Raw genomic sequence first — 41,091 nt, forward strand, 5'->3', positions numbered from 1 at the left:
TCGACGCACAGATCGCGCGCATCAACGAATCCTTTGCCCGCGCCATCGAGGGTTGCGGCTACAACAACGTCTTCCGCGGCGTGTTTCCGATCAAGGTAAACCAGCAGTGCCAGGTGATCGAGGAGATCGCCACCGCCGGTCGCAAGTTCAATCACGGCCTGGAAGCGGGCAGCAAGGCGGAGCTGATTGCGGCGCTGTCGATTCTGGAAAACACCGAGTCGCTGATCGTCTGCAACGGCTACAAGGACGAAGAGTTCATCAACCTGGGCCTGCAGGCACAGCGCCTCGGCGTGCAGATATTCTTTGTCGTCGAGACGCCCTCTGAGGTGGAAACCATTATCCGCTGCGCCGAGCGCGAGCAGGTGCGCCCCAACATAGGCGCGCGCGTGAAGCTCGCCTCCAAGGTCGGCGGCTACTGGAACGCCACCAGCGGCGACCGCAGCATCTTCGGCCTCGGCAGTAACGACCTGATTGCGATGGTCGACCAGTTGCGCAGCCACGACATGCTCGACTGCCTGAAACTGCTGCACTACCACCTGGGCTCCCAGGTACCGAATATCCGCGATATCCGCACCGGCGTGCTGGAGGCCTGTCGCTATTACGCCGACCTGGTCGAGGAAGGCGCGGCCATGGGTTACCTGGATCTCGGCGGCGGCCTGGCGGTGGACTACGACGGCTCCAAGACCAACTACACCCACTCGAAAAACTACTCCCTGGATGAGTACTGTGTGGACGTGGTCGAGGCGATCATGGGCACGCTGGACAGCGAGGGCGTCGCGCACCCGGTGATCATTACTGAATCCGGCCGCGCTACCGTCGCCTATTCATCGGTGCTGCTGTTCGATATTCTCGACACCACCCGCTTCGAGCCGGTGGAACTCGAGCGCACGAAGATTGCGGAAGGCGATCACCAGATGCTGCTGAACCTGCAGGATGCGGTGAACAGCATCAGCGCGAAGAATCTGCAGGAGAGCTATAACGACGCGCTCTACTATCGCGACGAAGTGCGCTCCCTGTACCTGCACGGTCAGGTCAGCCTGCGCGAGCGCGCCAACGCGGAAAACCTGTTCCTGCAGGGCGCGCAGGAGATTCGCAAGCTGCTCGACGAGGCGGAGCAGATTCCGGTGGACCTGCAGGCACTGCCGGAAGTGCTGTCGGATATCTATTACGCAAACGTGAGCGTGTTCCAGTCGCTGCCGGACATGTGGGCGATTGATCAGGTGTTCCCGCTGGTGCCGATTCACCGTTTGGACGAGGCACCGACGCGCTCCGCCATCATCGCCGACATCACCTGCGACTGCGACGGCAAGATCGACCGTTTTATCGGCCGCCAGGAGGAGCAGAAAACACTGCCACTGCACGAGCTCCGCGATGATGAGGACTACATTCTCGGTACTTTCCTGGTAGGCGCCTACCAGGAGACCCTGGGCGATCTGCACAACCTGTTCGGCGACACCAACGTGGTCAGCGTGCGCATTCACGAGGACGGCAGTTTCGATTACAGCCGCGAGATTCACGGCGACAGCATTTCCGATGTCTTGAGCTATGTGGAATATCGGCCGCAGGAACTTTTCGAGCGCTTCCGCAAGCTCGCGGAGCGGGCAGTAAAAGATGGCAGGATCACTGCGCAGCAGCGCAAGCAGATACTGCACACCTATACCGCCAGCATGAGTGGTTATACGTATTTCGAGAAATAGGCAATTGGCACCGGCGCGGCCCAATGGAACACACTGAAGCCGGCCCGGTGGCGGCAAATCACTGAGTATCCGTTTTCGAAACCGCTGTGAATACATCCCTGTACGCTGCGTCAGCGACATCCCTGTCGCTGACGCTTTCGAAAACGGATACCCAGCACTTTGCCTTAAATTCAAACTTACTTGCTTCGTCGTCAATACGAAGTCTCGAGTGTTACGCGAAGAGCATGGTTGTGGTAACAGTTTGCGGGACTGTCGAAAAGAAGGACCTTTTCGACAAGCCCCCAGGGATGGGTTTACGGCGCGTCCCGCGAACTGTTACCGCGACCAGGCTCGCCAATGAGTTGTCCGAGAGGCGCAGTGAAGGCTTGCCTCAGAAAAAAGTGGCTTAAATTCCACAAAAAATATGGAGATCTATCATGGCCAATGTACTGATTATCGGCGCCGGCGGCGTCGGCCAGGTGGTGGCACACAAGTGCGCCCAGGTCGAGGATGTGTTTGAAAATATCACCCTCGCCAGCCGCACCAAGAGCAAGTGCGACAAGATCGCCGCAATGTTGCCGCGCAAGATCGACACCGCCGAAGTGGATGCCGACAATGTACCGGAGCTGGTCAAGCTGATCGAAAAAGTGAAGCCGGACATGGTGATCAACGTCGCCCTGCCGTACCAGGATCTGCACATCATGGATGCCTGCCTGGAAACCGGCGTGCACTACCTGGACACTGCCAACTACGAGCCGCCGGAAGAGGCCAAGTTCGAGTACAAGTGGCAGTGGGCCTACCAGGACAAGTTCGAGAAGGCCGGCCTGATGGCACTGCTCGGCAGCGGTTTCGATCCCGGCGTGACCAGCGTCTTCACTGCCTATGCGAAAAAGCACCACTTCGACCGGATCAAGACGCTGGACATCATCGACTGCAACGCCGGTGATCACGGCCTGCCGTTCGCGACCAATTTCAATCCGGAGATCAATATCCGCGAAATCACCGCCAACGGTCGCTACTGGGAAAACGGCGAGTGGATCACCACCAAACCGATGGAAGAGAAGCGCGTGTTCGATTTCCCCGCCGGTATCGGTGAGAAGGACATCTACCTGCTCTACCACGAAGAGCTGGAGTCCCTGTCCAAGCACTACCCGGAAATCGAGCGCGCGCGCTTCTGGATGACCTTCGGCGCCAGCTATCTGAAGCACCTGGAAGTACTGCAGAACGTCGGCATGACCAGCATCGAGCCGATCGAGTTCCAGGGCCAGCAGATAGTGCCGATCCAGTTCCTGAAGGCGCTGCTGCCGGATCCGGCCAGCCTCGGTCCGCTGACCAAAGGCAAGACCTGCATCGGCAATATCATTCGCGGCACCAAGGATGGCGAAGAGAAGATCTACTACGTCTACAACATCTGTGACCACCAGGAGTGCTACGAGGAAGTGCAGTCCCAGGCCATCTCTTACACCACCGGTGTACCGGCGATGATCGGCGCCAAGATGATGCTCGAGGGCAAGTGGATGAAGCCGGGAGTCTGGAACATGGAGCAGATGGATCCGGATCCGTTTATGGCGGACCTGAACCAGTACGGCCTGCCCTGGCAGGAAACCTGGCTGGACAAGCCGTTCCAATAAAATCCATCGACCACACGTAGGAGCCTGCTTGCAGGCGAAAGGCACGGAGCTCTGCTCCTGTTCGCCTGCAAGCAGGCTCCTACGGCAACCATTGCGAGCTCACTAATGGATTTGACTCCCCGCATAGATTACTTCGGCAACTTCGATCCGAGCCGCGTGCCGTCGCCCTGTTTCGTCGTCGACGAGCGGGCGCTGCGCGACAACCTCGCGGTACTCGCCGACGTACAGCAACGCAGCGGTGCCAAGGTGCTGGCCGCGCTGAAGGCGTTCTCCATGTGGAGCACCGGCCATCTGGTTGCCGAGCACCTGTCCGGCACCTGTGCCAGCGGCCTGTACGAGGCCAAGCTGGGATACGAGGAATACGGCGGCAAGGATCTCGACAAGGAGGTGCACGTATTCAGCGCCGGCTACAAGGAAGACGAACTCAGGGAAATTCTGCAGTTCGCCCACCACGTGATTTTCAATTCCTTCTCCCAGTGGAAGCGCTACAAGGCGTTGTGTCTGGAGATGCAGAAAGAGCGCCCGGAGCTGCGCTTCGGTCTGCGTATCAACCCGGAGCACTCCGAGGGCCACACGGCACTCTACGACCCCTGCTCGCCCTGCTCGCGCTTGGGTATTGTGCGCTCGCTGTTTGACGGTGAAGATCTCGAAGGCATCAGCGGCCTGCATTTCCACACCCTGTGCGAGCAGGACTTCAAGCCGCTGGAGCGCACGATTGCCGCTGTCGAGGAGAAATTCGGCGACCTGATTCCGCAGATGGAGTGGATCAACTTCGGCGGCGGCCACCATATCACCCGCCGCGATTATCAGGTGGATGAACTGGTGAACGCGGTGCGCGCCTTCGCCGACAGGCACCAGGTGCAGGTCTATCTAGAACCCGGCGAGGCCATCTCCCTGTTCGCCGGCATACTGGTGGCCGAGGTGGTGGATATCGCCTGGAATGGCCAGAACCAGGCGATTCTCGACGCTTCCGCCACCTGCCATATGCCGGACGTACTGGAGATGCCCTACCGCCCCGAGATCACCGGCGCCGCACGCCCGGGCGAGCTGCCCCACGACTATCGCCTCGGCGGCCAGAGCTGCCTCGCCGGCGACAGTATCGGCGAGTACAGTTTCAGCGATCCGCTGAAAGTGGGTGACCGCCTGGTGTTCGAGGAAATGGCCTACTACACGATGGTCAAAACCAATACATTTAACGGCATTCCGCTGCCGGCGATCGCGCTGTGGAACTCGGCGACCGATGAACTGAAGATCGTCAAAGAGTTCGGCTACGCGGACTTCAAGGGCCGCCTCTCCGGCGAGGACCCCAAGGTCGTGGGGCCGGCCACCGCAGCCGGTAGCCAGGACAGCGGATGCGCTTAATCGATTCCACTGGCGAGACCAGGACCGTCACGCAATACCAGGTGTAACCAATGCTCTCAGAAAACGATTTCCCCATTTTCCTTGGCTCCGAAATCGAGCAGCCGAAGGCGGAAGACGCCTTCTTCCATGTCGTCCCCATCCCCTACGAGGAGACCGTGTCCTACGGCGGCGGCACCGGCAAAGGGCCGGCGGCGATCCTCGAGGCCTCCTGGCAGCTGGAGACGTTCGACAACTTCTCCTCGCCGTGTGAGCTGGGTATCTACACCCGCTCGCCGGTCAATGTCAGCGGTGCGCCCGAGCAGGTGATGGACAATATCGCCGCTGCCACGCGGGAGATCCTCGAGGCGGGCAAGATGCCGGTGGGGATCGGCGGCGAGCACTCGGTGACCTGGGGGGTGATCAAGGGCTATCTGGACGCCGGTATCGAGGACTTCGGCGTGGTGCAGATAGACGCCCACGCCGACCTGCGCGACCGCTATGAGGGACAGAAGCACAGCCACGCCAGCGTCATGCGACTGGTCGTGGAGGCGGGAATCCCGCTGTTCCAGCTCGGCATCCGCGCCTACTGCGAGGAGGAAATGGGCGCGCGGGATAAATACGGTGTGCACTACCTGGACGCCCACCAGCTGGTGCCGACCAATGTGCAGGAGTTCGAACTACCGGCCGACTTCCCGTCCAAGGTGTTCTTCACGCTGGACGTGGACGGTATCGACCCGTCGGTCTTTCCCTCCACCGGCACCCCGGTACCCGGCGGCCTCGGCTGGTACCAGACCCTGAACCTGTTCGAATCGGTGGCGAAACAGCGGCAGATCATCGGTTTCGACCTGCTGGAGTTCGCGCCGATCGAAGGCTTCCACGCCTATGATTTTGCCGCCGCACAGCTGCTGTACAAGCTGATGGGCATTGTGCAGCGCAACAGGAAGGGATAGTGCAGCGCAACCGGAGGGGATAGCGCAGCGCTATCGCTGACCGGCCCGCCATTTGACACTTCTTAACACCGGGGCATGGCCAAAGTCTGGGCACAAGGGTTAAAATTTAACCTATGTAAGTGATCACTTCGCGGGAGAGCTCGTGAAAATACTAAAAGCCCTCTTTGGCGCCCTGGGCCTACTGGCGCTGGCGGCTTTCGCCTTCAGCCCCCCGGCCGATGCGGCGCCGCGCGGCTATGAACGCGGCGGCCACGGCTACCACCACCCCTATAAGCACTGGAAGCGACACCATCACCGCGGTCCGCGCTACTGGGGACCGCGCGTATCCATCGGCTTCGTCGCACCCATATTGCCTACCGGCTATGTCAGCGTCGCCGTAGGTGGCAACCCCTATTTCTATCACGGTGGCCATTTCTACCGGCCGGCGCCGTCCGGCTATGTCGTCGTTTCGGCGCCACTGGGAGCCGCCGTGGTATCCCTGCCCGCCAGCGCCGTGCAGGTGCAGATCGGCGGCTTTACCTACTATCAATACGCCGACGCCTATTACCAGTGGCACCCGGCCCGCCGCGCCTATGTGGTGGTGCCGCCGCCGGCCGGCGCTCCGGTTGCGGTACCGGCACCAGCACCGACTGCCGCAGGTCCGGTCGCCAGCGGGCCGGCCGGCTATCCGCCAGGGGAAGTGCTCGAGGAACTGCCGCCAGGCTACACGGCGGAGGTCATCAACGGGGTGCAGTACTATCGCTATGGCAATGACTATTTCATGCCGACACAGCGGGACGGACAGGAAGTCTACGTCGTCGTCAGAATGTAACTAGGATTCCACGCCGAGCCCGTGGAAGCGGGCAAACTGCCCCACCGCCCGGTTGAAGCTCGCCTGCAACGCCGCACCGGGCGCGTCACGCCAGTGCAGCGCCTCGATGCGCAACACGCCACCTACCCGATCCGCCTTCAGGTCCACGACACCGGCGAAGTGGTCGCCATACAGAATCGGCAGGCAAAAGTAGCCATAGCGGCGCTTGTGCGCCGGCAGGTAGCACTCCAGCTGGTAATCAAAATCAAACAGCCGCTGCAGCCGCTTGCGCTGCAGCACCAGCGGATCGAACGGGGACAGCAGGCGCACCTTGCGCGGCACCCTGGCGGGAAGGGGTAGACCGTCATCCGCCAACATCAATTCCTTCCCCTGCGGAACGATCTCGCCGCTCTTCAGCATATTCTCGACCGCGCCCGCAATCAGCGGCTTGTCGTCGCGGCGCAGGTAGGCGATCTCTTCCAGGCGGCCGATACCCTGGCAGCGCAGGAAAGTCCGCACCAGGTGGCAGCCGTAGTCGAGATCGCTGGCGGCGTCGGTGCGGATGTGAGACGGCAGCAGCCGTTCCGGAAGGTCGAAGACCTTCTGGAAGCCGTCCCTGTGGCAGACCATCAGCTCGCCCTCATGGAACAGCTGCTCCAGCGCCTTCTTTTCGTCGGACCACTCCCACCAGCCGCCCTTCGCCCTTACGAAGTCGCAGGCCTTCAGTGCCCCCTCGGCGCGCACCCGATCCAGCACATAGCGGCAAAGCTTCGAATTCTTCTCGAACCAGTGGCGCTGCCCCTGGCGAATGCGGTCCATGCGCACGCGGGCGTAGCGGTAGTGCTCCATCGGCAGATAGGCGGCGGCGTGGGACCAGTATTCAAAGATCTCGCGGCGCTGCTCGGCCAGCGCCAGCTGCGACTCCCGGTAGCGCGGCAGGCGGTTGTAGAGCTGGTGGTGGTGGGCGCGAGTGATGCGCTGGATTGCGTCCAGCTGCAGCGCGCCGAGGTGGCCGATCAGGGAAGCCAGGTCACCGGGCCATGGCTTGTGGATATGCTGGCGCTCAACAACCAGCGCGCGGACCGCTTGTGCAGACAACAACAGGATGCTCCCCCCCTGGGACCATAGATGTGCGCCGGAATAGTGCCATCCCAGGCGCCCGGCAGCTACGAGCCCGCCGGCTCCTCGCGAAACGCCGCTGCGGAAGTGCTTACTTGCCGGGCCTTGTTGTCGGGTGACAGCGTCATCACGACTTCGCCAAAGGTTCTCACGATATATCGCAGCAAGGCAAAATTGAACAGTGCGATTCCGAGCATTTCCAGCAGTTCTTCAACAAAGACGAGTGCCGACAATCTGCCTCCCAGCCCGTTGACATAATGTTCATTGCCACCAAGAAGCTCAAAACCGACAGCCCCCGATACAAACACCGTGCCGGAGACAACAAACAGCAGTGCCGTTTCCCTGGGCAACCGCAGGAGAAATCGCGCATACGACGCCACAAAAACCAGCAGCGCCAGGGAGTACGGGATAACCCAGGCGTAATAGAGATATCCGGTCGTGGCAACCACCTCGCGCACAGGGTCCACCAGGTGTTCATGCAGGGCGGCATATTCGTCAATAGATAGAAAGAGAAAGATCAGCGAGAGCATCAACCACGCGGTGAATTTTTCTCCATTCGCCCGGTGCGCCCAGGAAATTGCTGCGAGTAACAGGCTCGCAAACAAGAGAGCACTCGCAGAATAGGCCGCGACAAAGTTTCCTTCACCACCAAATTCAAACATAGGCACCAGCCCGTATACACTCGGATGTCCGAGCGCATACCGACTGTATAGGCCGGCCGCATGCCCGAGGGTGAGAAACAGGATAACCAGCAAAAGAAAAATAAAGATTTTTTTCGGCGAAAGCGCAATTTTTAACATTGTTTGCCACTCGCGGACGCAAGATTTAAGAACAAGGTTGCCTAAGGCGAATCACGTAACAGCATAGTCACACCTTTGTGATATGCGCCGAAACACCTACGTGAAAATCCACAGTTCGATGAGGTCTCGCGCCAGAATATCGGCGGAAGCAACTACCGGCGCCAGGGCGAACTCTGGCATAAGCGGCGTCGAAAGAAATTATGGAAAGTGAGAGCCGTTTGATCGGAGGTGTCGCTAACCAGCAGGACTGGCCCCAGGGGCGACACCTGCTGGAGAGGCTGCCGTACAGCGTGTCAGTCCGGCTGGTAATACTCCGGCGCGAGGTTGTCGAAGCGGGTGTACTTGCCGACGAAGGCGGCGCGGCAGGTGCCGATTTCGCCGTTCCGCTGCTTGCCGATAATCAGTTCGGCCATGCCCTTGTCGGGGCTGTCCTCGTTGTAGTACTCGTCGCGGTAGATAAACAGGATCACGTCGGCATCCTGCTCGATCGCACCGGATTCCCGCAGGTCCGAGTTCATCGGCCGCTTGTTCGGGCGCTGCTCCACACCGCGGTTCAGCTGCGACAGCGCGATGACCGGACAGTTGTATTCCTTCGCCAGCCCCTTCAGCGAGCGCGAGATTTCGGAAATCTCCTGGGTGCGGCCTTCGGTGCTGCCTTTCACCTGCATCAGCTGCAGGTAATCCAGCATGACCATGGCCGGCATGCTCTTGGCCTCGGCCTCTTCGCGGGTCAGTTTCGGGTTCTCGCGCATCAACTGGTTGGTGTGGTCGCGCACCGTGCGTTTGACCCGCGCGCGCACCTCGCTCGGGCTGAGTGCCGGGGTGTCGTCGATATACAGGGCCTTGCCCTTCATCTTCTGCACGGCGCTGGACAGCTTCGGCCAGTCCTCTTCCTGCAGCTTGCCGTTGCGGATGCGGCCCTGGTCGATGCGACCGATGGACGACAGCATCCGCATGACCAGGCTGTCGGATGGCATCTCCATACTGAAGATCATCGTCGGCCGCTCCTGGCTCAGCATGGCCGCCTCGATAAAGTTCAGCGCCAGCGCCGTCTTACCCATGGACGGGCGCGCGGCGAGGATGATCAGTTCGCCCGGCTGCCAGCCGGAGGTGCGCTGGTCCAGCTCGGTGAGACCGGTGCTGAGGCCGGTGATATCGCCCTCGGTCTTGAACAGCTCATCGATGCGCTCGACCGTCTGCTTCAGCAGCGCGTCGACGCCGACGAAACCGCCCTCCTTCGCCCGCCCCTCGGCAATCTCGGTGACGCGGCGCTCGGCCATCTGCAGCAGGTCGGCGGAGGCGAGGCCGCCGGGATTGAAACTGGTGCGGCTGATCTCGCCGGCGGCGGCGATCAGCTGGCGCAGCATGGAGCGCTCGCGCACTATCTTGGCGTAGGCCACGATGTTCGCTGCGGACGGGGTGTTCTCGGCCAGTTCGGCCAGGTAGGCGGGGCCGCCGACCTCGGCGAGCAGATCGCGGCTGGCCAGGCCCTCCGCCAGGGTCACGATATCGAGCGGCTGCTCGCCATCGGTCAGTTCGCGCATGACCGCAAAGATCTTGCGGTGGCTGGCGACGAAGAAGTCCTCCTCGCTCAGCTGCTCGGCGACGGCGTCGATGCGGCCCGGATCCAGCATCAGACCGCCCAGCACAGACTGTTCCGCCTCTACCGAGTGCGGCAGCGGCGAGGTCTCTTCGGTCTGCAATTCTTGTTCGGGGACGGCGTATTCGTCGTTCATGCGGCTTTACTGGCTACCAGAAACAAAACAGGCGCTGAATTCCCCATTCCCAATCGGGGGGAATCCAGCGCCTGATTGTAGCGCGACTGGCGCCATCCGGCAGCAGCCGCAGGCTATCAAAGCCTTATTCGGCTTCGATGACTACCTTGACGGCAGCGATCACGTCGGAGTGCAGCTGTACGTCTACGTCGTACTCGCCCACTTCGCGCAGCGCGCCCTGCGGCAGTTTTACTTCAGCCTTGGCCACTTCAACGCCGCCAGCGGTGATCGCTTCGGCGATGTCGCGGGTGCCGATGGAGCCGAACAGCTTGCCTTCGTCACCGGCATTAGCGGCGATGGTCACAACCAGGTCAGCCAGCTTGGTAGCACGGCTCTCGGCTTCGGCGATCTTGGCAGCTGCAGCAGCTTCCAGCTCGGCGCGCTTGGCTTCGAACTCAGCGATGTTGGCTGCGGTAGCCGGAATCGCCTTGCCAGTCGGCAGCAGGAAGTTGCGGCCAAAACCGGCTTTGACTTCAACGCGGTCGCCCACGTTGCCCAGTTTGCCTACTTTATCGAGCAGAATAACTTCCATCTCGGTTTCCTCAATTTCAGTTTTGTGCGGACCGCGCCTATTTTGCGGAGCGCCCGCGAATATCTATCCAGCTATCTACCAGTGCCAGGCCGCACAGGAATCCGGCCAGCGGCAGTGCCGCGATCACCAGCATGATGTACATCGCCACCAGTGGGCCGCGACCCCAGCCGCGGCTGGCCACCAGCCAGTGAATCAGCGCGATACCGGCGACCACCATCGGGAAGGCGATCACCGCGCCCCAGAACACGTAGTCCTGGGTCACCAGGCTGTACACCCATGCGAGCATACAAACCGCCGCCAGTGGCAGCGGCATGCGCAGCTGCTGGAACTCCTGGCGGAAGCCGCCGGGGTTGTACAGCAGCGCCTGCCAGTAGCGTCCCAGCACCAGGGCCAGGGTCGCCGTGATGGCAGAAACCCAGCTCAGGTATCCGGTCGCGAGTGGCTCGCTGCCGAATATCTGCCGGAGCTGATCAGCCTGACCACCGCCGGACTCCTCCGCCGCCTGCAGCAGGCTCTGCAACAGGCCGCCACTCAGGTGGGCGGTGAGCAGAATGCCCGCCGCGGCTACGGCGGTCACCGTCACCAGGGCAGCGCCCCAGGAGCGCGAGCCTCGCAGTACCAGCGCGCCACAGAAAACTGCGGCGAAGTGACTGGCTGCAAGGCCGGTCATCAGCGGCGACATATAGTCGCTCATGCCTGCGGCAACCACCGGCAGCAGGGCCCAGGCCAACACCATCAGGCCGTCGCTGCTACCGCGACGCAGGCTCACCAGAGCCAGCGCTGCCGGGCTGATCAGCGGTATGCCCACCATGGTGATGAGCACCGCTCGCACACGCCCGCGCATAATGAATTCAGCCAGGGCGCGCACTTCTAGATAGCTTCTCTTGTAAAACGTCTAAGCACAAAAACCCAAGATTCTGGGCTTAGGCTTCGTGGCTGTCCGTGTACGGCAGCAGGGCCAGGTAGCGCGCACGCTTGACCGCGGTGGCCAGCTGACGCTGATACTTGGCTTTGGTACCGGTGATACGGCTCGGAACGATTTTGCCAGTTTCAGAGATGTAGGCCTTCAGGGTATCGAGATCTTTGTAGTCGATACGCTTTACGCCTTCAGCGGTGAAACGGCAGAACTTACGACGACGGAAAAAACGTGCCATCAGATAATCCCCTTACTCTTCGCTTTCGGCGTTATCGGAAGATTCCTCTTCCTCGGATTCATCAGCGGAGTCCTGCTCGGCGCGCTCGCGACGCTCGGAGCGCTCAGCGCGGGCAGCTTTGCGCTCGCGGCTCTCTTTCTCCGCCTTCATGATCGGGCTTTCTTCGGTGACAGCTTCGTCTTCGCGCATCACCAGATTGCGCAGTACGGCGTCGTTGTACTTGAAGTTGGTGGTCAGCTCTTCCAGAGCCTCTTCCGAACACTCCACGTTCAGCAGCACGTAGTGAGCTTTGTGGATCTTGTTGATCGGGTAAGCCAGACGGCGGCGGCCCCAGTCTTCCAGGCGGTGAACCTGACCACCGCTCTCTTTGATGGTCGCAGTGTAGCGCTCGACCATGCCGGGCACCTGCTCGCTCTGATCCGGGTGGACCAGGAATACAATTTCGTAATGACGCATTTTAGCTCCTTACGGGTTAAACAGCCTCCCGGGCAATCCGGTGAGGCAAGGAGTACAACGGGCTCGAATCTGTGGAGCCCATTGCGGGCGGCGTATTCTAGGCACTTGCCCTCCTGCTTGCAAGTTGATCAGTTCGCCGCAACCGGCTGACGCTGACGGACTGGCCGCGCTGCGAGATTCCGGCTACTGCGACGGCCGGATCGGTCATCGGTCAATTCCGCAGCGCTGGCTATAGTGTGTGGCCACCACAGCGAGAAACGCCATGCAGCAGCAGATTCACACCCTCAAGTTTGGCCCATTTCTGGTACCGGTCACGGTGAGCCGGCGCGCGGGGGACGGCCCCCTGGCCCTGGTTCTGCCCGCCTTGGGCGTACCGGCAGTCAAGTACGAGCGGCTACGGCAGGTGCTGCATGACCGCGGTTATCACACCGCAGTGGCGGAACTGCCTGGTACTGGCGACAGCCGGCCCAGGCCCCATCGCGGTGCCGATTACGACTACAGCGACCTGGTGTTCACCTTTATCCCCCAATTGCTGCGATTGCTCGAACGGCAGTTCCCCGCGGGGCCGGAGCTTATCCTTGGACACAGCATTGGTGGGCAGGCCGCCACGCTCGCGGCGAGGGCCGGATTGACCGGGGCGGCCAGAGTCGTCAGCGTCGCATCGGGACATATCCATTACCGCTGCTGGCAGGGCACACAGCGGCTCTCGCTGCTGTGGGCGGCGGCCATGGCCGGCCTCCTCGCCAATCTGCTCGGCTACTTTCCCGGCGCGCGACTGGGGTTCGGTGGGCGGGAGGCCCGCGGCCTGATGACAGACTGGTCCCGCTCGATCCTTAGCGGGCGCTTCGCCCCGGAGAAACGCATGGCACCGGCATGGCAGGGCCCGCAGCCGACCCTGCATATTGCCCTGGCGGGAGACCCCTTCGCGCCACTGAAGGCGACGCAGAGACTCGCGGCAATTACTGGCGGCGAGGCCCGGCAGATGCCGGCGCCCCACCCCCAGGGCAACCCCCACCTGAGCTGGATCAAGAGTCCGCAGCCGATTGTCGCCGCGGTGGAACAGTGGCTGCAGCAGGACAGAACGCCGGCGCCGGCCACGGAGGCGGCCGACTGACTCCCCGGGGCCAAGCCCCCGGCCGGGCAACACGACTTTGCAGTCAACGGCAACTGGTTCGTCTTGTTAAAGCAGGGGGCCTAACGCCGCGTCAATTTGTTTTGTTGCCCGGGATAGAGAAATGGATTCACTGATTGTTCTGTTCGAAAACTTCGCACCCGCAGATGTCTGCGACCGACTGATCCAGCGCTTCGACGAGTCGCCGCACAAGCAGCCGGGCCGCACCGGCTCCGGCGTCGACCAAAGCAAGAAGACCAGTTCCGACCTGATGATCTCCGGACAGGAATCCTGGCGCGATGAATGTACGCAAATCGACAACATGGTATTCCGCGGACTGACGGAGTACTGCCGCCGCTACCCGCACATGCTGACCGGCGCCCTGTCACCGACCATCCTTGACGAGCACAGCGGCCAGGCGCGGAACCTAAAGAGTGAGGATATCGGCAGCCTGAGCGCGCAGCAGCTGCAGATGCTGGTCGCGGGTATCTACCGGCTGGACCAGATCAATTTCCAGCACTATGAAAAGGCGCGCGGCGGCTACTACCACTGGCACTCCGAACACTACCCGCACCCCAGCGACCCAAATCAGAAATCGCTGCACCGGGTTCTGTTCTGGCTGCTGTATCTGAACGATGTCGAGGAAGGCGGCGAAACCGAATTCCACTATCAGGGCGTCAAGATCAAGCCGCGCAAAGGCAGCCTGATACTGTCCCCGTGCGGCTTTACCCATACCCACCGCGGCAATATTCCCCAGTCTCACGACAAGTACATCCTCACGTCGTGGATCATGTACAGAGCGGCCGGCGAGCTCTACCGAACGCCGTAACAACGCCCGCAAAAAAACGCCCCGCCCGCACGCCGCTGGCGACGGTCGGGGCACAACCAAGCCTGACGCGGTTGTTCAGCAGCCCCCCCGGGCTGAGCACACCGCGCTTGTCAGAAAATATACCTGACACCGAAACTGAGCTCGGTCTTGTCGTAGGTGTAGCTGTCCAGGCTCTCTTCGTTGTCGATGACAATGAATTTCCCATCGAGACTCAACCGGGGTGTCAGCTTGAATGTTGTCGCCAGCCAGGACTTGAGGCGATCGGATTCCCGCCGGTAGGTCAACACGTTGCCATCAATATCGGTAGTGCGGTTTGCGCCGTCATAGGCACTGGATCGATATTCGACTCCGGTGGTAACGAGCCAGTTGCCCGACAGCGACCAGTCCAGCACGCCACCGAACGAGTGGCGCAGCGGCGAGTAACTGTAGTAATCCGCCGAATCCCGCACCTGGTCAGCGCGGTCATTGGCGTCGTAGCGGTAAAATATCCGCGCCTGCGCCGCCAGCAGCGGGCGCTGCCACCTGACTTCAAAGCGCTGGCGCCAACCATCCAGGTAGGCGTAATCGTCGCCGCCAAGGTAATAGCCGGGAATATAGGCGAGGGTTAAGTTCGACGGCCCGAAATCCCGCGTCAGCCTACCCAGCAACTGCACCTGCCGGGTAACCTGCTGCCCGCCCAGGAAAATAAACTCGGTGGAAACCCCCACTTCCGCCAGCCAGCCGCGCCAGCGCCGGTCGCGAGAGAGTGCGGCACTGACGCTGCTCAGATCGAGGCTGTCGTACTCGTCGTAACGGCGACCATAACCGTAACCGTGCAGCCGCCAGCCATCGGCCGTGATGCCCTCGAGCTGGTACTGCCCCCAGGCAAAGATCTCGGCAAAGTTGTCAGCCCCCACACTGGAACCCTTCAACAATGCATTCTGCAGTGCGTAGGCATTGTCGTCGCGTCCCGCCGACAGACTGGCGGTGCCGATCCAGCGCTTTACCCCCGCGCGCCGACTCATCGCAGCCAGCGCATTCAGCCGAGTGGCCGCCAGGCTGCGCAACTTCTGCGAGTCTGAGGTCTCACTTACCTGCCGGTAGTGCTTCGCCGCAATTATGCGCCGGTTATTGCGTTCGGCAGCGAGCGCGAAATTGTAGCGGGCCAGATCGCGCCACTCCGGCTCCTGCAATAACTGCTGGAAATAGACACCGGCCTCTTCGTAGCGCCGCAACTTCATCAGCGTCACGCCGATGTTGTACTTCAGCCTGGCACTGTCGTTACCGCCCCGCGCCTCTTCCTCGAATAATTCCAGCGCCTTGCGGTAAAGGCCTCCCCTGAATGCTGCAATACCCTCGACTAGTGGTGGCTGCGCCAACAGAACCGCGGGGGCAACCGCAAGCGCACCCGCGAGCAGGATGCCGATCAACCCTTTATGCACCTCTTCTTACCCCTATATATCCCTATACCTGCATGCGACGACCAGGCGTAAATATCACTTAACCCTCGCCGGGTGCCGGTGGTAAACCCTGTTTCGCCTGATCGATGAGAGAGTCCAGATCCAGCGTTAATTGGTTGCGGATATCGTCCGGCAGGCTGTTGAGTATGTCCTGCATCATCTGTTCGATGACTCCCTGCATATCCGCGCCGGACAGCGCATTTTTTACCGCCTCCTCCACCGCTTCGCGGGCAACTTCGGCGGCGCGCTGGGCGTCTTCGCTGGCGGCGTCCGCGGACAGCCTGGCATTGGCGGCCAGCTCGCTGCTGCGGGCCACTGCTTCCCGCACCAGCGCTTCCGCGTCTTCCTTGCTTTTAACGTCGCCGCGCTGTGCGGCGCTAACCGCCGCCATGACCGCCGCCAGTGTCTCCTCCGCGGCCTCGCGAATGTCCGGCGGCAGCTCGATACTGTTGAGAACGTCCTCAACACTTTCTGCGTCCTCGACGACCGTCAAAGTGACATCCAGGTCACTCGGGTTCCCTGCTTGCTGGGCCAGGGCGGGTATCGCCAGCGGCGCGCCGAGCAGGAATCCGAAAGCCAATAGTTTTTTCCTCGACATAATCCTTTACCTCTCTGGCCCGACGAAAAATACCATTAGATTCTTGTCAGGCTGTTGCTCTGCGTGGGTTTAAAAAGGGGCGAAACCGGCAAACGCAGTAACTTGCTCGCCCCCTGGTATTCCACCTCGATCAGTATTTCTCCGGCGACCCCGCCATCGCGAATTTGTACCGGCAGGTACAGGCGGTTTCCGCCGGCAGCAATATCGGCCCGCCACCGCAGTTGGTGTACATCCCGGTACCCTTCAATTGCCACAGTATCCGGCAGGGTTATGCGGATCGTCGCCCCGCGCATCTCTCGCGGGCTTTCCAGCAGAATATGCAGCGGACGCGAGATCTCGCTGCGCTGCTGCGCTACCGGCGACAGCACCGGTGGTGGCATCACGACTTTCCAGTGCGAAGCCGTGGCGAGACAAATGAGAAACACACCGGCGACCGAGGCCAACTGCCACCCCCATCGCACCCACAACTGGCTACGCACTCGCGCCCGCCTAGTCCGGTTCAGGCGTGTGGAATGCAGGACGTCATGCAGCAAAAGCCGTTCGTATTCCTCTCCCGGATCCGGTACCGGTAAACTGCGCAACAACTTCAGCAGTTGAATATCGTCGGGCGTCGCCATCGAAGCTCTGCTTTCCTTTTCCATCCTCTCGCCACCCCTAACACGCCTGACCGGCTTCAATGGTTCCCGGCGCAAGCACTTTTTTGAGTCTCTGTCGCGCCCGGTGCAATCGCGATTTCACCGTGCCGACACTGATGCCAAGAATTTCTGCCACCTCGATAGCGGTGTAGCCCTCGACATCGTGCAGCAGTACCACATCGCGCCGGTCATCATCGAGCGTGAGCAGGGCTTGATTCAGGGCGCGGCGCAGGTTCAGCTGCTCGCAGTGATCGGTGCCGGACTCGTCGTAGAGGCTGTCGCAGTCACTGCAGGCCGACTGTTCGAGCGGGGAGGTGCGTCGCCGCCGATAGAGATCGACATAGCGTCGATAGAGGACTTTGATCAGCCACGGCCCCAGCTGCTCCACCGCCTCCAGGTCAGCCAACCGCGGCACCAGCCCCGTGAGCACATCCTGCACCAGGTCTTCGGCGTCGACAGAATCCATCGTCCAGCGATAAGCCATGCGATGCATGCGACGGATATGGGGAAAAACCAAAGTGACAAACCGATCCTCAGGAGATCGGTGCCATCGAACAATCCGGGTCAGCCAGGCGCTCAAACCGCAACTCCCAAATGACTGGTGGCAGGGATGGACAGTCAATTGCCTGACTCGAGATATTGACCAGGGCACACGGCAGCGACTGCACAATACAGTTACACGGACCTGCAGAGAGAAAGGTTCCCGCAGATTGCGGCCGCGTCAAAAAATCTAGCAGCGATTTAGAAAAGCTGGAGTGACACAACGAAATGCGGGCGGATTGCCGCGACGCGCAATCAATACTGTGCGCCGCTTTGCGCTTTCATGCCGGAAGAAGCGTCGGACAATAGTCGTTAAAATTCTATTGATTAAAAAAACAAAAAAAAGCCGGGTGAATCATCAGCCCGGCTTGGAAAAACTGGCACAGCGGTATCCACCTGTCAGCCGGAGCGTTGACGCACCGCTTCGAACAGACATACGCCTGTCGCCACAGAGACATTCAGGCTACTGACTTCACCGGCCATTGGAATTTTGATCAGGTGATCGCAGTGCTCGCGGGTGAGGCGGCGCAGGCCGCTGCCTTCGGCGCCCATCACCAGCGCCATTGGCCCGGTCAGCTGGCTCTGATAGATATCCTGCTCCGCCTCGCCGGCGGCACCGAAAATCCAGATGCCGGCCTGCTGCAGCTGCTGCAGGGTGCGCGCGAGATTGGTCACGGTGACGAAAGGCAGGACCTCCGCAGCACCGCAGGCCACTTTGCGCGCGGTGGGCGTCAGGCCCGCAGACTTGTCTTTCGGCGCGATGACCGCGTGCACGCCGGCGGCTTCCGCGGAGCGCAGGCAGGCGCCGAGATTGTGCGGATCGGTGACGCCATCGAGCACCAGCAAAAATGGCACCTCGCCGTTCCGTTCCAGCTGCTGCAGCAGCTCCTGCAGGAAGCGCTCGTCGTGGACTTTTGTCTGCCCAGCGCAGATGGCCACGACGCCCTGGTGATTGCCATCGTCGCCGACTTTTTCATCCAGCGTGCGGCGGTCGACGAAGCGCAGGGCGATATCGTTTTTTTCTGCCTGCTGGATAATTTTCTGCAGGCGCTGATTTTTGCGCCCGCGCAGCAGCATCAGTTCCTGCACCTGTTGCGGTGAACCTTTCAGCAGTGCCTGCACCGCGTGCAGGCCGTAAACCAGTTGTTGGCTCAAGAGATTCCTCGATTACTTTTTCTTCTTGCCTTTGGCAGAGAGCTTTTTCTTCTTGCCTGACTTGGCATTTTTCGTCTTGGCGTTGGCCTTGTCGGCTTTATGCGCCGCCTTGCGCGCCGCCACCGCCGGGCGCTTGCCGCCCTTGCGGGTTGGCGTCCGCCTGGGGCCGCGGCGCTTCTTCGGCGCCTCTTCCTCTGTCACCTCCGCCGGCTTTTCCGGTTCGGCGGCGACCGGCACCGCCTCGCTGGAGCCGACCTTGCGCTTGCGGAACGGTGTTTCCCCCGCGGGCGTTTCGGCGTGTCGCGCCCAGGGACTGGCGCTGCGTTTCTGGCTCGTGTCTTTCTTTGTCGCAGATGGCTTGCCGCGGCGCTCGCGCTCCAGCTGATGCTCCACCGCCATTTCCATGGCGCGCGCACTCACCTTCGTCGATTCCCGCTTGGCTCTCGGCACCAGTTCTTCCAGGGTGAAATCCACCTTGCGCTCTTCCAGATCCACACGCGCCACCTGCACGGTGACCGAGTCACCGAGGTGGTAGCGCTTGCCACTGCGTTCGCCGATCAGGCGCTGGTGGGCCTGCTCGAAGCGGTAGTAGTCCTTCGGCAGGGCGGTGACATGGATCAGCCCCTCCACGTACAGGTCATCCAGCTCGACAAACAATCCGAAGCCGGTCACCGCACTGATCACGCCCGGATAGACCTCGCCGACATGGTCCTGCAGGTATTCGCACTTGAGCCAGCTGACCACATCGCGGGTGGCGTCGTCGGCGCGGCGCTCGGTCATGGAACAGTGTTCGCCCAGCTGCACCATCGCCGGCATGTCGTAGGGAAGAATCCGCTCGCGCTCGATGGCTTCGACGCCGGGCACCGTGTGCACCTTCTTCGTCACGGCCCGCTCGTTGGCACTGCCGTTGCGGATCAGCCAGCGCAGCGCGCGGTGCAACAACAGGTCCGGATAGCGACGGATCGGCGAGGTAAAGTGCGCATAGGCGCGGTAATCGAGCCCGAAGTGACCGCGGTTCTCCGGCTGGTATACGGCCTGGTTCATCGAGCGCAGCATCATCATCTGAATGATATGGGCATCGGCACGCCCCACCACCTGCTCCAGCAGGGCCTGGAAATCACCCGGCTGCGGTTCGGCACCGCCGGGCAGGCGCAGGCCCAGCTCGCCGAGATACTCGCGCAGGTTGCTGAGCTTTTCCTCTTTGGGCGAATCGTGTACCCGATAGAGTGCCGGCTGCTGCGACAACTCCATCAGCTGCGCCGCACAGACGTTGGCGGCGAGCATGCACTCTTCGATCAGCTTGTGGGCGTCGTTACGGGTCACCGGCACTATCCGCTCAATCTTGCGATTGGCGTCGAAAATAATGCGCGTCTCGGTAGTCTCGAAGTCGATGGCGCCGCGTCGATCGCGCGCGCCGCGCAGGGCCTGGTACAGGTCGTGCAGGTTGTCCAGGTGCGGAACCAGAGCGGCATGCCGTTTGCGCAAGCCGGAATCGCGATTGTCGCGCTCTTCGAGCAACTGCCCTACCTGGGTGTAGGTCAGGCGCGCATGACTGCGCATGACCCCTTCGAAGAAGCGGAAGTCGCGAATCTGGCCGCTGCGGTCGATATGCATCTCGCACACCATGCACAGCCGGTCCACGTCGGGATTGAGGGAGCAGAGCCCGTTGGACAATTTCTCCGGCAGCATCGGCACGACGAAATCCGGGAAGTAGACGGAGTTGCCGCGGCTGTGGGCCTCCTCATCCAGGGCGGTGCCGGGGCGCACATAGTGGGAAACATCGGCGATAGCCACCAGCAGCTTCCAGCTGTCGTCCGATAGCAGCTCGCAGAATACGGCGTCGTCGAAATCCCGCGCATCCTCGCCGTCGATGGTGACCAGCGGCAGCTGGCGCAGGTCGACCCGCGCGCTCTTGTCCGCCTCTTCCACCTCGTCCGGAATCGCATCCACCTCGCCCTGCAGGGCCGCCGGCCAGGCGTGGGGTATGCCGTAATTGCGGATGGCGACGTCGATCTCCATCCCCGGCGCCAGGTGGTCGCCGAGTACTTCGGTCACCTCCCCCTGTGGCAGGGTGTCGCGACTCGGCTGGGTGACGACCTTCACCACCACGTACTGGCCGTGGCCGGCTCCGGCCGAGTGCTCCGCCGCCACCATGATGTCAAGGTTGATACGCGGGTTATCCGGGCGCACGAAACAGATGCCGTTCTCGCGGAACAGGCGCCCGGCCAGCTCGGTCGTGTTGTGCTTGATAACCCGCACCACCGCCGCCTCGCGCTTGCCGCGGAAGCCGCCGGGGGTCTCGCGCACCAGCACCTCGTCGCCGTCGAAGACCTTGCGCATCTGGCGGTGTGACAGGAACAGATCGTCGCCGCCGTCCCGCGGCGTGACGAAGCCGAAGCCATCGCGGTGACCGATCACCCGGCCGCGCACCAGGCTCATCTTGTCCAGCACACCGAAGTCACCGGCGCGATTGCTGGCGATCTGGCCGTCGCGGGACATGGCGATCAGGCGCCGCCGCACACCTTCGCGGCGGTCCTCGTCGTCGAGCTCCAGCAGGTCGGCGACCGTCTCCCAGGGCACCGGACCCGGCTGCTGCTCGAGCAGTTGCAGCAGGTACTCCCGGCTGGGAACCGGTTTTTCGTATTTCTCTGCCTCGCGCTCCGCATGCGGATCGGCGAGGTCGTGTATTGGGGTTTTCTTTTGCGTCAAAACAGCATCCGTTGTTCGAGGTAGCTGCACAATCTTCGGCAGCTTCCGGAGGGACTCCGGGAATTGGACTGGCGACTGGCACCGGTGACTACCGGTTCAGGGAAAGTCGCTACTGCACGCAGTATAAGCGATTTCAGCGCAATTCCCGACCACCGTTGAAAAAGTTGAAAAAAGCGCAGCTCCACCGTTGACACCCTCCGGGCATATCTCTATAGTGCGCGACCTCAACGGAGTACACGTTGATTTGCCCAGGTGGCGGAATTGGTAGACGCGCTAGCTTCAGGTGCTAGTGACCGAAAGGTCGTGGAAGTTCAAGTCTTCTCCTGGGCACCAATTCCGAAAAGGCCGACTCGCGAGAGTCGGCCTTTTTTCGTTATGGACCAGCCCCCTTCAGCTATCCGCTGCCAGGGCAATGCCCGGCCGGGCGGTCACGACGAACAATTGACACACTCGGGAAAATCTCTATAGTGCGCGTCCTCAGCGACACACGCCGCTGAATTGCCCAGGTGGCGGAATTGGTAGACGCGCTAGCTTCAGGTGCTAGTGACCGAAAGGTCGTGGAAGTTCAAGTCTTCTCCTGGGCACCAATTCCAAAAAAGGCCGACTCGCGAGAGTCGGCCTTTTTTATTTCCGTCCGATCCAGGTCGGCGGACCGCATACTGATTCGCGCCTACCTCTGCAACAACATGCGGATATCAGCCCGTGTTGCGCATCCCCGCAGCGATACCGGCGATGGTCACCATCAGGGCACTCTCCAGTACAGGATCGGACTCGCGGTTACGCAGACGCGCCATCAGCTCGGCCTGCAGCAGGTGAAGCGGATCCGTGTAGGGATCGCGCACCCGGATCGACCAGCGCATGACCGGGTTGTTGTCGAGCAAGCTCTCCCTGCCGGTCAACCGCTGTAGTGCGCTCACCGTGCGGGCCAGGCGCTCACGCAGGGTGTCACCGAGACGAATCAGCTCGGCGTCATTGGTGAGTCGCTCCTCATACCAGGACGCAACCCGCGTGTCGGTCTTGGCGAGCACCATTTCCAGCATATCCACGACGCCCTGAAAGAAGGGCCACTGCTCACTCATCGCACGCAGGATATCGGTTTCATCGGCTGTCTCCAGTGCGCTTTCCAGTGCCGCACCGGTACCCAGCCAGGCCGGCAGCATCAGCCGGATCTGCGTCCAGGCGAACACCCAGGGAATCGCGCGCAGGGTTTCCACACCGCCGCCGGGTTTGCGCCGTGCCGGCCGGCTGCCCAGCGCCAGGCGGCTGAGTTCGGTTTCCGGTGTGACGGTGCGCAGATAGGCCACCAGCGCCGGATCGTCGCGCACCACCTGCCGATAGCTGGCCACCGACACTTCGGTGAGGCGGTCCATTTCCTTGCGCCACTCGGGGCGCGGCTGCGCCGGCGGCATCAGCGTGGCCTCCAGGGTCGCGGCCACATACTGCTCCAGGTTATACGCCGCCACCGACGGCCGGCCGTATTTGAAACGGATCATCTCGCCCTGCTCGGTGACGCGGATGCGGCCCGCTACCGAACCCGGCGGTTGCGACAGCAGCGCCATGCGCGTCGGCGAACCGCCGCGGGAAATGGAACCACCGCGACCGTGGAACAGGGTCAGCGGAATACCGTGATTCCTGAAAATAGCGGTGAGTTTTTCCTGGGTGCGGAACTGGGCCCAGGCGGCACCGAGGAAACCGGCATCCTTGGCGGAGTCCGAGTAGCCGATCATCACTTCCTGGCCGTCGAGTACACGCTGCTTGTACAGCGGAATATTCAGCAGCGCACTCATGGTATCGCCGGCGTTGTTGAGGTCGTCAAGCGTCTCGAACAGCGGCACTACGCGCATCGGATGACACACACCGGCAATTTTTTGCAACAACATTACCGCGAGCACGTCCGAAGACGTTCTGGCCATGGAAATCACATAGGCCCCGAGCCCTTCCGGCCCCTGCTCCGCGATCACTTTGCAGGTTTCCAACACCTGCATTATGTCGTCATCACAAAGCTCACTCTGATAGAAGGCCTCATCCACCAGCGGCCGGCGATTCTCCAGTTCCGCGAGCAGGAATTGCTGCTTCTCGGCCTCGCTCCAGTCCGCGTAACCGCCCAGCCCCAAATAGCGGGTGATGGCATCCAGTGTGTCGGTGTGGCGGGTGGACTCCTGGCGGATATCCAGGCGTAACAGTGTGATGCCAAAGCAGTTGAGTCGGCGCAAGGTGTCCTTGAGCTGGCCATCGGCGATGGCCGCCAAGCCCACCTCGCGCAGCGAGCGATCAATCAGGCTCAGTTCATCAAACAGCTGCGAACCGCTGCTATAGCCCTCGCCGGTCGGTTGCGGCTGACCATTCACCCGCGCCTCCATAGCCGCGCGGGTGTTACGCAAGCGATCGCGCACCTGGCGCAATATCACACGGTAGGGTTCATGGCTGGGACCGGTGTACGCCAGCAGTTCGTCGCTGGCGCGATGCATCGACAGATCCGCCAGCAGGTTTTCCACATCGCGCAGATACAGGTCGGCGGCCATCCAGCGGGCCAGCAGCAGCACCTCGCGGGTCACCGCGGCGGTGACATTGGGGTTGCCGTCGCGGTCGCCGCCCATCCAGGAGGCAAAACGGATCGGCACCCAGTCCGCCGGCATCGGCGGGAGCCCCGCCTGCGCCAGTTCCGCCTCTATTTCGCGCATGCCCTCGGGCACCGCGCGCCACAGTGACTGCTCGATAGTGGCGAAGCCCCACTTGGCCTCATCCACCGGCGTGGGTCTCTCCCGGCGAATCTCGTCGGTACTCCAGGCGGATAGAATCAATTCGTGTAAATGGCGGCGCAGTCGCTGCCCTTCCTCTTCGGTGAGGTCCGCCCGATCGAGAGTCGTCAGCAGGTCGGCGACCTGATCGTATTTGCGGATCAGCGTGCGGCGGGTGACTTCCGTGGGATGCGCGGTGAGCACCAGCTCGACGGACAGGCCTTCCAGTACCGAGCGGATTTTTTCCTGGCCGACGTCCGCTTTTTCCAACTCTGCCAGTACCTGCTGCAAGCCGCGGTCGGTATCGGGATCCCCGGGATAGCGCTGGTGATTCCGGTGCAAACGCTCGCGGTGGCGCTGCTCGGCAATATTGGCCAGATTGAGAAACTGGCTGAACGCACGCGCCACTTCCAGCAGCGTGTCGTCGTCGAGCGGATCCAACAGTTCGCGCAGACGGCCGACCTGCATTTCCCCCTGGCCGCGACTCTCCACCGCCGCCTGACGAATGGTTTCAACGGTATCGAACAGCTGCTCGCCAGCCTGCTCCCGCAGTACCGCGCCGAGTTCCTCGCCGAGCAGGCGCACGTCTTCCCTCAGCGGTGCATTTTGATCCTGGTTCACGGTCTCTTTCTCCCAAGCGATACAACTTATCCCATCTATTCATCGGGCCAGCTTCGGTACAGATAGAAGCTCACCAATCCGGTTGAATGAATGGGGAAGTAAGACAACAGATTGCCGATCCTAATCGTTAGAGGAAACCGCCGCGACAGTTACATTTGAAATCAGTGCGCGGAGCCAGGCACTTAGGCGTTACTGGAAAGACTGTTTCTATGCGGAAAAATTATCGAACAAGCGGACGCACCGGAGTCGGCCCTTTCATCGCCCACCGGCTAGCCAGGCCTCGGTGACCACCGCGCAGTGAATACAACGGTTAGCGGTCACTCCAACAGCGTGATGGTCACACGCAGGACATCGCGGTAACGGCCCGCCATCAACCCCTGTGTTTCCCCTATCTGCACGCTGATATTCCTCATGTGCTTGCCGTCGCCCGGTTCCGGGAAGTTGCGGCTGTCGCCGCTGCCGCGCAGAGAGAGCTGTTGTCCGTCGAGCCACGCCGTATAGGGCACCGCGGTGTTGTCGCCGATCAGTGATACATGGCGCAGCTGCCCGCGGTTCTCCGAGGCAACGGCCAGGTTGTATGCGCCGTTGGCGCGAACCGCCAGCAGTGCCGACCGCTTCGCACCGGTTTCCGCCTTGCCAAAATTCATCACCGTAGCCCTGCCCAGCTGCCCCGCGGCATTGCCGGCCAACTGTAAGTCTGCCTGCGGCGCGACCCGGACCGACAAGCGGAAGTCCAATTCATACAGGGCGCGGCCATTGGCAAAAATCCGCGCGACAAAGGTGTTCTCGTAGTCTCCCGCGCGGCGCGCCTGTCCTCGGGGAAGCCTCACCGCAAGGTCGGCCTCGGCGCCGCGGGCGGTTTGCTCAAACTGTATCCACCGCTGTTCATTGCCACTCATCGGAATAACCTGATTGCCGCGGTCCCGAAAGGTCATATTCAGAGGCTGTCCCGGACCCAGCAACTGGGCACCGGATGTCGACAGCAGTGCGAGCCCAAAGCGGCACTGCCCTTGTGCGGCAACTACCAGCCGCAGCTGACCGGCCCCCTCGCGACTGGCGAAAGGGTAATAGACCAGGCCAGACGGGCTCTCGAGAGCCACCTCCTGAATTGTGCAGGCATCCTCCCCGTCATCCGCGGCAATTGCGGCAACACCGACCGACCAGAGCAGTATCCAGCTCAGCAAGGCTGCGATCCGACTCATAGCGATATTCGCTCCCTGATAATGCCCAACTCAACTATCCCGGTTGCTCCTTCTTCGATGCGGAAGAGAACACTCAAGCCACCTCGATCGGGAAAGACGATCCGATACGCGCCCGGCGCCAGTCCCTGGGCGACGAAACGGCCAGCCTTGTTGGTAAAGGTGGTCACCGGAGCAAATTCACGCTCGTCGGTCGCCGTGATTTTGCCGACAGTCATACCGATAGCGTTGCCATTAGTGTCGAGGATTTCGCCGATTGCCGTAATCGAAGCTTCGGACCCGGCCGTGTAAACCAGGCCGGAGCGGTAGAACGGGAACGCATTACCTTCGATATCACCCATGTCGTAACCGAATGGAGGAGTCTCCGCCTCCCAACGCACGCGGCGCATCATATAACTGCCAACTGTGGGTACCACGGCCGGGCCGAAATTGTCCGCGACAGCGGCATAGCCGTCCTGGCGTTCGTCCACCAGAATACGGCTGCTATCGAGGGACTCGTGGCGTCGCACCATGACGAAGGAGTCCGTTATCGGCCGACCGAGGCCGATACTGCCATCGGCATAGGCCAGGCTGGACCCCAGCCTGAGGGTGCTCAGCTGATCCGGCTCTAGGTCTACATCGGTAAAGTGAACGTAACTGTGATCCATCCCCAATTGGAATCGATTGCCCTGGTAAAACGTCTCCAGATCGGCTCGGTAAGTATCGACACCGGAACGCAGCGCCAGACCACCAGAGAAATCACCGACGGTGCCATTCGGCGATCTGCCCAGCAAGAGTTCCCCGGTTTCATCGAAACTGTCCCACTGAGTACTCACGAGCTGCCGCTGGCCAAGCGGCGCAGACAGACGCACAAGTGCGCGCGCCTCTTCGGTTTCAGATATTTCCTGTTCGAGCCGGAGGGAAACGTTAAAGGGTCCGAAACGACGGGTAATATTAAAGCTGTAGACTTTATCCACCGGCGCAGCTTCATCGAAGGTCTCCGCGTGCCGGGCACTGGCGCTGATATAGCTGTCGAACGGCCCCGGCGCCGAATAGCGGGCGCGCAACTCCGACTTGTTCTGCAATCCCGGGACTTCCTGCCCGAGATAGGTGTACAGGTCATCCCTGGCGACGGCAACCACATCCAGTTGGTGTGATCGGGCGCCACCAGCAAAGAAGTCATAGGACCAACGCAGCGACGCCACCGTGCCGCGTCCGACACTCTGCAATTCGCTCGTGCTCACATTGGTAGCCAAGCTACCCAACGGTGTGGCGAGAGATATTTCAGCACCTGCGATCTGTTGTAGCTCGGTGCCCTGGAAGTTGGCGCCCAGGGTGAGATAGTCGGTGACGCCGTAACGGTAGAAACCGGAAAAGGCGGGCGCATCGTAGTCGTAGCCTATCCCGCCTAAATCGGTGGTCCCGCGCTGGTAACCGGCATTGAAAGAAAACTCGGAAAGCCCTTTCGTCAACAGCGCCGGATCGGAAAACAGTGAAAACTCAATGCGCCGCTGCTCGCCAGACGCGTCGGTAACAACCAGAGCAACGTCATTGACGCCCGCATTAATGGCAAAATCGCTCAGATCATAGCGGCCCGGCTCCAGATACAAAGTATCCTGGTATAGATCATTAACATAGATCTCTACCGTCGAGCGCTGCGTTACGGTAAAGCTACGGGTTCCGGTCGGAGTGATATTTCTGTGTGGCTGTATTTCTGCATAGGCCCGCTCGACAGACAGGCCCAGTAGCGGCGGTGACACCTGAAACTCCGTCGCCCGATAGAACACATCACCCAGGGAGTAGCGCACTGCGCGCTGCATGTCATCGTGGACCAGGCGGACTTCACTGCGCTGCCAGCCGTCATCAATGCCGGCAGCGGAATAACGGGAAACGCCGCCCTCGAGCACCAGCCGCGGACTGCCGAAAATCTCCACCGAACCGTCGACATTAACCAGCGTGGACTGTCGCTGGTCGCTTGATAGCGAATCATCCCAGCGATAGTCCTGCTGCAGATTGACGTTCACATAGGCGGAACGCCCGGGCAGTTCGTATTCGGACAGGTTTGCATAATCAACATCCTGGGGGCGCAGGGACACCTGACGCGTACGCCGGCGCGACTCCGCCAAGTCGATTTTGATCTCTAACGTGGCGGGATCGAAAAAGATATCGATGAATTCCTCGATAAAAGCAACAACTGGAATGGCCTGATCGTCGGCAGCCTGCGCGATGCTTGCGATAACATCGGCATCAAAATGTCCGTTCGCGAAGTCAATCCAGCTCTGTCGATCGACCGTATAGAGGGCAGTACCCGTCACACCGACATTCAGGTTTCCGACAACCCTTCCGTCTATGGAAGCCGGCAAGTTGACATAGACAACGTTCTGCGCGGCTCCACTGGCAGCGACATCATTCGCGACCGCGATAGCCGAGAGCAGCAGCCAACCCATGAACAGGCCAAATAAGCCGAAATTGCGACGCGGTATAGGAACTCGCAAGCGGCTCACAAGCTCTACTCCTTCCGGACCAGCCGGGCACCCTGCAGACCCGCGGCTTCAAGACCGATCAATCGCAGCGGAATCGATACCGTCTGGCCGGGCAGAATGGCGTCACGATTGAGCAGTCTGGCGATGTCGAGACCGTCAAAAACAACGATTCCTGAATTATTCTCCACACCGATCTCGTAGTGCGAAAGCAGTGCGTACTGCCTGCCGGCATTGCGCAGTTCCAGTGATGCGCTGCCATCGACACCCGGTGAAAAAAACCAGAGCATGGCCTGCCCCCCGGTTTCCACGTGCACCGGCAGGCGCAGTGAACTCAACAACTGGAGCTCCGTTGCGGCCTCAGGTGCGTCAACATTCAGGGGAAGCTCATCGATCGCCAGATAATAGGATTCACTGCGCCGCAATGTTTCGCCGCCCCTCCAGCGCACCGTGACCTGCCTTGTTTCCCCGGGACGCAGCAGTACCTGCGGTGGCAGGATTTCCAGAGGTGCCTGCACATCCCCGTGCGCACTGGAGTAGGAATTTATCGATAGCTCCAGGGCCACCTCCACCGCCCTGGTAGAAGACAATGTCAAAATGGCCTGCGAGGACTCTGCAATATTGAGCTCCACGCGGGTGGGCGTGACCGACTGCGCCATTAGTGGCGGGATGCCAGCTACCAGATAAATGGCCGCAGCAAGGGCAAGATTCTTAGCAAGCATTATCTTTAATTGTTAAATATCAGTTCAGGAGCACCCTGTACACTGTTCACTTTGAAGGTGCGTATCGCTCCGGGAGGAATGAGTGTTCGACGCGCAGCATTGGCCAGGTCTATGCCGCCGATTTTCTCCCCGCCAAATTTCATCGCCAGCTTGTCGATATAGATGAATTCGTTACCAGAATTGCCAATGGAAACGACCACGCCATCCTGCCGGGGTCGATATCCGACAAGCTCCGGCTTAGGCGCAAATCCCCGACTGGTTACGTGGACCGACGAACCTATACGAAGCACCGTCTTGATAGCGGGACCGGTTTTACTACCGGGATTCAGATTGACGGGGACTTCCGTGGCAAACAGGGTGAAGGAGCGGGACTGGGAAAGCATACCGCCAACCCACTGGATGCGGACGGCCTGCGATTTTCCGGCGGGCACCACTGCCTGGGGTGGAAAAATCACAAAGTCGTTGTCGGCAGGCTCGGTCAACTCCGCACCGTCTTCCGTGATCTGGCGTTCAACCATTTCGAAAACGACCGGCAAATCGACGTCGCGGGGGTTTTTCAGCACCAGGGTTGCGCCGCCTATGTCGGTAGGCAGTCTCAGCACCGTCAACGAAGGGTTAAATGTGAACGAAAACGCGCACGGCGGAAGTACCGTCAGTAGCAGAAAGGCAGTACTCAGGCGAAACAGTTTGCGTATCATTAATTTTATTCCTGGTAATACGCGGCTGGGGCGCCCAACTGACACCTGGCGCCCACTGCCAAGCAAATTATGGAGCCACTGCTTCTACGACAATGATGTCAGAATACATATCTGCTGAAAAACCATTTGGATCGGCTTGCAATGTCACGCCTACCGCGTGAGGATTGTTGTTCCAGTTTGCGATTACCGCAGGCACGACTAACTGCGTATTTAAGAGCGCCGTATTCTGTATCGTAACGCCATACGGGATCATTTCTCCGAAATCTTGACCCACCAGAAAACCGGCATTGGTTGACGTGACAGTGACCTCCGGCTCTCCAGGCACATTGCAGTCCACTTCGATGAGAGAGTTGAGCCTCTGGGCATTTTGAGTAGGTGCCAAGTTATACGAAAGGCCACCAGTAACAACGATATCGCATTCGCATTCAATCTCGAGCAAGAGCTCGATATCAATCTCATCCTTACAACAGTCCTCCTCTTCATGTACTACACCGGCGTATGTGGCTGCCGCAGCCAAGAGTGCGGCGGAAGCGCCGAGGGCAAGTAGACCTTTCATCAGTTCATTTCTCCTTTACAGACAAACCTCTTGGAGGTGTTGAGCCAACATGGCTTGCGATCGACGCATAACAGAACGGCTAGAGGGTTCCACGCGCCGGGGAGAAATATGACAACAAGCGAGATTTGCCGACTTCCGATTTCCAGCAGCTTTTTCTTCTTCCCCAGCGAGGTATTTCTTCAACCTCGACCGGATAAAAATCGATCAGATTGAGTGTATCGGGCAATTTAAATTTTTGTGTGTAAGCGGAAAAAAAACGGCGGTTACTGCATTATTCATCTTGAGTCTTTTAAAAAAGGATAACTTCTATGTCTGATAGGTTGTCACGCCGGATGGCAATACAGTTGTACTCGGTATTCTTCCGTCAACAATTACAGAGGCTAACTTCGACTCACTAATTATTCGCGCCACATTATGCGTCGTTGACTCTGAATGACTTTACAAATAGACCGGTAGGACCGTATGACCAGAAGATGTAGTACGCGACCGGGGACAAAACGAACGGGGCAAGATCGATGACATCGATGGCTATATTGATGCAATTGATGAATTGGGAGCACTGTTCGAGAAGTCGGAAAAATCGACTCATGAGATCCGGTCTTTTCGCCAATTACCACTTTCTGGAGACAGATTGATTTTTGCGCGTCCCGTGTACGGCGATATGCACTTGCGCCACCGCAGCCGAAGAAGGCGAGCGAGACGACAATCAGCCGCCGGCAGCGTCGGATTGCAGCGCAGTGGCTGTATGGCCAGTCTTCCGGAACTCTTCACCGCTATCCAGTTCCGCCTACCTGCTCCCCGGGCCCTTGTCATCGCCAGTCAATACAGAGGTTACCCCGGGGAGCAGCTGACCGCCCCGGGGACGCATCTCTGGCGTATTCACCGAGCGGGCGCGGAGATGCAGAATGGAAGCCGACTGAACATTTCTGAGTACACCGACAGTACTGACTTCAGCGAACCGCCCCTCTTCGAGAGGCCGTGTTAACTTCCAACGATAGGTCTGTGAATAACCTGACTTAACAAACTACCAGGGTTCGTCTATGCCAAAAGTCACTTGTGTGGCCGTTAAATGGATGAATTGAATCGGGGATATGTAACTCTTTGGTCACCACAGTGAGCTGGTGCACTTGATACCAGGAATGGCCGGGATCTCCATGAGAGTGCGATGTTTTACATATTGATGCACAGCAATGCTCAAAAGGCGTGCAGCCTAAAATTATCCCAAAGAAATTACCTCCATATCATCTCACAGCACTTCCGGCCCTTACCCGCCCAAGAAAACATTAAACCTTCGTACACATTAAGAGCATTAATCTAAGCACCACTATTAGAGTCGATTAATAAAAGTATTTTTATTAGTGGTGGGTTCGCACAGTTCTCGAAATTATTCATTGATAAAATTGCGGGATTGATCACCAAAACCAAGGAAATAGATGCATAAACGGCAACTTATCAATGTAAGATATACCGCACTTTAAGCGAGGAATAGATCCATTAAATTTTGGCCATGTATAGACCGAAAGCAAAAAACAGAAGTGAGCGTCAACCTCTATCTCCACGCTTTATGGCCCCCAAAGCACTCTTTCCATGCGAACCAATTAAGTACGGTGCGCAATTAGATTACATAAAATTACAACCATTAAATGCATTACGATTTAAGAAATTTTAATTATTGAAAATATATCCAATAACGAGTAAATGCGAGCTACAGAATCGCAAACACAACAACACTGACCAGAAGAGTTTTTAGACCAACTAGCGACAGACGATTAAAAAGGATTTAGCAATGTCTACACCTATCGAAAGCTTCAGACAGTCACTGGAAAGTGTGACCGGAAAGCTCCCGGTTCTCTTCTTGAGTGCGCTGCTCGCGGCCTGTGGTGGAGGGGGCGGTGGTAGTGACAGTGGCGATGGCAGTTCGAGCAGCAGTTCTGGGGGCAGTAGTTCCAGCAGCAGCTCCAGTAGTTCCGGAGGCAGCAGTTCCAGCGGCGGCTCCAGTAGCTCCGGAAGCAGTAGTTCCAGTGGCGGCTCCAGCAGCTCCGGAAGCAGTAGCTCCGGTGGCAGCTCCAGCGGCGGCGAAGCACCCCCGTCCGCCGTCGCGACTGTTCTCAATGCCGAGGCCGGCTCCACTGTCGTCACGCTTACCTGGGAAGACACCGGGGCGCAAAGTTATGACCTCTTTTATTCCACGGCACCCAGCTGCGATATCGAGAACTACGCGAGCTGCCCGGGCGGAACCATGGTAGCGGGCGCCGAGTCACCGCACACAGTCACCGGGCTGAAAAATGACCAAAATTATTGGTTCCATGTCGAGTCAGTAGCCGAAGGTGGCACCGCGATCTCCAACGAGGCCGGGGCGCGACCACTCCAACTGAGGCCCAATGGTGATGTCTACGCCATTGCCCACGATGCCAGCGGCGACACCTACCTGAGCGGAAGCTTCTCTCAGTTGAGACTGCAGGCAGGCTCCGGCGTACCACTCAGCACGGCAACTGGCCGAATTTCTGGAGCCTTCCCCCCAGTGGATGGCAGTGTAAGAATCGCCGTCTCCGATGGCGCCGGCGGCCTGTATATTTACGGTGATTTCGACTCTGTAGGAGGAAAGATCCGCAACGACCTGGCGCATATCCGCGCCGACGGTACCGTGGGGGATTGGAGCCCAGAGGTCAAAATGGTGTTCGATACATCCTCACATGATGGACACATAAACACACTAGCAGTGTCTGGCGACACAGTGTACCTGGGCGGGTACTTTTCCGAAGTCAATGGACAGCCACGAAACTATCTGGCGGCCTTAGGACCTGACGGCAATCTACGCGAATGGAATCCAGATGCAAGCTCTACGGTCAATACTCTTGCCGTCGATGGTGACACAGTATATGTGGGCGGAGTTTTCTCACGTATAGGAGGCCATGACCGAGATTCCCTAGCTGCTATAGGCACCGACGGCATCCTGCGCGATTGGAGCCCTGCAGCTGATAAATATGTTGAAACTCTCGCAGTGTCTGACGGCACGGTGTATGCAGCAGGGTCGTTTAGCACCATCAACGGCCAGGCGCGAAACGGAATTGCGGCCATAGGTACTGACGGCACCCTGCGCGAATGGAGCCCGGACGTGGACGGCGAGATTAATACCCTAGTAGCTGATGGCAATACTGTTTTTGCAGGTGGATCGTTTACTAGTATCGACGGACAGGTGCGCAATAATATCGCAGCCGTTGGTACCGATGGCACCCTGCGCAGTTGGGACCCAGACGCCGATGAGGAAGTCTATGCCCTGATGGTAATAGATAATACTGTGTATATGGGCGGGGACTTCACCACTATCGGCGGGCAACCACGCGAGGGGCTGGCCGCTGTCGGAACCGACGGTACCCTGCGCGATTGGAGACCGGAGCTTGAAGGCTGGGTAGAGGCCCTCGCAATCACAAGAGGGGCTATATACGCAGGCGGGTGGTTTAACTCAATCAGCAGCGGCCACCTACGCAATAACCTGGCCGCTATTGGCAGCGATGGGGCCCTGCGCGAATGGAGCCCTGAAGTCGACGGCGAGGTTACCAACCTCTTAGTGTCTGGCGGCACAGTGTATATGGGGGGAGTCTTCACCACTGTGAATGGGGAGACGCGCAATTCCTTGGCCGCCATCGGCACCGACGGCACCCTGCTCAACTGGAACCCGGATGCCAACGGCCGTGTCTTCGCCCTCGTATTGGCCGGTGACACCCTGTACGCGGGCGGCTACTTCACCAGCATCGCCGGCCAGACGCGCAACTACTTGGCCGCGATAGGCACCGATGGCACCCTGAGCGACTGGAACCCGAATCCCGACAGATACGTAGCAACCCTCGCGGTGGCCGACGACATAGTATACGCGGGAGGGGCCTTCACCAGCATCGGAGGCCAAGCGCGCAATTATCTGGCCGCTATCGGCACCGATGGTGCCCTGAGTAGCTGGAACCCGGATGCCAATAACTTTGTCCAGAGCCTAGCAGTGGTCGGGAATAGTATCTACGTGGGCGGAAGATTCACCAGCTTCGGCGGGCAGTCACGTGAGCGTTTGGCGGCCATCGGTTTGGACGGCACCCTGCGGGAATGGAATCCAGCAGCGAACGGGGAAGTCACCTCCCTAATCGTCGTTGGCGACATCGTATATATAGGCGGTTCATTCCACAGCGTAAACGATCAGGATCGTTATCATCTGGCCGCCATCAACACCGATGGCAGCGTAAGCGACTGGAACCGGCCTGTAGCTGATTTTGGCTACCATATCCCAATCCGCGCTCTCACCGCGGCCAATGGTAAGCTGTACCTAGGCGGCCATTTTTATGCCGTAAACGGCAAGGATACACCTTACTTCACGACCCTACCGCTTTTGATTACAGCAGATAGTGCCGGCGCGACTTACCTATACAAGTAGCGAACAATATTCGTCAAAAGGCCGGCTCGCGAGAGCCGGCCTTTTTTGTATCCGCGGCTACTTCTTTTTACGATGTAAAATGTTTCGATAGAAAGAGACTTTTCCGGAGTTATTGTCAAATCTGGTATTCACGGACAAGAATCAAGCGGCGTCCCGGTTGACCTCTTTCACTTCAATCCCATCTCTGAATTTCACACCGGTGATCACTTTCGCCAGTTAGTCAGTAGCTTGTAGCGATATCGCCAACGGGCAGTTCCGAAGCAACGTCGTACAACGGGCCGAGCTTCTGGAAAGATGACGCATTGAACCAAGTTTTTTGGCCGGGGCAAAAAAAAGGCCGACTCTTTCGGAGTCGGCCTTTGCTTGGACAATTTCGCTTGCTCATCAAGCCACGGAAGCTACGAACGGATCACGCCAATTAACCTCCAACCTCTTCAGTTGCCAGCGCCGCCTGGTCACCCTCTCGCGGAGACTGATGTTGCAAATCGCCATCTTCCCCTTCCAGTTCGGCAGATCTGCGCGGCAGCTCATCCTCCTCCGGCGCCCCGGAAACCGTCAGAGGCAATAGTTGGTCACCGGTCAGTTGCATCTCCGGACTGTTCACCGCATCCACGCCGGTGCTATAGGGATTAACCGCACTGAAAATACCCGGATCCACCTGGGCAAAGTCCTCTACCGCGTTCTGTACCGCGGACTTCAGCCCCTGGGCAGCCTGGGCCCCGGCGACTGACTGCAGCTCGTCGCCCTTGGCCGTCAGCGTCGGAACTTGCCCGACAAAGTCTGGCTCAAAGTAACTGATCGATACGATATCGACGGAGTTGGACACATCCATACGCAACGGATTGATCGCACTACCAATCACGCTCCACTGTTGCAGCTCGGTACCCAGCGTTACCTTGCCGGCCGTCAGGTGGGTATCGCCATAGGTCTCCGCAGTGAGACTGCCGAACTTGGCGCTGTTCAGCGTAATTGTGCCGCCGCCCGCGTTGATTTCGTCGATGACCAGATCGCCCTGCGCGACAACGGAGATGTCGATATCGGCACCAGCAGTCTGGATATTGAGAACCTGTACATCGGAGGTGATATCTACATTACCGGCGACTGTCAGGTTCGCGCGATCGGCCTGCAAATCGCCGCCGATGGTTTCGGTAGAGCTGCTGGTAATCGCGATATCGCCGCTGCCGTCATAGCCCAGGCGCACGCCATCGGCGAACAGGATTCCGGCGCCGTTGCGATTGAAGCTCGCGCTGTTGTCGCCACCATTGACGAAATCAAAGCCGAGATCGGTTTCCAGGGTCAGGCTGCCGGTATTGTTGTCCAACCATTCGAAACCGGAGAACTGGAAGTTGCCAACCCGGCTCGCGCTATCGAATATCTGCCAGGTCTCACCGGCGACATTGAACTGAAACTCATCATCACCGCCGCCGCCGTAAACAAGTACGTCCTGGCTACTATCCACATCCACCTGTAGCAGGTCGTTGCCATCACCCAGCGACAGGCTATCCAGGGCGGTTCCGGCAAACAGCACCGTATCGTTACCGGCACCCGTATCAATCGCAGTAAACGTGCCACCGGCCAGCGTGAAGTGATCGGAGCCGCTGCCGGCAACTATCGACTCCACGCCACTAAATAGCAGTGACTCGTCGCCACTGCTGATCGTGCCCTGCGAAGCGCTCAAAGACCACTGCGCATCGATATCGGCACCGCGCAGCACATCGAAACCGCTACCGGCGGTGAAGCTGTTCAAACCGGCGAAGGTGACACCGGCAACCGTCAGGCTATCCAGGCTGTTGATGGCGTATTCGCTGTCGATATCCTGCCCCTGATAGGCGCCGGCGTTGTCGACCTGCTCCAGGTCCTCAAACACTACTGTCACGCTGTTCACGGTGGCCAGAGCACTGCCGTCCACCAAGGCGCCGCCGCTGCCGAGTGAGGTCCAGCTGGCGCCGTTGGCGGTGACGCTGTCACTGCCCGCCCCTGCAGCCACGGTTTCGAGACCACGGAAATTGATACCCGCGACACCGATATCGCCGCTCGCGGCCAGCTCAAAGTTGTCCGCGCCTGCGGTGCCCTGCAATCGATCGCTGCCGCCGCCAGCGCTGACCGCGCTGATACCAGAAAAGTCTATGCCGGCGGTGGTTAGAGCATTGTTGCCGCTGACGGCAAAGGTGTCGGCGCCGGCGGTGCCGACAATCCGGTTCACTCCACCCAGCGCCTCGACGCCGGCAACGCCATCAATGGTAATGCCGTAAGTCAGGATTTTTTTACTGCCCTGGAGCGCGAAACTTTCATCGCCTGCAGTACCCACCACGATAATGTTCGTGCCGCTCGCATTTTCGATATGGGTGAAGTCGATTCCGGCGGCCGCCACGGCACCGTTCTGCCCCGCCAGCGTGATATCACTGGCAACCGCAATACTGTCATCGCCATCACCCGCGTCGATAGCCCCCAGGCCGCTGGTAAACAGCAGATCTGCAACCGCTACGCTGCCATCGGCCGCGACGTCAAAGCTGTCAGCGCCGGAAGAGCCCGTCAGGCTGTCCGCGATGATCGTATCCATATTTCTAATCAGCAGGCCGCCGGCATCGAGCTGCTTGCTGTTGCCGGTCAGGGCCAGCTGGCCCATATAGCCGGTGGCATCGAGCTGGTCGGCCGCAATGCCGGCATCGACAAATGCCAGGCCGGTAAAGGTGACGCCCTCGACCTCAATGCCGCTATCGGACAGAGCATACTGTTCCGCGGTGTCGGGCCCGTACAGGCCGGCGCCGGATGCCGCGACCCGCTCGACACCGGTAAAGGTAATGCCGCGGTTTGTCAGTTCATCGTTGTTTGCGGTCAGCGTCCAGTCCGTGCCGTCACCGGTCACACTGTCGCTACCGCTGCCGGCGGCAATGCTAGTGATGCCGCTAAAGGCTATCTCGTTGGCCTTTACGGCGTTGGCCCCCGTAACCACGTAACGGTCGCCATTGCCGGATGCCGCCAGGGTGCCGTTGGCCACCGCCTCAATATGGCTGAAATTGAGCCCACGAATTTCCGCCTCGCCGTCGGTGCCGGTCAGGGTGGCTGCGGCGCTGCTAGCCAGGGTAATGGTGTCGCTGCCGCCGCCGGCATCGACTCCGGTGAGTGACTGGAAGATGAGGCCATGGATAACGACATCGCTGTCGTCCTGCAGGCCGTAATTCTCAGCGGCCGCCGTGCCGAACAAGCCAGCCCCATCGGCGACCAACGTCTGCACACCGGCGAAAGTAATCAGACTGTTTTCGACCTCGCCTGGTGTCGCCTCGAGGGACCAGTCGATACCAGTGGCGCCGGTCGCCGTGCCGCCAGTGCCGGAATATTCGAGCCGCTCCAGGCCGCTGACATCGATCGGGCCAAGGCTCAGGGACCTGCTTCCGGTTACGTCAAAACTGCGCCCGTCACCGGCCACCCGCAGCAGATCGGCCCCGTCGCCGGCATTGATTTCACTGACACCACTGAAGGCGATTTCACCAGCCCGCAGGCTGTCGAGCGCATCCACGGCAAATTCATCAACGCCGGCAGTACCGGCGAGTGTCGCGGTAGTCGCGCTGAAGATGTTGGCAAAGGTCAGGTCGAGACCCTGCGCGGTTAGTCGGTTATCGCTGCCGCTGAGAGCCAAGCCGGCGGCAAAGGCGCTGGCATCCAACACGTCGCTGCCGCCGACACCGTTGACCAGAGACAGATCAGAGAAGGTCACTGTATCAACCCTGACACCACCACTGGCCTCCAGAGTGAAGGTGTCAACTCCGGCGGTACCCAAAAGAATGCCGCGGTTCGTATTGACCGACTCGACACCGGTAAAAGCGATATTGTTGTTTTCCATGGTGCCGAGCTTCCAGGTGGAGCCGGACAGGCCGGTAACACTGTCGCCACTCCCGCCCAGCGCATCGACACTATCGACACCGGCGAAGTTGATCTGGTTTGCCTTCAGCTGCTTGTCGCCGCGGATCTCGAAACTGTCGTTTCCGCCAGTACCCTCCAGGCTGGCAGCGGTGACATCGCTGATCCCGGTAACGGTAATCTCGTGCGCGACGACCTGATTGTCCGCACCGGACAGTGCAACCGCGTCCGTCACCAGCAGGTCGCCGCCGGCGGCGGTAACGGTGTCCACACCACTGAAATGGATCAACCAAGCATCCAGCGTTTTGGCGCCGGTTACCGTAAAGGTATCGGCACCGGCACTGCCGGTCAAAGCGGCGGTAATGGCATACTCAATGTTGAAGAAATCAATATCGCCCGCACTTAGCTGATAATCGCTACCACTCAGCGTGACTCCAAGGCCGGAACCGCTGGTATCCAGCGTATCGTCCCCGCCGCCGCCATCGACGCTAGCGAGATTCTTGAAAGAGTGGCCGCCGTAGCTGACGGCACCGGTCCCTTGCAGCACAAAGGTGTCCGCATTCGCTGAGCCGTCCAGCCCGGCGTTTTGCGCGTGGAATTCCTCCACATTGGTAAAGACGATACCGTTGTTTTGCGGGTTGCCTAAAGCGTCGAGTGACCAGTTCTCGCCACTAAGCCCCGTTGCTTTATCACTGCCGGTACCGGCGGTCACACTTGTGATACCGGAGAAGTCGATACCGTTGGCGTTGATGGTGTCGGCGCCCGTGACCTCGAAGTCGTCCCCGTTGTTCGAGACCACCATGACGCCGTTGGTGGTACCGTCGATACCGGTGAAATCAATTTCGGCAGATCTCGCTTCTCGGGTATTGCCGTTCAGGATCACATTGCCGCTGGTGTCCAGAGTATCGTAACCGCCGCCGGCATGGACGTTGGACACATTGGAGAAGCTGATCTCGCGGCCGCCGGCCAGCGTGATATCGAACGCGTTATTAGCGGTGAGAGTGAAAGTCTCGGCGGCGCCGCTGCCATTAACGGCATGGGTGGAGGCGACATCGACGCTGTCGATGCCGAAATAATTAATGCCGTTGCTAAAGAATTCTCCAGCGTCCGACAGCAGATCCACCTCGGCGCCGGCAGCCAGGCTATCCGTGCCAGTGCCCGCTGTTACCCTCGTCAGATCGAAAAAGTCGATATCGGAACCAGCAGGAACAGAAACAGTCAGGCTGCCGGCGGCACCGCCGGCGGTGAAACTGGTGGCAGTGTCAGTCGCGGTCAGTGACTGGGCGTGGACCTTATCGATGCCGGAAAACAGCAGGCCACCGGCATCGATTTCGTTGGCATTGGCGGTCAGGGATACTCCGGTATCGCCGAGAATATTGGCGTTCAGTAAGCCAGTGCCTGCAGAGGACTCGACAAAATTCGCCCCCTCTATCGTCAGGTTGGCAGTGGCAATATTTATCGCAAACGGATTGACGTCCGACGCAACCAGACTGAAGTTGTCATAGTTCTCTGGGGCAATCAGTCCGGCATTCACCGCAACCAGCATTTCAACGTTGGTAAACGTTATACCAATGCACTGCGCATCACCGGAGGCGGTAATGGTCCAGTCTTCGGAGTCGTAGCCAATGACTGTATCATCTCCGCCAAGAGCGTTAACGAAAAGTGTAGTAAATTCCTCTTGATCATTTACTCTTATCCTACCACCGGAGAGTATCTCAATAGTATCGACGCCGTCTGAAAGATTCACAGTTTCGACGTTCTTAATGAATTCACCCTCGAAAGTTATTTTATTTATTTTACCTGAATTACTATCTGTATTTTTCGCAAAAAGAAAATCGTTTCCACCATTACTATAGACAACTTGCAATCCGGAAAATTGGATTTCGTTTGCATCCAGCTTATTGTTCCCGGTTACATCAAAGGTATCCGTTCCGGTTGTTCCGTATAGCACCTCGACGAAAACGTTCTCTATTGCGGAGAAAGTTAAATTATTATCGTTGTCTTCAACCTCGTAATTATTTCCGGTCAGATGCAGTGCCTTTCCCGAGGCATCGAGTTCGTCATCGCCATCGCCGGCGTCTACATTCTCCAGGCCACTAAAAACTATGCCATAACTGGTGACATCCCCATCACTATTCAGACTGAAACTGTCCGCAGATGATGTTCCGAGCAGTACATCGCTTCCCTCACCAGCATTCACATGAGTAAGCGACTGAAAGGTGAAGTCGCCGACCACGACATCGCCATCCGATTCCAGGGTATAGGTATCGCCGTTGTCACTGCCTACCAGGCCGGCGGATTGCGCAATCAGGAATTCAACTCCGGTAAATGTAATCCCATTGTTGACTACGCCTTCACTCCCGTCGAAAGACCAGTCCTCACCAGTAAGGCCGGTTACCTCATCGGTGGTGGCGGTACCGGCGGCGACGCTGGTGATACCGGCAAAAGCGATCTCGTTCGCCTTGATGCTGTCAGTCCCGGTAACCACAAAGCGATCCGCGTTATTTGACGCAACCAAGTTACCGTTGGTCGCCTCCTCAATGCCGGTGAAATCGATATTGTGGATTCTGGCTTCGCCATCCG

The 41,091-nt window shown here is 59.5% G+C and carries 28 protein-coding genes and 2 tRNA genes (1 of these 30 cut by a window edge); 10 read left to right on the forward strand and 20 right to left on the reverse strand.

Features of this window, described 5'->3' with window-relative positions:
* The 5 genes from speA to BUC36_RS13095 all read left to right on the forward strand — a co-directional run.
* Nucleotides 1-1,697, forward strand: the 3' portion of a protein-coding gene (gene speA / locus BUC36_RS13075; RefSeq protein WP_073275860.1) for a biosynthetic arginine decarboxylase. The gene continues 226 nt to the left of window position 1, outside the view; 1,697 of the gene's 1,923 nt are visible here — the last part of the coding sequence; its start codon lies beyond the left edge, outside the window; it ends in the stop codon at nt 1,695-1,697.
* A gap of 416 nt (nt 1,698-2,113) precedes the next feature.
* A complete protein-coding gene (locus tag BUC36_RS13080) occupies nt 2,114-3,307 on the forward strand; it encodes a saccharopine dehydrogenase family protein (protein WP_073275862.1) in 1,194 nt (397 codons plus the stop codon).
* 105 nt (nt 3,308-3,412) lie between these two features.
* On the forward strand, nt 3,413-4,669 hold the full coding sequence (gene nspC / locus BUC36_RS13085) for a carboxynorspermidine decarboxylase (protein ID WP_084536009.1): 1,257 nt from the start codon (nt 3,413-3,415) through the stop codon (nt 4,667-4,669).
* Between the two features lie 50 nt (nt 4,670-4,719).
* Nucleotides 4,720-5,598: an agmatinase gene (gene speB, locus BUC36_RS13090; protein WP_073275864.1), complete on the forward strand. Its 879-nt coding sequence runs from the start codon at nt 4,720-4,722 to the stop codon at nt 5,596-5,598.
* A gap of 142 nt (nt 5,599-5,740) precedes the next feature.
* On the forward strand, nt 5,741-6,409 hold the full coding sequence (locus tag BUC36_RS13095) for a DUF6515 family protein (protein ID WP_073275866.1): 669 nt from the start codon (nt 5,741-5,743) through the stop codon (nt 6,407-6,409).
* On the opposite strand, the gene BUC36_RS13100 is transcribed toward BUC36_RS13095, so the two are convergent.
* The 7 genes from BUC36_RS13100 to rpsF all read right to left on the reverse strand — a co-directional run bounded on the left by BUC36_RS13100 (nt 6,410) and on the right by rpsF (nt 12,224).
* Nucleotides 6,410-7,489: a winged helix-turn-helix domain-containing protein gene (locus tag BUC36_RS13100; protein ID WP_073275868.1), complete on the reverse strand. Its 1,080-nt coding sequence runs from the start codon at nt 7,487-7,489 to the stop codon at nt 6,410-6,412.
* A 65-nt stretch (nt 7,490-7,554) separates the two neighbouring features.
* Nucleotides 7,555-8,307 carry a hypothetical protein gene (locus BUC36_RS13105; RefSeq protein ID WP_073275870.1) on the reverse strand — a complete coding sequence of 251 codons (753 nt, stop codon included), beginning with the start codon at nt 8,305-8,307 and terminating at the stop codon, nt 7,555-7,557.
* A gap of 293 nt (nt 8,308-8,600) precedes the next feature.
* Complete coding sequence (gene dnaB, locus BUC36_RS13110) at nt 8,601-10,043, reverse strand: replicative DNA helicase (protein WP_073275872.1); 1,443 nt, start codon at nt 10,041-10,043, stop codon at nt 8,601-8,603.
* A 124-nt stretch (nt 10,044-10,167) separates the two neighbouring features.
* Complete coding sequence (gene rplI / locus BUC36_RS13115; RefSeq protein ID WP_073275874.1) at nt 10,168-10,614, reverse strand: 50S ribosomal protein L9; 447 nt, start codon at nt 10,612-10,614, stop codon at nt 10,168-10,170.
* Between the two features lie 37 nt (nt 10,615-10,651).
* Entirely contained in the window at nt 10,652-11,482 is an 831-nt protein-coding gene (locus tag BUC36_RS13120) for a hypothetical protein (RefSeq protein WP_073275876.1), read from the reverse strand.
* Between the two features lie 55 nt (nt 11,483-11,537).
* Nucleotides 11,538-11,768: a 30S ribosomal protein S18 gene (gene rpsR / locus BUC36_RS13125; RefSeq protein WP_020411626.1), complete on the reverse strand. Its 231-nt coding sequence runs from the start codon at nt 11,766-11,768 to the stop codon at nt 11,538-11,540.
* Between the two features lie 12 nt (nt 11,769-11,780).
* The gene (gene rpsF, locus BUC36_RS13130; RefSeq protein WP_073275878.1) at nt 11,781-12,224 is read right to left on the reverse strand and encodes a 30S ribosomal protein S6; all 444 of its coding nucleotides are present in this window, start codon (nt 12,222-12,224) and stop codon (nt 11,781-11,783) included.
* A gap of 262 nt (nt 12,225-12,486) precedes the next feature.
* Between rpsF and BUC36_RS13135 the strand changes: the two genes are divergently transcribed.
* Both BUC36_RS13135 and BUC36_RS13140 read left to right on the forward strand, forming a co-directional pair.
* A complete protein-coding gene (locus BUC36_RS13135) occupies nt 12,487-13,338 on the forward strand; it encodes an alpha/beta fold hydrolase (RefSeq protein ID WP_073275880.1) in 852 nt (283 codons plus the stop codon).
* 121 nt (nt 13,339-13,459) lie between these two features.
* On the forward strand, nt 13,460-14,164 hold the full coding sequence (locus BUC36_RS13140; RefSeq protein ID WP_073275882.1) for a 2OG-Fe(II) oxygenase: 705 nt from the start codon (nt 13,460-13,462) through the stop codon (nt 14,162-14,164).
* Nucleotides 14,165-14,274: 110 nt separating this feature from the next.
* Here the strand turns inward: BUC36_RS13140 and BUC36_RS13145 are convergent, their stop codons facing one another.
* The 6 genes from BUC36_RS13145 to rnr all read right to left on the reverse strand — a co-directional run bounded on the left by BUC36_RS13145 (nt 14,275) and on the right by rnr (nt 21,240).
* Complete coding sequence (locus tag BUC36_RS13145) at nt 14,275-15,585, reverse strand: tetratricopeptide repeat protein (protein ID WP_143186989.1); 1,311 nt, start codon at nt 15,583-15,585, stop codon at nt 14,275-14,277.
* A gap of 58 nt (nt 15,586-15,643) precedes the next feature.
* Nucleotides 15,644-16,201 carry a hypothetical protein gene (locus tag BUC36_RS13150; RefSeq protein WP_143186990.1) on the reverse strand — a complete coding sequence of 186 codons (558 nt, stop codon included), beginning with the start codon at nt 16,199-16,201 and terminating at the stop codon, nt 15,644-15,646.
* Nucleotides 16,202-16,236: 35 nt separating this feature from the next.
* Complete coding sequence (locus tag BUC36_RS19045; RefSeq protein WP_200797274.1) at nt 16,237-16,842, reverse strand: hypothetical protein; 606 nt, start codon at nt 16,840-16,842, stop codon at nt 16,237-16,239.
* 13 nt (nt 16,843-16,855) lie between these two features.
* A complete protein-coding gene (locus BUC36_RS19050) occupies nt 16,856-17,416 on the reverse strand; it encodes an RNA polymerase sigma factor (RefSeq protein WP_200797275.1) in 561 nt (186 codons plus the stop codon).
* A gap of 359 nt (nt 17,417-17,775) precedes the next feature.
* Nucleotides 17,776-18,531 carry a 23S rRNA (guanosine(2251)-2'-O)-methyltransferase RlmB gene (gene rlmB, locus BUC36_RS13165; protein ID WP_073275890.1) on the reverse strand — a complete coding sequence of 252 codons (756 nt, stop codon included), beginning with the start codon at nt 18,529-18,531 and terminating at the stop codon, nt 17,776-17,778.
* 12 nt (nt 18,532-18,543) lie between these two features.
* Nucleotides 18,544-21,240, reverse strand: coding sequence for a ribonuclease R (rnr, locus tag BUC36_RS13170; protein WP_073275892.1), 2,697 nt, complete (start codon nt 21,238-21,240; stop codon nt 18,544-18,546).
* Nucleotides 21,241-21,486: 246 nt separating this feature from the next.
* Between rnr and BUC36_RS13175 the strand changes: the two genes are divergently transcribed.
* Both BUC36_RS13175 and BUC36_RS13180 read left to right on the forward strand, forming a co-directional pair.
* A tRNA-Leu gene (locus tag BUC36_RS13175) sits at nt 21,487-21,573 on the forward strand.
* 167 nt (nt 21,574-21,740) lie between these two features.
* Nucleotides 21,741-21,827 (forward strand) — tRNA-Leu (locus BUC36_RS13180).
* 108 nt (nt 21,828-21,935) lie between these two features.
* Here the strand turns inward: BUC36_RS13180 and ppc are convergent.
* The 6 genes from ppc to BUC36_RS13210 form a co-directional block, all read right to left on the reverse strand.
* Nucleotides 21,936-24,599 (reverse strand): phosphoenolpyruvate carboxylase, encoded by a 2,664-nt coding sequence (gene ppc, locus BUC36_RS13185; protein WP_073275894.1) that lies wholly within the window; start codon nt 24,597-24,599, stop codon nt 21,936-21,938.
* A 317-nt stretch (nt 24,600-24,916) separates the two neighbouring features.
* On the reverse strand, nt 24,917-25,801 hold the full coding sequence (locus BUC36_RS13190) for a hypothetical protein (RefSeq protein ID WP_073275895.1): 885 nt from the start codon (nt 25,799-25,801) through the stop codon (nt 24,917-24,919).
* The gene (locus BUC36_RS13195; protein WP_143186991.1) at nt 25,798-28,281 is read right to left on the reverse strand and encodes a fimbria/pilus outer membrane usher protein; all 2,484 of its coding nucleotides are present in this window, start codon (nt 28,279-28,281) and stop codon (nt 25,798-25,800) included. The genes BUC36_RS13190 and BUC36_RS13195 overlap by 4 nt, the downstream gene beginning before the upstream one ends.
* A 5-nt stretch (nt 28,282-28,286) precedes the next feature.
* A complete protein-coding gene (locus tag BUC36_RS13200) occupies nt 28,287-28,979 on the reverse strand; it encodes a fimbria/pilus periplasmic chaperone (RefSeq protein WP_084536011.1) in 693 nt (230 codons plus the stop codon).
* Nucleotides 28,980-28,984: 5 nt separating this feature from the next.
* Nucleotides 28,985-29,677 carry a fimbrial biogenesis chaperone gene (locus BUC36_RS13205; protein ID WP_073275901.1) on the reverse strand — a complete coding sequence of 231 codons (693 nt, stop codon included), beginning with the start codon at nt 29,675-29,677 and terminating at the stop codon, nt 28,985-28,987.
* A 67-nt stretch (nt 29,678-29,744) separates the two neighbouring features.
* A complete protein-coding gene (locus BUC36_RS13210; RefSeq protein ID WP_073275903.1) occupies nt 29,745-30,233 on the reverse strand; it encodes a hypothetical protein in 489 nt (162 codons plus the stop codon).
* A 1,786-nt stretch (nt 30,234-32,019) separates the two neighbouring features.
* Here BUC36_RS13210 and BUC36_RS13230 point away from each other — a divergent pair.
* On the forward strand, nt 32,020-34,650 hold the full coding sequence (locus tag BUC36_RS13230) for a hypothetical protein (RefSeq protein WP_159436019.1): 2,631 nt from the start codon (nt 32,020-32,022) through the stop codon (nt 34,648-34,650).
* A 418-nt stretch (nt 34,651-35,068) separates the two neighbouring features.
* Here the strand turns inward: BUC36_RS13230 and BUC36_RS13235 are convergent, their stop codons facing one another.
* Nucleotides 35,069-40,996, reverse strand: coding sequence for a beta strand repeat-containing protein (locus BUC36_RS13235; RefSeq protein ID WP_143186993.1), 5,928 nt, complete (start codon nt 40,994-40,996; stop codon nt 35,069-35,071).
* Between the last annotated feature and the right edge of the window lie 95 nt (nt 40,997-41,091).

Origin of the sequence: Microbulbifer donghaiensis (assembly GCF_900129095.1) — a bacterium.
Classification (GTDB): domain Bacteria; phylum Pseudomonadota; class Gammaproteobacteria; order Pseudomonadales; family Cellvibrionaceae; genus Microbulbifer; species Microbulbifer donghaiensis.

Bases quoted from the DNA above. Each gene is read 5' to 3' on its own strand.
- rpsR (WP_020411626.1), bottom strand. From the start codon at position 11,768: ATGGCACGTTTTTTCCGTCGTCGTAAGTTCTGCCGTTTCACCGCTGAA.
- BUC36_RS13140 (WP_073275882.1), top strand. From the start codon at position 13,460: ATGGATTCACTGATTGTTCTGTTCGAAAACTTCGCACCCGCAGATGTC.
- speB (WP_073275864.1), top strand. From the start codon at position 4,720: ATGCTCTCAGAAAACGATTTCCCCATTTTCCTTGGCTCCGAAATCGAG.
- nspC (WP_084536009.1), top strand. From the start codon at position 3,413: ATGGATTTGACTCCCCGCATAGATTACTTCGGCAACTTCGATCCGAGC.
- BUC36_RS13205 (WP_073275901.1), bottom strand. From the start codon at position 29,677: ATGATACGCAAACTGTTTCGCCTGAGTACTGCCTTTCTGCTACTGACG.
- BUC36_RS13200 (WP_084536011.1), bottom strand. From the start codon at position 28,979: ATGCTTGCTAAGAATCTTGCCCTTGCTGCGGCCATTTATCTGGTAGCT.
- BUC36_RS13150 (WP_143186990.1), bottom strand. From the start codon at position 16,201: ATGTCGAGGAAAAAACTATTGGCTTTCGGATTCCTGCTCGGCGCGCCG.
- BUC36_RS13230 (WP_159436019.1), top strand. From the start codon at position 32,020: ATGTCTACACCTATCGAAAGCTTCAGACAGTCACTGGAAAGTGTGACC.
- BUC36_RS19045 (WP_200797274.1), bottom strand. From the start codon at position 16,842: ATGGAAAAGGAAAGCAGAGCTTCGATGGCGACGCCCGACGATATTCAA.
- BUC36_RS13135 (WP_073275880.1), top strand. From the start codon at position 12,487: ATGCAGCAGCAGATTCACACCCTCAAGTTTGGCCCATTTCTGGTACCG.
- BUC36_RS13105 (WP_073275870.1), bottom strand. From the start codon at position 8,307: ATGTTAAAAATTGCGCTTTCGCCGAAAAAAATCTTTATTTTTCTTTTG.
- rplI (WP_073275874.1), bottom strand. From the start codon at position 10,614: ATGGAAGTTATTCTGCTCGATAAAGTAGGCAAACTGGGCAACGTGGGC.
- BUC36_RS13210 (WP_073275903.1), bottom strand. From the start codon at position 30,233: ATGAAAGGTCTACTTGCCCTCGGCGCTTCCGCCGCACTCTTGGCTGCG.
- rpsF (WP_073275878.1), bottom strand. From the start codon at position 12,224: ATGCGTCATTACGAAATTGTATTCCTGGTCCACCCGGATCAGAGCGAG.
- BUC36_RS13190 (WP_073275895.1), bottom strand. From the start codon at position 25,801: ATGAGTCGGATCGCAGCCTTGCTGAGCTGGATACTGCTCTGGTCGGTC.
- BUC36_RS13080 (WP_073275862.1), top strand. From the start codon at position 2,114: ATGGCCAATGTACTGATTATCGGCGCCGGCGGCGTCGGCCAGGTGGTG.
- dnaB (WP_073275872.1), bottom strand. From the start codon at position 10,043: ATGAACGACGAATACGCCGTCCCCGAACAAGAATTGCAGACCGAAGAG.